The sequence below is a fragment of the Burkholderia sp. BCC0097 genome (assembly GCF_902832985.1).
In the GTDB taxonomy this organism is placed as follows: domain Bacteria; phylum Pseudomonadota; class Gammaproteobacteria; order Burkholderiales; family Burkholderiaceae; genus Burkholderia; species Burkholderia orbicola.
In genome coordinates, this window is sequence record NZ_CADFDM010000002.1 from 849,920 (window position 1) to 906,702 (window position 56,783).

Annotated in this window: 52 protein-coding genes and 1 pseudogene (2 of these 53 running past the window's edge); 31 read left to right on the forward strand and 22 right to left on the reverse strand. The window is 67.2% G+C overall.

Annotation, left to right across the window (positions count from 1 at the left end; translation table 11 throughout):
- Both HWX07_RS09110 and HWX07_RS09115 read right to left on the reverse strand, forming a co-directional pair.
- Positions 1–432, reverse strand: partial view of a phosphate-starvation-inducible PsiE family protein gene (locus tag HWX07_RS09110; RefSeq protein ID WP_175876057.1) — the 5' portion only. Its footprint begins 21 nt before the window's first position; the window shows 432 of its 453 coding nt (coding positions 1–432); the start codon lies at positions 430–432; the stop codon falls past the left edge of the window.
- A 5-nt stretch (positions 433–437) separates the two neighbouring features.
- Complete coding sequence (locus HWX07_RS09115) at positions 438–806, reverse strand: LysR family transcriptional regulator (protein ID WP_175876166.1); 369 nt, start codon at positions 804–806, stop codon at positions 438–440.
- A 422-nt stretch (positions 807–1,228) separates the two neighbouring features.
- On the opposite strand from HWX07_RS09115, the gene HWX07_RS09120 reads away from it, so the two are divergent.
- The 7 genes from HWX07_RS09120 (at position 1,229) to trpS (ending at position 11,364) form a co-directional block, all read left to right on the forward strand.
- Positions 1,229–2,308: a Dyp-type peroxidase gene (locus tag HWX07_RS09120; protein WP_175876058.1), complete on the forward strand. Its 1,080-nt coding sequence runs from the start codon at positions 1,229–1,231 to the stop codon at positions 2,306–2,308.
- On the forward strand, positions 2,301–3,116 hold the full coding sequence (locus tag HWX07_RS09125; RefSeq protein WP_077217096.1) for a family 1 encapsulin nanocompartment shell protein: 816 nt from the start codon (positions 2,301–2,303) through the stop codon (positions 3,114–3,116). The genes HWX07_RS09120 and HWX07_RS09125 overlap by 8 nt, the downstream gene beginning before the upstream one ends.
- Positions 3,117–3,218: 102 nt before the next feature.
- A complete protein-coding gene (locus HWX07_RS09130; protein WP_124463077.1) occupies positions 3,219–3,488 on the forward strand; it encodes a hypothetical protein in 270 nt (89 codons plus the stop codon).
- A gap of 634 nt (positions 3,489–4,122) precedes the next feature.
- Positions 4,123–6,963 (forward strand): AAA family ATPase, encoded by a 2,841-nt coding sequence (locus tag HWX07_RS09135; protein WP_175876059.1) that lies wholly within the window; start codon positions 4,123–4,125, stop codon positions 6,961–6,963.
- Positions 6,964–7,087: 124 nt separating this feature from the next.
- On the forward strand, positions 7,088–9,367 hold the full coding sequence (locus HWX07_RS09140) for an FdhF/YdeP family oxidoreductase (protein WP_175876060.1): 2,280 nt from the start codon (positions 7,088–7,090) through the stop codon (positions 9,365–9,367).
- A 618-nt stretch (positions 9,368–9,985) separates the two neighbouring features.
- Positions 9,986–10,141 carry a hypothetical protein gene (locus HWX07_RS09145; protein WP_175876061.1) on the forward strand — a complete coding sequence of 52 codons (156 nt, stop codon included), beginning with the start codon at positions 9,986–9,988 and terminating at the stop codon, positions 10,139–10,141.
- Positions 10,142–10,350: 209 nt separating this feature from the next.
- Positions 10,351–11,364, forward strand: coding sequence for a tryptophan--tRNA ligase (gene trpS, locus HWX07_RS09150; RefSeq protein ID WP_175876062.1), 1,014 nt, complete (start codon positions 10,351–10,353; stop codon positions 11,362–11,364).
- 185 nt (positions 11,365–11,549) lie between these two features.
- Here the strand turns inward: trpS and HWX07_RS09155 are convergent, their stop codons facing one another.
- The 3 genes from HWX07_RS09155 to HWX07_RS09165 all read right to left on the reverse strand — a co-directional run bounded on the left by HWX07_RS09155 (position 11,550) and on the right by HWX07_RS09165 (position 13,781).
- Entirely contained in the window at positions 11,550–12,212 is a 663-nt protein-coding gene (locus tag HWX07_RS09155; RefSeq protein ID WP_175876063.1) for an amino acid ABC transporter permease, read from the reverse strand.
- Between the two features lie 27 nt (positions 12,213–12,239).
- On the reverse strand, positions 12,240–12,890 hold the full coding sequence (locus HWX07_RS09160; protein WP_175876064.1) for an amino acid ABC transporter permease: 651 nt from the start codon (positions 12,888–12,890) through the stop codon (positions 12,240–12,242).
- Positions 12,891–12,953: 63 nt separating this feature from the next.
- On the reverse strand, positions 12,954–13,781 hold the full coding sequence (locus HWX07_RS09165; protein WP_175876065.1) for a transporter substrate-binding domain-containing protein: 828 nt from the start codon (positions 13,779–13,781) through the stop codon (positions 12,954–12,956).
- A 34-nt stretch (positions 13,782–13,815) separates the two neighbouring features.
- Between HWX07_RS09165 and HWX07_RS09170 the strand changes: the two genes are divergently transcribed.
- The 13 genes from HWX07_RS09170 to HWX07_RS09230 all read left to right on the forward strand — a co-directional run bounded on the left by HWX07_RS09170 (position 13,816) and on the right by HWX07_RS09230 (position 27,018).
- Complete coding sequence (locus HWX07_RS09170; RefSeq protein WP_175876066.1) at positions 13,816–14,079, forward strand: hypothetical protein; 264 nt, start codon at positions 13,816–13,818, stop codon at positions 14,077–14,079.
- Between the two features lie 170 nt (positions 14,080–14,249).
- Entirely contained in the window at positions 14,250–15,188 is a 939-nt protein-coding gene (locus HWX07_RS09175; protein WP_175876167.1) for a LysR family transcriptional regulator, read from the forward strand.
- 102 nt (positions 15,189–15,290) lie between these two features.
- The gene (locus HWX07_RS09180; RefSeq protein ID WP_175876067.1) at positions 15,291–16,439 is read left to right on the forward strand and encodes an SRPBCC family protein; all 1,149 of its coding nucleotides are present in this window, start codon (positions 15,291–15,293) and stop codon (positions 16,437–16,439) included.
- A gap of 49 nt (positions 16,440–16,488) precedes the next feature.
- Complete coding sequence (locus tag HWX07_RS09185; RefSeq protein WP_175876068.1) at positions 16,489–17,667, forward strand: ABC transporter ATP-binding protein; 1,179 nt, start codon at positions 16,489–16,491, stop codon at positions 17,665–17,667.
- Between the two features lie 2 nt (positions 17,668–17,669).
- Positions 17,670–18,734: an ABC transporter substrate-binding protein gene (locus HWX07_RS09190; protein ID WP_175876069.1), complete on the forward strand. Its 1,065-nt coding sequence runs from the start codon at positions 17,670–17,672 to the stop codon at positions 18,732–18,734.
- Positions 18,735–18,821: 87 nt separating this feature from the next.
- The gene (locus HWX07_RS09195; protein WP_244129964.1) at positions 18,822–20,069 is read left to right on the forward strand and encodes an ABC transporter permease; all 1,248 of its coding nucleotides are present in this window, start codon (positions 18,822–18,824) and stop codon (positions 20,067–20,069) included.
- A gap of 25 nt (positions 20,070–20,094) precedes the next feature.
- The gene (locus tag HWX07_RS09200; protein WP_175876071.1) at positions 20,095–20,928 is read left to right on the forward strand and encodes an ABC transporter permease; all 834 of its coding nucleotides are present in this window, start codon (positions 20,095–20,097) and stop codon (positions 20,926–20,928) included.
- 431 nt (positions 20,929–21,359) lie between these two features.
- Positions 21,360–22,712 carry an NAD(P)/FAD-dependent oxidoreductase gene (locus tag HWX07_RS09205; RefSeq protein ID WP_175876072.1) on the forward strand — a complete coding sequence of 451 codons (1,353 nt, stop codon included), beginning with the start codon at positions 21,360–21,362 and terminating at the stop codon, positions 22,710–22,712.
- Positions 22,713–22,770: 58 nt separating this feature from the next.
- Positions 22,771–23,217 carry a RidA family protein gene (locus tag HWX07_RS09210; protein WP_006481310.1) on the forward strand — a complete coding sequence of 149 codons (447 nt, stop codon included), beginning with the start codon at positions 22,771–22,773 and terminating at the stop codon, positions 23,215–23,217.
- Position 23,218: 1 nt separating this feature from the next.
- Positions 23,219–23,896, forward strand: a complete 678-nt coding sequence (locus HWX07_RS09215) for a DUF1028 domain-containing protein (protein WP_175876073.1) — start codon at positions 23,219–23,221, stop codon at positions 23,894–23,896.
- Entirely contained in the window at positions 23,889–25,073 is a 1,185-nt protein-coding gene (gene argE / locus HWX07_RS09220) for an acetylornithine deacetylase (RefSeq protein WP_175876074.1), read from the forward strand. Before HWX07_RS09215 ends, argE begins: the two co-directional genes overlap by 8 nt.
- Before the next feature lie 188 nt (positions 25,074–25,261).
- The gene (locus tag HWX07_RS09225; protein WP_175876168.1) at positions 25,262–26,140 is read left to right on the forward strand and encodes an amino acid ABC transporter ATP-binding protein; all 879 of its coding nucleotides are present in this window, start codon (positions 25,262–25,264) and stop codon (positions 26,138–26,140) included.
- Between the two features lie 155 nt (positions 26,141–26,295).
- Positions 26,296–27,018: a class II aldolase and adducin N-terminal domain-containing protein gene (locus HWX07_RS09230; RefSeq protein WP_175876075.1), complete on the forward strand. Its 723-nt coding sequence runs from the start codon at positions 26,296–26,298 to the stop codon at positions 27,016–27,018.
- Positions 27,019–27,083: 65 nt separating this feature from the next.
- Here HWX07_RS09230 and HWX07_RS09235 read toward each other — a convergent pair whose 3' ends face one another.
- From HWX07_RS09235 to HWX07_RS09250, 4 genes are all read right to left on the reverse strand, one after another.
- Positions 27,084–27,497, reverse strand: coding sequence for a VOC family protein (locus HWX07_RS09235; protein WP_175876076.1), 414 nt, complete (start codon positions 27,495–27,497; stop codon positions 27,084–27,086).
- A gap of 93 nt (positions 27,498–27,590) precedes the next feature.
- Complete coding sequence (locus tag HWX07_RS09240) at positions 27,591–28,511, reverse strand: bestrophin family ion channel (RefSeq protein WP_175876077.1); 921 nt, start codon at positions 28,509–28,511, stop codon at positions 27,591–27,593.
- Positions 28,512–28,672: 161 nt separating this feature from the next.
- Complete coding sequence (gene cydB, locus HWX07_RS09245; protein WP_027807756.1) at positions 28,673–29,680, reverse strand: cytochrome d ubiquinol oxidase subunit II; 1,008 nt, start codon at positions 29,678–29,680, stop codon at positions 28,673–28,675.
- Between the two features lie 2 nt (positions 29,681–29,682).
- The gene (locus tag HWX07_RS09250; protein WP_175876078.1) at positions 29,683–31,083 is read right to left on the reverse strand and encodes a cytochrome ubiquinol oxidase subunit I; all 1,401 of its coding nucleotides are present in this window, start codon (positions 31,081–31,083) and stop codon (positions 29,683–29,685) included.
- Between the two features lie 422 nt (positions 31,084–31,505).
- Here HWX07_RS09250 and fdhD point away from each other — a divergent pair, with 422 nt between their 5' ends.
- The 5 genes from fdhD to HWX07_RS09275 all read left to right on the forward strand — a co-directional run bounded on the left by fdhD (position 31,506) and on the right by HWX07_RS09275 (position 35,876).
- Positions 31,506–32,375, forward strand: a complete 870-nt coding sequence (gene fdhD / locus HWX07_RS09255; protein ID WP_175876079.1) for a formate dehydrogenase accessory sulfurtransferase FdhD — start codon at positions 31,506–31,508, stop codon at positions 32,373–32,375.
- Positions 32,372–33,586 (forward strand): gephyrin-like molybdotransferase Glp, encoded by a 1,215-nt coding sequence (gene glp / locus HWX07_RS09260; RefSeq protein ID WP_175876080.1) that lies wholly within the window; start codon positions 32,372–32,374, stop codon positions 33,584–33,586. The genes fdhD and glp overlap by 4 nt, the downstream gene beginning before the upstream one ends.
- A 229-nt stretch (positions 33,587–33,815) precedes the next feature.
- The gene (gene moaA / locus HWX07_RS09265; RefSeq protein WP_175876081.1) at positions 33,816–34,940 is read left to right on the forward strand and encodes a GTP 3',8-cyclase MoaA; all 1,125 of its coding nucleotides are present in this window, start codon (positions 33,816–33,818) and stop codon (positions 34,938–34,940) included.
- A gap of 47 nt (positions 34,941–34,987) precedes the next feature.
- Positions 34,988–35,560 carry a molybdenum cofactor biosynthesis protein MoaE gene (locus tag HWX07_RS09270; RefSeq protein ID WP_175876082.1) on the forward strand — a complete coding sequence of 191 codons (573 nt, stop codon included), beginning with the start codon at positions 34,988–34,990 and terminating at the stop codon, positions 35,558–35,560.
- 58 nt (positions 35,561–35,618) lie between these two features.
- Positions 35,619–35,876, forward strand: coding sequence for a MoaD/ThiS family protein (locus HWX07_RS09275; RefSeq protein ID WP_175876083.1), 258 nt, complete (start codon positions 35,619–35,621; stop codon positions 35,874–35,876).
- Between the two features lie 36 nt (positions 35,877–35,912).
- Here the strand turns inward: HWX07_RS09275 and HWX07_RS09280 are convergent.
- The 3 genes and pseudogenes from HWX07_RS09280 to HWX07_RS09290 form a co-directional block, all read right to left on the reverse strand.
- Positions 35,913–36,098, reverse strand: a pseudogene (locus HWX07_RS09280) (hypothetical protein); the annotation flags it as partial.
- A 112-nt stretch (positions 36,099–36,210) separates the two neighbouring features.
- Positions 36,211–37,014: an enoyl-CoA hydratase-related protein gene (locus tag HWX07_RS09285; RefSeq protein WP_175876084.1), complete on the reverse strand. Its 804-nt coding sequence runs from the start codon at positions 37,012–37,014 to the stop codon at positions 36,211–36,213.
- The gene (locus HWX07_RS09290; protein WP_244129961.1) at positions 37,011–38,384 is read right to left on the reverse strand and encodes an aminotransferase class III-fold pyridoxal phosphate-dependent enzyme; all 1,374 of its coding nucleotides are present in this window, start codon (positions 38,382–38,384) and stop codon (positions 37,011–37,013) included. The genes HWX07_RS09285 and HWX07_RS09290 overlap by 4 nt, the downstream gene beginning before the upstream one ends.
- A gap of 98 nt (positions 38,385–38,482) precedes the next feature.
- Here HWX07_RS09290 and gcvA point away from each other — a divergent pair, with 98 nt between their 5' ends.
- Positions 38,483–39,403, forward strand: coding sequence for a transcriptional regulator GcvA (gene gcvA / locus HWX07_RS09295; RefSeq protein WP_175876085.1), 921 nt, complete (start codon positions 38,483–38,485; stop codon positions 39,401–39,403).
- Positions 39,404–39,460: 57 nt separating this feature from the next.
- On the opposite strand, the gene HWX07_RS09300 is transcribed toward gcvA, so the two are convergent.
- Positions 39,461–40,885, reverse strand: coding sequence for a PLP-dependent aminotransferase family protein (locus tag HWX07_RS09300; protein WP_175682252.1), 1,425 nt, complete (start codon positions 40,883–40,885; stop codon positions 39,461–39,463).
- Positions 40,886–41,449: 564 nt separating this feature from the next.
- On the opposite strand from HWX07_RS09300, the gene HWX07_RS09305 reads away from it, so the two are divergent.
- Complete coding sequence (locus HWX07_RS09305) at positions 41,450–43,624, forward strand: DUF4132 domain-containing protein (RefSeq protein WP_175876086.1); 2,175 nt, start codon at positions 41,450–41,452, stop codon at positions 43,622–43,624.
- Positions 43,625–43,634: 10 nt separating this feature from the next.
- On the opposite strand, the gene HWX07_RS09310 is transcribed toward HWX07_RS09305, so the two are convergent.
- Positions 43,635–45,047, reverse strand: a complete 1,413-nt coding sequence (locus HWX07_RS09310) for a PLP-dependent aminotransferase family protein (protein ID WP_175876087.1) — start codon at positions 45,045–45,047, stop codon at positions 43,635–43,637.
- Positions 45,048–45,278: 231 nt separating this feature from the next.
- Between HWX07_RS09310 and HWX07_RS09315 the strand changes: the two genes are divergently transcribed.
- Positions 45,279–46,508: an FAD-dependent oxidoreductase gene (locus HWX07_RS09315; RefSeq protein ID WP_175876088.1), complete on the forward strand. Its 1,230-nt coding sequence runs from the start codon at positions 45,279–45,281 to the stop codon at positions 46,506–46,508.
- A gap of 38 nt (positions 46,509–46,546) precedes the next feature.
- Positions 46,547–47,698: a branched-chain amino acid ABC transporter substrate-binding protein gene (locus HWX07_RS09320; protein ID WP_175876089.1), complete on the forward strand. Its 1,152-nt coding sequence runs from the start codon at positions 46,547–46,549 to the stop codon at positions 47,696–47,698.
- A 38-nt stretch (positions 47,699–47,736) separates the two neighbouring features.
- On the opposite strand, the gene HWX07_RS09325 is transcribed toward HWX07_RS09320, so the two are convergent.
- The 5 genes from HWX07_RS09325 to HWX07_RS09345 form a co-directional block, all read right to left on the reverse strand.
- Complete coding sequence (locus HWX07_RS09325; RefSeq protein ID WP_175876090.1) at positions 47,737–48,651, reverse strand: hypothetical protein; 915 nt, start codon at positions 48,649–48,651, stop codon at positions 47,737–47,739.
- An 89-nt stretch (positions 48,652–48,740) separates the two neighbouring features.
- Entirely contained in the window at positions 48,741–49,064 is a 324-nt protein-coding gene (locus HWX07_RS09330) for a TfoX/Sxy family protein (protein WP_006481332.1), read from the reverse strand.
- Between the two features lie 56 nt (positions 49,065–49,120).
- A complete protein-coding gene (locus HWX07_RS09335; protein WP_175876091.1) occupies positions 49,121–50,857 on the reverse strand; it encodes a site-specific integrase in 1,737 nt (578 codons plus the stop codon).
- 186 nt (positions 50,858–51,043) lie between these two features.
- Positions 51,044–51,235: a DUF2964 family protein gene (locus HWX07_RS09340; protein WP_011545639.1), complete on the reverse strand. Its 192-nt coding sequence runs from the start codon at positions 51,233–51,235 to the stop codon at positions 51,044–51,046.
- Positions 51,236–51,248: 13 nt separating this feature from the next.
- A complete protein-coding gene (locus HWX07_RS09345) occupies positions 51,249–51,728 on the reverse strand; it encodes a universal stress protein (RefSeq protein WP_175876092.1) in 480 nt (159 codons plus the stop codon).
- 305 nt (positions 51,729–52,033) lie between these two features.
- On the opposite strand from HWX07_RS09345, the gene HWX07_RS09350 reads away from it, so the two are divergent.
- Positions 52,034–52,795, forward strand: coding sequence for a fumarylacetoacetate hydrolase family protein (locus HWX07_RS09350; protein ID WP_175876093.1), 762 nt, complete (start codon positions 52,034–52,036; stop codon positions 52,793–52,795).
- A gap of 31 nt (positions 52,796–52,826) precedes the next feature.
- A complete protein-coding gene (locus HWX07_RS09355; RefSeq protein WP_175876094.1) occupies positions 52,827–54,239 on the forward strand; it encodes a 3-deoxy-D-arabino-heptulosonate 7-phosphate synthase in 1,413 nt (470 codons plus the stop codon).
- Positions 54,240–54,283: 44 nt separating this feature from the next.
- Here HWX07_RS09355 and HWX07_RS09360 read toward each other — a convergent pair whose 3' ends face one another.
- From HWX07_RS09360 to HWX07_RS09370, 3 genes are all read right to left on the reverse strand, one after another.
- Positions 54,284–55,336: an AraC family transcriptional regulator gene (locus HWX07_RS09360; RefSeq protein WP_175876095.1), complete on the reverse strand. Its 1,053-nt coding sequence runs from the start codon at positions 55,334–55,336 to the stop codon at positions 54,284–54,286.
- Positions 55,337–55,483: 147 nt separating this feature from the next.
- Positions 55,484–55,810 carry a hypothetical protein gene (locus HWX07_RS09365; protein ID WP_006481339.1) on the reverse strand — a complete coding sequence of 109 codons (327 nt, stop codon included), beginning with the start codon at positions 55,808–55,810 and terminating at the stop codon, positions 55,484–55,486.
- Between the two features lie 33 nt (positions 55,811–55,843).
- Positions 55,844–56,783, reverse strand: the 3' portion of a protein-coding gene (locus tag HWX07_RS09370; protein ID WP_175876096.1) for a hypothetical protein. 584 nt of this gene lie beyond the right edge of the window; 940 of the gene's 1,524 nt are visible here — the last part of the coding sequence; the start codon falls outside the window, past its right edge; its stop codon occupies positions 55,844–55,846.

Here is a 56,783-nt window from a genome sequence, read left to right on the forward strand (position 1 = left end):
GTCCTCGACATCGTCGACGTCCGCCGGAAAGCGATGCTGGCCGAAGCTCAGGATCAGCACGCCGACCGCGAGCAGCACGATCCCGAAGGTCGTCATCAGCATCCGCTCGGGGCTGTCCGTCGCCCCGCGCAGGATCAGGTCGCGCGCGAGCGACGTCATCGCGATGAACAGCGGAAACCGCACCGGCAACCGGCCGAGCCGCAGGTAGCGCAGGTCCATCGCGAGCACTTCCAGATACAGGAACATCAGCAGCAGGTCGGTCAGCGACACCTCGCCCGCGAGCACGACCTTCCACGCTTCCTGCGCCATCGCGAACGCGGTCGCCAGCCCGATCACGACCAGCCCGGCGAGCTCGGCCGCGTGAAGGAAATGGCCGAAGCGGCGACGGATGCGCTCGGCGGCCGTATCGGCGGATGCAATAGACGTATTCAACGCGCTCACCGGTGTAGTGTCGTGGGCGCGGCGATCGATGCTCCGTCGCCGCAACGGGGGGTCTCGGGCAACGGAAAGCCCGGGACGGGCGAACGGGAAACCGTTGCGCACGCCTCTGCTCCGCTCGCGCCCGTCGCCTGCGCGACCGCGGACAGCGTGCGCCGGCAACACGCGTAAAACGCGACGCCGGCCTCGGTGCATGCGACCTCGTCGCCCGAGCGGTCCAGCAACAACCGGCAGCCGAGATAGCGCTCGAGCCCATCGAGCCGCGCGCCGACCTGCGCGACGTCGAGCTTCAGTTCGGACGCCGCGCCGGACAGCCCGCCATGCTCGACGATTGCACCGAAAATACGCATCGCTTCCAAAAGGTTCATCATGATGACCGTCGTCGGGCGGAGCGGAACCTAATCTACTGCACGCGACACGCACGCTCAAGAGCACAGCGCCGCGGGCGCCAGGAGTACAGCTGAGCGCGCGCCGCACAAAACCCGGCCCTGTTTGATCCATTCGAATGACAGATCGTCGATACGTGTTCCAAAGACCTGCCGAAGCTGCTAGATTGCATGCTCGACGACGTTACGCGGTGCGGCCAGCCTTACGCGCCGGGCGAACGCGCGGCCACCCCGCCTGCCTCCCCTTCGCGCCCCGGGGGCCGGCCGCCGCCGCTGCGGCCCGTTGCGCGATGCCCGCGCAACGTCCTTCATCCGCATGTCACAAAGCACAGAGAACAGTCGCATGACACAGTTCAACCGTTCGCCTTCGCGCGCCGCGGCTACCGCGGCCCGTCCGTCCCGACATGACTGACCGGCAGGCCGCGATGCAGATCACTCCTCCCCCGCTCTCCCAGGCCGTTCACAGCACGATCACGCGCAGCGCGATCTTTCTCGTGGCGACGATCAATCCCGGCGCCGATCACGCCGACACGATCCGTTCGTGGTGCGGCGACATCGCCGCGCTGGTGCGCTCGGTCGGCAAGCGCGTGCCGGGCGGCAACCTCACGTGCGTGTGCGGCTTCGGCTCCGACGCGTGGGATACGCTGTTCGGCGAGCCGCGCCCCGCGTCGCTGCATCCGTTCCGCGAGTTCGGCGCCGGCCAGCGCGTCGCGGTCGCGACGCCCGGCGACATCCTGCTGCACATCCGCGCCGAAGCGATGGACCTGTGCTTCGAACTGGCGACGCAATTGCTCAATGCGCTCGGCGACGCGGTCACGGTCGTCGACGAGGTGCACGGCTTCCGCAATTTCGACCAGCGCGCGATGATCGGCTTCGTCGACGGCACCGAGAACCCGGAAGGCCGCGAGGCGGTCGACTTCACTGTGATCAGGGACGAGGACGCCGAATTCGCGGGCGGCAGCTACGTGCTCGTGCAGAAATACCTGCACGATATGGCCGGCTGGAACGCGCTCGCGGTCGAAACGCAGGAGCGCATCATCGGCCGCACCAAATTGGCCGACATCGAGCTCGCGCCGGACGTGAAGCCGTCGTGCTCGCACAGTTCGCTGACCACGCTCGACGAGGGCGGCCAGGAAGTGAAGATCCTGCGCGACAACATGCCGTTCGGGCGCCCGGGCGCCGGCGAATTCGGCACCTATTTCATCGGCTATGCTCGCTCGCCGGCGCCGATCGAGCAGATGCTCGAGAACATGTTCGTCGGCCGCCCGCCGGGCAACTACGACCGCCTGCTCGACTACAGCCGCGCGGTCACCGGCTCGCTGTTCTTCGTGCCGTCGGCCGACCTGCTCGAGGCGCTCGCCGACCGCCCGGCGCCGCCCGCCGAAGCCATCCAACCGGAATCCACGCCGTCCGCGCCTGCCGCACCGCATCGCGACGGCTCGCTGAACATCGGCTCGCTGAAAGGAACCCCGACCTATGAATAACCTGCATCGCGAACTCGCCCCGATCTCGTCGGCCGCCTGGGAACAAATCGAGGAGGAAGTGGCGCGCACCTTCAAGCGATCGGTAGCCGGCCGCCGCGTCGTCGACGTCGACGGCCCCGCGGGCCCCGAGCTGTCGGCCGTCGGCACCGGGCACCTGCTCGACGTGGCCGCGCCGCGCGAGCTCGTGAACGCGCGGCTGCGTGAAGCGCGCACGATCGTCGAGCTGACGGTGCCGTTCGAGCTGAGTCGCGACGCGATCGACAGCGTCGAGCGCGGTGCGCGCGACGCCGACTGGCAGCCGGCGAAGGAAGCCGCGCAGCGGCTCGCGTTCGCCGAAGACGGTGCGATCTTCGACGGCTACCACGCGGCCGGCATCGTCGGCATCCGCGAAGGCACGTCGAACCGCCGGCTCACGCTGCCGGCGGACGTCGGCGCCTATCCGGACGCGATCAGCGACGCGCTGGAAGCGCTGCGCCTGGCCGGCGTCGACGGCCCGTACTCGGTCGTGCTCGGTTCGGACGCATACACCGCGCTCAGCGAAGCGCGCGACCAGGGCTATCCGGTCCTCGGTCATATCAAACGGATCGTCAGCGGCGAGATCATCTGGGCGCCGGCGATCAGCGGCGGCTGCGTGCTGTCCACGCGCGGCGGCGATTACGAGCTGCACCTCGGGGAAGACGTGTCGATCGGCTACACGAGCCACACCGACAAGGGCGTCCGCCTGTACCTGCGCGAAACGTTCACGTTCCTGATGCTGACGAGCGAGGCATCGGTGGCCGTGGCGCCGCAGGGCAACGCGGCCGCCTGACGCGGTTGCCGGCCCGCGATGCCCGCCCGGGCGTCGCGCGCGGCGGCCGCACCGCCGGCCGCAGGTTCGTCGCCGATCCCGCCCATCTTGCATGGAGGATGTATGAGCGAATCGAATGACGCATTACAGGCGCTGCAGGCGTCCGTCGCTACCCTGAAGCAGACGGTGGACGCGAATGCGAGCAGCCAGGCCGGCGACACCGCCGTGCTGTTTACCGTCGTGTCGCTGATGCTGGCCGAGCTGCCGCCCGACACGCGCAACCTGGTCGAGGATTCGTTCTCCGTCTGGGCCAATGGTCTGCAGAATGCGGCGCTGTCGGCCGACGTGAAGCAGATCGCACGGCAACGGCTCGCGATGAATCTGTCGGACTGATCGCGGTTCACCACGGTTGCGCGATGTCCGGCGCGTACCGTGCAACCCGTCCTCGCCCTCGCCGGCCCCCCGGCACGCATCGGCTGCGGTGCGTGCGGAGCCGGCCGTCACCGCTTCGCGCCCGCGCCGCGCGTCGCGCGCCGTCTTGCGTCGCGTCCTGCGTCCCGTCTCCCCCGTTTGCCGGCTGCCTGCGCCCTGCGCGCCGATGTCGCACCGCGTGCCGTTCGCGCGCCGCCCCTTCCTGCCCCCATCCACCGCAAGCCGTACGCGCCTCGCATGCCCGCGCCGCCGCGCGCGTGCGCGTCTGTACTCCTTGCCGCCGGATCGCGCGCCCATGTGAGGGTGCAATTCACGGCCGGCCCGGCTGGGAACTGTGTCTTGGATGGCCCGCGCCGATTCGCTATTTTGAACGCAGTCGAAGCGATGCCGTGGGCTCCTCGCAGCACTCGCGCCTCCCACCCCGACCGCGACCGTGCGCCACGCCGGCGCGCGCTGCGCGATCGCACCGGTGCGGCACGCGCGCCGCCGCAGCGTGTGCCGTGCGCGTCGTGCGGTCGCGATCGGGACGCGCGAGCGCCGCACCGCATCGGGCTTCACCCTTCGACCCACCTTCACCGACAGGAGCCAGACCACCATGCCCGCACTTTGCGATATCTGTCACGCCCGCCCGGCCGTCGCGCGCGCCACCGTGATGCAGGACGGCGAGCGCAAGACGATCTCGATCTGCGATTACCACTTCCGACAGCTGATGCGGCATCAGAGCATGCTGAATCCGTTCGATTCGCTGCTGGGCGGTGGCGGACCGTCGTCGCTGTTCGGCGGGCTCGGCGACGACTCGCCGCTCGCCGCCGAGATTCCGCGCGAATCGGTCGACCCGACCGACGCGTTCAGCGAGCAGACGCTCGAACTGCTGCAGCGCGCGGCCGAGAAAGCGCACGAGCTGCGCCGCAGCGAGCTCGATTCCGAACACCTGCTGTACGCGCTCGCGGACACCGACGTGTGCGCCGCGCTGCTGAAGGAACTGAAGCTGTCGCCGGAGGACATCAAGTCGTACATCGACGCGCATGCGCATACCGGCACGGCCGACCCCGATGCGCCGCTCGACAAGCTGTCGATCTCGCCGCGCGTGAAGAAGGCCGTGCAGTACGCGTTCCAGGCGTCGCGCGATCTCGGCCACTCGTACATCGGCCCCGAGCACCTGCTGATCGGGCTCGCATCGGTGCCGGACAGCGTCGCCGGCACGCTGCTGAAGAAATACGGCGTGACGCCCGAGGCGCTGCGCCAGAAGGTCGTGAAAGTGGTCGGCAAGGGCGCGGAGGACGGCCGCGTCGATGCGCCGACCGGCACGCCGAATCTCGACAAGTTCGGCCGCGACCTCACCGCGATCGCGCGCCAGGGCAAGCTCGATCCGGTGCTCGGCCGCGCGCAGGAAATCGAGAGCACGATCGAGGTGCTCGCGCGCCGCAAGAAGAACAACCCGGTGCTGATCGGCGAGCCGGGCGTCGGCAAGACGGCGATCGTCGAGGGTCTCGCGCAGCGGATCGTCAACGGCGACGTGCCCGAGGTGCTGCGCGACAAGCGGCTCGTCGAAGTCAACATCAACTCGATGGTGGCCGGCGCGAAGTATCGCGGCGAATTCGAGGAACGCGCGAAGCAGCTGATCGACGAGGTGACGGCGAAGCAGGACGAACTGATCCTGTTCATCGACGAGCTGCATACGATCGTCGGCGCGGGCCAGGGCGGCGGCGAAGGCGGCCTCGACATCGCGAACGTGCTGAAGCCCGCGCTCGCGCGCGGCGAGCTGAGCCTGATCGGCGCGACGACGCTCAACGAATACCAGAAGTACATCGAGAAGGACGCCGCGCTCGAGCGCCGCTTCCAGCCCGTGTTCGTGCCGGAGCCGAGCGTCGAACAGACGATCGTGATCCTGCGCGGGCTGCGCGACAGCCTCGAGGCGCACCACCAGGTGACGTTCGCCGACGATGCGTTCGTCGCGGCCGCCGAGTTCGCCGACCGCTACATCACGTCGCGCTTCCTGCCCGACAAGGCGATCGACCTGATCGACCAGGCCGCCGCGCGCGTTCGGATCGGCGCGACCTCGCGCCCGGTCGACATTCAGGAAGGCGAAGCGCAAATCGCGCAACTGAAGCGCGAGCAGGACTATGCGACGTCGCGCAAGCGCTTCGACGAAGCGAAGCAGTTCGAAGAGCAGATCAACGCGAAGCAGAAGGCCGTCGACGAGATGATGGAGGCGTGGCAGCGCAAGACCGGCTCGGAGACGCTCGAGGTGACCGTCGAATCGGTGGCCGAGGTCGTGTCGCGGCTCACCGGCATCCCCGTGTCCGAACTCACGCAGGAAGAACGCCAGAAGCTGCTGAAGATGGAAGAGCAACTGCGCGAGCGCGTGGTCGGCCAGAGCGATGCGGTGGTCGCCGTCAGCGATGCCGTGCGGCTGTCGCGCGCGGGGCTCGGCCAGACCCACCGGCCAATCGCGACGTTCCTGTTCCTCGGGCCGACGGGGGTCGGCAAGACCGAGCTCGCGAAGGCGCTGGCCGAGACCGTGTTCGGCGACGAGCAGGCGATCATCCGCATCGACATGTCCGAATACATGGAGCGCCACGCGGTCGCGCGGCTGATCGGCGCGCCGCCCGGCTACGTCGGCTACGACGAAGGCGGCCAGCTCACCGAGCGCGTGCGGCGCCGCCCGTACAGCGTGATCCTGCTCGACGAGATCGAGAAGGCGCATCCGGACGTCTACAACGTGCTGCTGCAGGTGTTCGACGACGGGCGTCTCACCGACGGCAAGGGCCGCGTGGTCGATTTCAGCAACACGATCATCATCGCGACCAGCAACCTCGGCGCGGCGATCATCATGGACAACCTCACGCAGCCGGAAGCCGCGCGCAAGACCGACAAGGCGATCCGCGAGGAACTGATGCAGGTGCTGAAGGGGCATTTCCGGCCCGAGTTCCTGAACCGGATCGACGAGGTGATCGTCTTCCACGCGCTGTCGAAGGACAACATCCGCTCGATCGTGCAGATCCAGCTCGATCGCGTGGTGCGTACCGCCGCCGCGCAGGACATCACGCTCGTGATGGGCAGCTCGCTCGTCGACCACCTGACCGAAGTCGGCTACCAGCCGGAATTCGGCGCGCGCGAGCTGAAACGCCAGATCCGCCAGACGATCGAGACGCGGCTCGCGAAGGAGATCCTCGCCGACCGGCTGAAATCGGGCGACAAGTGCGAGGTCGACTACGACAAGGACAGCGACGAAGTGAAGTTCAACACGCTCGCCGCGCCTGAAGCAAAGGATGCGAAGGACGCGAAACCGGACGCCGACGGCAAGGCCAAACCCGACGGCAAGGCCGCCAAGGCAGCAGCAGGCGCGAAGAAGGACGACACGCCCGCCGACGCCCCACCGCCCGCGGCGAAGCCCGGCAAGAAGTCGTCCGGCGCGAAGAAGGACGCACACTAAAACAACGCTTGCCCTGCAACCCGGGGCACGCATGACCGGCTCCGTCCGCCGGACGGAGCCGCCCCACGCCGCGACACGGCGCAACCGAGCCACCCGCACCGGGCCCGGCTATTGGAGATTCACCATGACAAATCGACGCGAAGTGCCAGGCATCAGGAAATACGATGGGCCCGCCGGCGGTTGGGGCGCGCTTCGCGCGACAGCCGATGCGGTGCGCACGCAGATGGAAACCATCGAGGCGCCGATCGTGCTGATGCGGACCAACCAGCCCGACGGCTTCGACTGCCCCGGTTGCGCGTGGCCGGACAAGGAACACAAGTCGACGTTCCAGTTCTGCGAGAACGGCGCGAAGGCCGTCACGTGGGAAGCGACGACCAAGCGCGTGACGCCCGAGTTCTTCGCGGCGAACACCGTGTCGTCGCTGCTGCGCATGTCGGACTACGAACTGGAGAACATGGGCCGGCTCACGCATCCGCTCGTCTACGACCGCGCGACCGACACGTTCCGCGCGATCGAATGGGACGACGCCTTCGCGCGCATCGGCGAAGTGCTGCGCGCGCTGCCGCCCGAGCAGGTCGAGTTCTACACGTCGGGCCGCGCGTCGAACGAAGCCGCGTACCTGTACCAGCTGTTCGCGCGCGAGCTCGGCACCAACAACTTCCCGGACTGCTCGAACATGTGCCACGAGCCGACCAGCGTCGGCCTGCCGCAGTCGATCGGCATCGGCAAGGGCACCGTGTCGCTGGAGGATTTCGACCACTGCGAGCTGATCATCTCGATCGGCCACAATCCAGGCACGAACCATCCGCGGATGATGGGCACGCTGCACGAGTGCGCGCGCCGCAACGTACCGATCATCGTGTTCAACCCGCTGCGCGAACGCGCGCTCGAACGCTTCGCCGATCCGCAGGACATGATCGAGATGGCGTCGTTCGGCTCCACGCGGATCGCGTCGACGTACTATCAGGTCGACGCGGGCGGCGACGCGGCCGCGCTGAAGGGCATCATGAAGGCGCTGCTGAAGCTCGAAGCCGAGCAAGGCGACGTGCTCGACCGCGACTTCATCGCGCAGCACACCAATGGCTTCGACGCGTTCTCGGCCGACCTCGAGGCGACGTCGTGGGACGACATCGAGCGCGCGAGCGGCCTGAGCCAGGCGCAGCTCGAACAGGTCGCGATCGCGTATGCGAAGTCGAACGCGACGATCGTCACGTACGGGATGGGCGTCACGCAGCACAACAAGGGCACGGCCACCGTGCGCCTGATCGCCGACCTGCTGCTGATGCGCGGCAACATCGGCAAGCCCGGCGCCGGCGTGTGCCCGCTGCGCGGCCATTCGAACGTGCAGGGCAACCGCACGGTCGGCATCACCGAGAAACCGTCGGCCGAATTCCTGAAGAAGATCGAGGACGTGTGCGGCTTCACGCCGCCCGCGCAGCACGGGCACGACGCGGTGCAGGCGATGCAGGCGATGATCGACGGCACCGCGAAGGCGCTGCTGTGCCTCGGCGGCAACTTCGCGGTCGCGCTGCCCGATCCCGAGCTGTCGTTCCCGGCGATGGCCAAGCTCGACCTGAGCGTGCATCTCGGCACGAAGCTGAACCGCTCGCACCTGCTGGTCGGCAAGGAAACCTTCATCCTGCCAGTGCTCGGCCGCACCGAGCTCGACATGCAGGCCACCGGCCGGCAGTCGATCACCGTCGAGGATTCGATGTCGATGGTCCATGCGTCGGCCGGCAAGCTCAAACCCGCGTCGGACCAGTTGCGCTCGGAACCCGCGATCGTGGCAGGCATCGCGCATGCGACGCTGCCGAACAGCAAGGTCGCGTGGCTCGACCTGATCGCCGACTACGACCGCATCCGCGACCTGATCGACAAGACCGTATCCGGCTTCGAGGCGTTCAACGAGCGAATCCGCACGCCGGGCGGCTTCCGTCTGCCGCTGCCGCCCACCGAGCGCGTGTGGCCGACGCCGACCGGCAAGGCGATGTTCTCGGTCTACAAGGGCGTGAAGGAGGACGCGGACGTGCTCGGCGCCGAGCAGGTGCTGCGGCTGATCACGCTGCGCAGCCACGATCAGTACAACACGACGATCTACGGGCTCGACGATCGCTATCGCGGCGTGTTCGGCCGGCGCGACGTGCTGTTCATGAACGCGGCCGATCTCGAGAAGTACGGGCTCGAACACGGCGACCTCGTCGACATCGAGACAGTCACCGCGTCGGGCCGCACACTGCGCCTCGAGAAGATCACCGCGATCGAGTACGACATCGCGCCGGGCTCGGTCGGTGCGTACTATCCGGAAGCGAACGTGCTCGTGCCGCTCGACTACATCGACAAGGAAAGCGGCACGCCGTCGTACAAGTCGGTGCCGGTGCGCGTCGCGCGCTCGGCGGTGGTCTGATCCGCAGGCGGGCGGGGGCGCGGCACATGTCGCGCCGTTCGGCCCGCCTGCTACCCTGCGCTTCGCGCTCGCGGCCGTCGCATCCGAACCGATGCGGCGGCCGTTTCATTTGATCGCGTCGGACGACGCCGGGCTTGCCGCGCCGCCGTCGGGCGCCGGGCGCCGGGCGCCGGGCGTCGCCATATTGCCGACAAACCGACGGTCTGACGAACGGTAATAATCACTTCCTCACCATTTGACTCCACGCCGTCCGCAGTATGTCTGCCCCAGACGAGCCATCCCCGTATAACAACGCCTCTCGGCTCGTCATCGCGGAGCGTTCAGGGTTGATACCTGCAACTGAGGAAATACGTCCTCTTTCCCGTCACTGCCCGTCCCCACAATTCTTGACTATGCCCCCGCCGCCGAACTGGTACGATGCCGGTCGCCTCGGCATAGAAAACGGGTATTTGATCGCCCCCTATTTATTGCCTTGCGACCGGACGATCCTGCCGTCTCGCAGGCGGTAAAAGACCCCGGAAACGCATCCAGCCCGCTCAAGAACCCCGCAACACCCCGGCTCGCCCCACGCGACCCGTTGCAGTAACCGTTGGAGTGGCGCCCCCCGCGCCTGCAAGCATGAAGAAATCGACGCAGCCCACCCGTCCCCCACGCGACAAAGACCGCACGCCGCTCGTACGCGCCGGCGCGTGGCTGCTGATGGCCGGCCTGCTGTACCTGCTGTGGCCGTCCGCCGAAACCGCCTACCTCGCGATGGAGTCGGTGATCCGCTGACGCGCGCGGCCAACCCCGCACTACGCTATACTGCCGCGATGGAAACCCAACCCGCCTCGCCGATCGTGCATTGCTGGTGGCGCGCCTGACCCAGGCGGCCCGTTTCCTTTTGCATGTCCCAAACGTGATGCCGCCAGCCATGGCGGCATTTGCGTTTCTGCGCTGACGTCATGGCTGGCGGCTTCGACAACCCGGAGCCAACGACAACCATGACGCAACCCACCCGCCCGATCATCCTCACCGGCGACCGCACGACCGGCCCGCTGCATCTCGGCCACTACATCGGCTCGCTGCGCGCACGCGTGCAGATGCAGCACGAGGCGACGCAATTCCTGCTGCTCGCCGATACGCAAGCGCTGACCGACAACATGGGCCGCCGCCAGCGCGTCACCGAGAACGTGATCGAGGTCGCGCTCGACTATCTCGCCGTCGGCATCGATCCGGCGATCTCGACGATCGTCGTGCAATCGCAGGTGCCCGAGCTTGCCGAGCTGTCGCAATACCTGCTCAACCTCGTCACGGTCGCGCGCCTCGAACGCAATCCGACCATCAAGGAAGAAATCCGCCTGCGCGGGTTCGAACGCGACATCCCGGCCGGCTTCCTGACCTACCCGGTGAGCCAGGCGGCCGACATCACCGCGTTCAAGGCGACCCACGTGCCGGTCGGCGACGATCAATTGCCGATGATCGAGCAGACCAACGAACTCGTGCGCCGCTTCAACGCGACCGTCGAGCAGCCGGTGCTGGTCGAATGCGAGGCCGTGCTGTCGGCGGTCACACGGCTGCCCGGCATCGACGGCAAGGCGAAGATGAGCAAGTCGCTCGGCAACGCGATCACGCTCGGCTCGACGCCGGACGAGATCGCGCAGGCCGTGAAGGACATGTACACCGACCCGAACCACCTGCGCGTGAGCGACCCGGGCCAGGTCGAAGGCAACGTCGTGTTCACGTTCCTCGATGCGTTCGAGCCGGACGTGGCGAAGGTCGCCGAGCTGAAGGCGCACTATCGCCGCGGCGGCCTCGGCGACAGCGTCGTCAAGCGCGTGCTGAACGAGCGGCTGCAGGCGTTGATCGAGCCGATCCGCGCGCGCCGCCGTGAATTCGAGGCCGACAAGGCCGAAGTGATGGCGATCCTGAAACGCGGCACGCTGCATGCGCGGAAAGTGGCGGGGGCGACGCTCGCGGAGGTGAAGGGGGCGATGGGGTTGACGTATTTCGATTGAGCGGCGATGCCGGCGTGCATTGCACCCACCGCGCCATGCACGCCCGATATGAACATCGACAGGGAGCGTAACCGGCAACGATTCGAACACCTTCCGTCGCGGGCATTCCGTCGAAGCAAAAGATCGGCTGAGCGATGCTGCAATCGGCCCGGATCAGGGGAAGCAAAGCGACGCGATATGGCGAATCATGCAAGCCGACGCGCGACGCGCCGCTCGACGGCCGTGCCGGCCCACGTCGCCATTTCGACAAGCAACAGGTAGCACACGGATAGCGCGAGCAACGTCTCGACGAACGCGAAGCTCGACGAGCCGATACCGGTCAGCACGAATGTCAGTTCCGGTACGGTGACGATCGACAGGACGGCGGTTTCCTTGCTCAGCACGATGGCCAGATTGGTGAGCGCCGGCAGGATCAGCACCATCATCTGCGGCAATTGCACGCGAAAGGTCGTTTGCCAGCGGCTCAGGCCGAGACAGGAGGCCGCTTCGACATGCCCCTGCGGCACGGCTGAAAATCCGGAACGAAATGCCTCGGTGAAATAGGCACCCGCATAGAGCGCAAGGCCGACCACACCTGCCGTCAACGGATCGAACGTCAATCCGAATGCGGGGCCGCCGTAGTACAGCAGAAAGAGCTGCACGAGAAACGGCGTGCCGCGGAACAGCTCTACATAGACGCGAATCGCCGCGCGTACAAAGCGGCCGCCTGCCTGCTGCGCAAGCGCCGCACCGAAACCGATCGCCGCCCCTGCGAGCGTACTCGCCGCCCAGGTCGCCACGGTCATCGCGAGACCCGCGCCGATCTCCGGCAAGTTGTTCACGAGTACATCGGGATGGAAAGTCAGCATGAGGGTCTCCGGCAAGTCACTGACGCGTCATGCCGCGCGCAGGCGTCGCTCCGCGCCATGCGCGATCAATGCCAGCGAACCGCAGAGCAGAAAATAGATCATCCCGGCCGCAACATAAGCCTCGAGCGGCTGATACGTGCTGGCGGCGATGTTCTGTGCGGTTCGCGTGATCTCCGCCACCCCGACGACGGAGACGAGCGACGACGCCTTGATCAGCAGCACCATTTCGTTGACGAGCGAGGGCAGAGTCATCCGCACGGCCTGCGGCACCTGGATCCTCCACAGACGATCTGTTGCCGAGAACCCGAGCATCGTCGCCGCCTCGAGCTGGCCCTTCGGGAGATTCGCGAATCCGCCACGGAGAATTTCGGCGATATACGCGGCAGAGCACAGCGACACGGCACTGACGGCCGCCATCACGGGCGGCACATTGAGGCCCACGAACGGCAGGAAGTAGTAGACGAGCAGCAGTTGCACGAGCAGCGGCACCCCGCGAAACACCCGGACATACGCGCCAGCGGCGACACGAATCGCAACGTGCGGGGCAAGCCGTCCGCAGCAGACCACGAGGCCGACGCAGAAGCCGAGCACCAGCCCGGCTGCGGAGACTCCGAGCGTCATCAGCGCGGCATGGAACAGCAACGGCAGGCCGTCGATGAAGGTGTTCAGGCTGAACATGGCAGGTTGCTCGGTAGGGGTGCCCGGCGGTAGCACATCGATGCCGCTGCCCGGACGTGGCGCTCAATAGTTCGGCGTGGGCATCTCGGCCGGCATTGCAGTCGCGACGCCGAGCCACCTGTGCTGCAGTGTCGCAAGCGTGCCGTTCTTGTTCAACGCGACGAGCGCCGCGTTGAACGCATTGGCCAGCGACGCGCTGTCCGCATCCTTGCGCAGCGCATAGGCGAAGTAGACCTTTGCGCCGAACGCGGGTTGCACCACCGAGAACACCGCCGGGCGCTGCTTCGCGACATACGCGATGTTGGTCAGCGAGTTGGCGACGGCGACGATGCGCCCGGTTGCGAGGTCTGCATACGCTTGGTTGTTGTCGACGTATTCGCGGATCGTAGGCGGCTTCGGCAGTGTCGCCGCGTAGCTCTTCAACTGTTCGAGTTGCGCGCTGCCCTTGCCTGCGCCAACCACTTTACCCGCGATATCGGCAGAGGTCTTGAGACTGCCGTCGCCGGTTCGCTTCAGCAATGCATCGGTGGCTTCCGCGATCGGCAACGAGAACGCATAGCGCTCCATGCGCGCCTTCGTGACGGTCAGCGGCCCCGCGACCATGTCGAACTTGGCCGCGTCGAGGCCGGGCAGCACGCTTTCCCACGGCAGATCGATGAAGCGTACCTTCACGCCGATGATCTGACCCACGGCCGCGAACAGCGCCTTGTTGAAGCCGGCCTGCTGGCCGTTTTCGAGGAAATCGAACGGCGCGAACTGCATTTCGGTCCCCACCACCAGCTCGCCGTGCTGCTTGACGCGATCGAGCAGGCTCTCGGCATGTGCGGCCACGCTGGCTGCCGCGAGGATCAATGCCACGAACAGCGAAGTACAGGACTTGGATCGTTTCATCTGACGTGTTCCGTTCGAATCGAAAAGTGACTGGATGACCGGATTGACGCCTGCCCGGTCATCGCCCGGCGAATCCGTCGTCAACGCAATTTATGCGGTCAATTTATCGCCAGAAATATTGTTTTCCGATCCACCGAAAAGCTTTTCCCTATGCACGGTCTCTTCAGCGACGCTGCGCCGCCTCGCGGTGTCGGCGACGCGGATCGCACATGCCGTCAATCGTCTGCCGATTCATTTCCTGAATGAACGGCTTGCACGGTTTTGTCGCGCCATGCACCACTGCGACCCCTCCCTTTGATCACACGGTGCACGAACAGAAGCATCCACGCCGTCCATCGAACGCCAGCCCCATTGCGCATGGAAAAAAATAATGCAGATTCTCGATAACCCTCTTTTTGACTATGCAAAATGGCAGCGCACCTCGCGTTGCGAGCCGTTCCCGATCCGATACTTTGCGAGCCACGCTTCATGGAAAACATTGCGTTGCGCTATTCGTTGCGCCAATTGCGCTACTTCGTGGTCACCGCGGAAACACTGTCGTTTACCGCCGCCGCGCGCCAGTTGCACATCTCCCAACCGTCAATCTCCACATCGATAGGTGAACTGGAATCTTCATTCGGCATTCAGCTCTTTATCCGTCATCGTGCGAGCGGTGTGTCGTTGACGCCCGCGGGACGCGACGTGCTCGGTCAGGTTCGCAACCTGCTGAAAAACGCGGAAGAACTGCAGACGATGGCACGCGAGATGGATGGAGGCATGTCCGGCACGATCGCGCTGGGCTGCCTCGTCTCGCTGGCGCCGCCGTTGATGCCGGCATTGATGAGCCGCTTCGTTTCCGAGCACAGCGGTATCGGCTTCCGCACGATGGAGGCAAACCAGGACGACCTGCTGTCGGCACTGAGCAACGGCACGCTGGACATGGCGCTCACTTATAGCCTCGATATTGCCGACGACATTTCTTTCACGCCGCTCGTCACGCTGCCGCCGTATGCCATTCTGCCGCTCGAACACAAGCTCGCGCACAGCAAGAAAGTCGCCCTCGCCGATTTGCTCAACGAACCGTATGTTCTGCTCGACCTGCCGCACAGTCGCGAATACTTTGCCGGACTGTTCGATCCGCTTGGCCGCCGCCCGTCGCCGACGTTCCGTTCGTCGCAGCCGGAAGTCGTGCGCGGCATGGTGGCCAACGGCCTTGGCTACAGCATCCTGAACTTCCCGCTTCGTTCGACCCGCACCGTCGACGGTGCGACTTTCGCGGTCCGTCCGTTTCGCGACGAGGTCGCGGCGATCACCCTCGGCATCGCGATGTCGCGCAGCATGAAGCCCCGCCAGCTCGTCACGCGCTTCGCGCAATTCTGCGAAACCTACATCCCTCAGGTGCACGTCCAGGCAGCGCCGGCTGCATAGGGAAAAACTTCTTGTTGCATCCGAAAAGAATATTTCGACTCTTTATTGGACTTGTTAAATTGGACTCCAATGTGATCGGTTTCAACGTTTCCAGGAGGCACGATGCGTTCCATCCCTACGGCAGCGCCGTCTATCGACGTGATCGTCCGCGACCTGAAAACCAATTGTGAACGCGACTTCGGCGACGCTCGTGCGATGCCGCCGGGAGTCTATACATCACCCGAGTTCCTCGAGCGGGAACAGCAAACCCTCTTTCGCAACGAATGGCTGTGCATGGGCCGCGCGAGCGCACTGCCGAATCCGGGCGACTACCTGACAGCGGAGATCGCCGGCCAGCCGATTATCGTGATCCGCCGCGACGACGGCACACTGCGTGCAATGTCGAACGTATGCCTGCACCGCATGTCCACCCTGCTCGAAGGCCGGGGCAATGTACGCCGGATCGTCTGTCCGTATCACGCGTGGAATTACTCGCTGGACGGCGATCTGCGCGCTGCACCGATGATGGACAGGCAGGACGGTTTCTGTAAGGACAGCTACAAGCTTCCGCAGGTTCGCTGCGAGATCTGGCAGGGCTGGGTCTACGTCACGCTCAATCAGGAGGCGTCACCTGTCGCCGCCCAATTGAAGGAACTCGACGAATTGATCGCCAATTACGACATGGCGTCGTATGTCGAGACCTTCCACGAAGAACACGTGTGGGACACCAACTGGAAGATCCTCGCGGAAAATTTCATGGAGAGCTATCACCTGCCGATGCTGCATCGCGCGACGGTGGGCCCGCATTCGAGGCTCGACGAGATGGAGTGCCCGCCCGGACTTCCTGCATTCAACTATCACTGGATCACGAAAGAGGCCTCGCTGCCGATCGGCAATGCGCATCCGAACAATACCCGCCTGCAAGGCCAATGGCGCAAGACGACAGCGCTCCTCGCGATCTACCCGACCCATCTCGTCACGCTGACACCGGGCTATTTCTGGTATCTGGTGCTTCAGCCGCTGGGCGTGGATCGCGTGCACATCCGCTTCGGCGGCGGCCTGTCGCCGGAATTCGTCGACGATCCGAAGGCGGCCGAATACATGGCGACGCTGAAGAAGCTGCTCGACGAAGTCAATCTCGAAGACCGGCGCGGCGTCGAGGCCGTGTTCCGCGGCGTGCATGCCCCGCTTGCGAAGCCCGGTCACCTGAGTCATCTGGAACGGCCGAACTACGACTTCGCGCGCTATCTGGCATCGCACGTCGCCGTCTGAAGCCGCACGCAAACGACTCGCCACCCACGTCACCTCATTGAAGCTCACGATGACCAGTCAACCCTACATTTCGTTCGTCGGCGTCAGCAAGTCCTACGACGGCCGGCATGCGGTTGTCGACGGTCTCGATCTCGACATCGCCCGGGGTGAATTCGTCTCGCTGCTGGGACCGTCCGGCTCGGGCAAGACCACCACGCTGATGATGCTCGCCGGTTTCGAGACCCCGACCGACGGCACCATCCTGCTCGACGGTCGTCGCCTCGACGACAAGCCGCCGCACCAGCGCGACATCGGCATGGTGTTCCAGAACTACGCGCTGTTCCCGCACCTGACGATCGCCGAGAACGTCGCGTTTCCGCTATCGGTGCGCAAGACTGCTCGCGAGGAGCGCAAGCAGCGCGTGCAACGCGCGCTCGACATGGTGGAGTTGTCGCACCTCGCATCGCGACGTCCCGCGCAGTTGTCGGGCGGCCAGCAGCAGCGCGTCGCGCTGGCCCGCGCACTGGTATTCGAGCCTCGCGTGGTGCTGATGGACGAACCGCTCGGCGCGCTCGACAAACGGCTCCGCGAAACGATGCAGTATGAAATCATGCGCCTGCATCGCGATCTGTCGCTCACGATCGTCTATGTGACGCACGATCAGAACGAAGCGCTGACCATGTCGAATCGCGTCGCCGTGTTCTCCGACGGACGCATCCAGCAGGCCGCGACGCCGACCGAGCTGTACGAAAACGCGCAGAACGCATTCGTCGCGAACTTCGTCGGCGAGAACAACGGCCTCGCCGGGCGCGTCGGCGCGCTCGATGGCGAATGGGCCGTGCTTCAGCTTCGTGGCGGCATCACGATCCGCGGTCGCCGCGGCAACCAGGTCGAGGCAGGCGACGAAGCCATGCTCGCGCTGCGCCCCGAGCGCGCGCAGGTACTCGGTATCGCCGAAACCGCGAACGTGCCGGCGGGATCGAACGCACTCGCCGCGACCGTGCGCGACATCGTGTATTGCGGCGATCATCATCGCGTGCAGCTGCAACTCGACAGCGGCGACACGATGGTCGTCAAGGTCCCCAACACGCGCCTCGTCGCGCTGCCGCCGATCGGCGCAACCGCGACGATCGTATGGCGCCCGGACGACTGCAAGGTGCTGTCGCCATCCGCCATCCCCCGCGTCGCAAGCTCCGCCGTTCGCTTACCCATCCCGCCTGTTGCCGTGCCCATCGCCTCTGGAGCCTGATAATGCAAAACCCTCGCTACGCGTCCCTGCGCCGCACGATCGCGGCTGTCGTCGCACTCGGCGCCTTTTCCGCGCTGCCTGCCGCTCACGCGGCGGATACGTTGTCCGTCGTCACGTTCGGCGGCGCCTATGAAACGGCGGCTCGCCACGCATGGTTCGAGCCGTTCACCGCGAAGACCGGCACCCAGTTCCAGACCGAGTCGTACGACGGCGGCCTGGCCAAGCTGCAGGCCATGGAACAGGCGAAGAACCCGACTTGGGACCTGATCGACATGGAGACCAACGACGCGATCAACGCCTGCGACGAAGGTCTGCTCGACAAGCTGGACAGCAGGACGATCGGCAACACGTCGGATTTCCTGCCGGGCGCGCTGCGCGAATGCTCGGTGGCCGCGATGGTCTGGTCGACCGTGTATGCGTACGATGCGTCCAAGCTGAAGACCGCCCCGACCCGCATCGCGGACTTCTTCGACCTGAAGAAATTCCCGGGTAAGCGCGGCCTGAGAAAGTCGCCGAAGGTCACGCTCGAATGGGCGCTGGTCGCCGACGGCGTGGCCCCGGCCGACGTCTACAAGGTGCTCGCGACCCCGGCCGGCGTCGACCGTGCGTTTGCGAAGCTCGACACGATCAAGTCGAACATCGTGTGGTGGGAGGCCGGTGCGCAAGCCCCGCAGTTGCTCGCCGACGGCGCGGTGACGATGGTGCAGGCCTACAACGGCCGCATCGACAGCGCCGTCCACCAGGACAAGAAGCCGTTCAAGATCGTCTGGGACGCGCAGGTGTACGACTATGAATGGTGGGGGGTGCCGAAGGGTGCGAAGCACGCCGCGGCCGCGAAGCAGTTCATCGCTGCATCGGCGCAGCCGCAGGCATACGCGGATCTGTCGAAGTACATCGCGTACGCGCCGCCACGCAAGGCATCGTTGCCGCTGATCGACAAGGCCCGCCTTGCCGACCTGCCGACCGCGCCCGCCAACTTCAAGCGACCGATCCAGATCGACGCGAACTTCTGGGCCGACAGCGGCGATGCGCTGACCAAGCGCTTCCAGACATGGCTCGGCCAGTAATGCGCCGCTCCATGACGTCGTAGTGGTATTACGCGACGCGTCCCGTGCCGGGCGCGTCGCTCCGGAGTCCCGATGAACAACTCGTCAATGCTTCCCATGACGGCGGCAGGCCCCACGCTCGCGACAGAGCACGCCGTCAAATACCGGCAGGCGCGGCGCAAGGCGGCATTACACGCGTTGCTGCTGACGCTGCCCCTGCTCGTGTTCCTGCTCGCCACGTTCATCGCGCCGATTGCTTCGCTGCTGGCCCGCAGCGTGCGCAATCCGGAACTGTCCGGCGCGATGCCGTCGTTCGCGCAAACGCTGCGACACTGGAACGGCCAGGGCGTGCCGGACGAACCGGTGTTCGCCTCCCTCGCCGGCGGACTGAAGCGCGCCGGCGACGCCGGCACGCTCGGCGACGTGGCGCGCCGGATGAACTTCTACCAGCCCGAGTTCCGCACGCTGCTGCTGAAGTCGGCACGCACGGTACGCGCTCGCGATGCAGTCACGGCATGGAAGCCCGTCCTGCTGGCCGCCGACGATCGCTGGAACCAGCCCGAAACCTGGCGCCTGCTGAAACGCGCGGCATCGTCATGGACGCCGGACTATCTGTTGAACGGGCTCGACGCACAGGTATCCCCCGACGGCGCCGTCCATTCGGTGCCTGCGAACAGCGCGGTCTACCGCACCGCGTTCATGCGCACGGTGTCGATCAGCGCCACGGTCACGCTGCTGTGCCTGCTGCTCGCGTACCCGGTATCGTGGCTGCTCGCCAACCTGCCTGCGAAGCAGGGCAACCTGCTGATGCTGTTCGTGATCGTGCCGTTCTGGACCTCGCTGCTGGTCCGCACGACCGCGTGGTACGTACTGCTGCAACCGGGCGGTGTGGTCAACCGCGTGCTGCTCGCTCTGCATGCCGTCGATCATCCGCTACCGTTGATCTTCAACCGCGCCGGTGTGCTGATCGGCATGACGCACGTGCTGTTGCCCTACATGATTCTCGCGATTTACTCGGTGATGAAAGGCGTGCCGCCGATCTACATGCGCGCCGCGCAATCGCTCGGGGCGCACCCGGTCGTCGCGTTCTTTCGCGTGTACGTGCCTCAGACGCTGCCGGGCATCGGCGCCGGGTGCTTTCTCGTGTTCGTGCTGGCGCTCGGTTACTACATTACGCCGGCCCTGCTCGGCGGCGCAGGCGACGAGATGATCAGCCAACTGATCGCGTCGCAAACCAACGATCTGCTCAACTGGGGGCTGGCCGGTGCACTGTCCGCGTATCTCGTGATCTTCACCGCCGTGTTCTATTTCATCTTCAACCGGCTCGTCGGCATCGACCGGCTCCGGTTCGGCTGACGCCCGGCGTCACTGGAGCCGCATCGTGTCCGTGAATCCCAACAGCCTGCCGTCGACGCGCATTGCCACTGCCAGTGTGCGCATCCACTGCGCGATCGTGCTGTTCTTCCTGGTTGCGCCGATCCTCGTGATCATTCCGTTGTCGTTCAATTCGGGCTCGTATTTTTCGTACCCGATGGAAGGCTTCTCGCTGCGCTGGTACGCGCAGGCATTCGGAAGCCCCGACTGGCAGCGGGCATTTCTGAACAGCATGGCCATCGGCACGGCGTCGACCGCGATTGCGACGAGTCTCGGCACGCTCGCCGCGATCGGTCTCGCGCGCGACAATTTTCCATTCCGCTCGCTGATCATGCCGATCCTGATTTCGCCCATGATCATACCGATCGTCGTGGTCGCGGCCGGCTTCTATCTGATCTTCGCGCCGCTCGGGCTCGTCAACTCCTACCCGGGTGTGATCCTTGCGCATGCGGCACTCGGCACGCCGTTCGTCGTGATTACCGTGACCGCGTCGTTGCTGTCGTTCGACCAGAGCCTGCTGCGCGCCGCCGCCAATCTCGGGGCCGCGCCGTGGACGACCTTTCGCCGCGTGACGCTGCCGCTGATCCTGCCGGCGGTCGCCACTGGCGCCGTGTTCGCATTCGCGACGTCGTTCGACGAAGTGATCGTGATCCTCTTCATCGGCGGTCCCGATCAACGCACCGTGCCCCGGCAGATGTGGAGCGGCATTCGCGACCAGATCGATCCGTCGATCCTCGCCGTCGCCACCGTGTTGATCGTGTTCGCGATTCTGCTCTTCACCAGCATCAACTGGCTGCGTGGCCGCGCGCTGGCCTCGAGCGCGGCGCGCGAAGCGGCCTAGCCGCCGTCTGCCGGGCTGGCGGAAGTCAGTCTGAGCCAATGCCGTCGGTGTCGTACGTTGCGTTGCGTCCGCCTCCTTCCTTTTCCCTGATTCGATGGCGACCCGGCGTTTTTCGCCGCGGGCACGCGCCTGCGTTCCGTTCATGACCGGTCGATACACACGCATCTGCATAGGCAAACCAGATGCAATTCATTTTTTAAATATATTTTTCAGATTCAGTGTCCCAGCGTAGATTTTCTTCAACACGACGCAATGCGCGGAAACACGGCCACACGACGCACATCGTTTCGGACTACCGAGGCATTCCAGCGTCGGTGCCTGAACGGCGCGATTGCGTCACGCGGTCGTATCGCGACCATTGCGGCAAATTGCGGTGAAACGGACTTGTCAGTCCATGAATACCAAATCGATACGCATCAGGAAGAACCAACATGACCGTCGAAGTCACATCAATCGATACGCTGGTGGTCGGCGCCGGACAGGCCGGTGTCGCGATGAGCGAACACCTCGGTGCGCTTGGCGTGCCGCATCTCGTGCTGGAACGCGATCGCATCGCGGAGCGCTGGCGCACCGCGCGCTGGGATTCGCTGGTGGCGAACGGCCCGGCATGGCACGACCGGTTTCCCAACATGCATATCCGCGGCGTCGATGCGGACGGGTTCGCAACGAAGGATCAGATGGCCGAGTATTTCGTCGACTACGCGCGCATGATCGATGCGCCGATTCGCACCGGCGTCGACGTCAAGCGCGTGGTTCGCGAGAGCGGCCGGCAGGGCTTTGTCGTCGAGACATCGGATGGCACCTTCCATGCGAACCGCGTCGTCGTCGCGACCGGCCCGTTCCAGTGCCCGGTCATTCCGGCCATCGCACCCACCGACGCGCACCTGACGCAGATTCATTCCGCCGACTACCGCAATCCCGGGCAACTGCCCGCCGGCAACGTGCTCGTCGTCGGCGCGGGTTCGTCGGGCGTCCAGATCGCGGCCGAACTGCAACGCTCGGGCCATCAGGTCTATCTGTCCGTCGGTCCTCACGACCGTCCGCCGCGCGCGTATCGCGGTCGCGATTTCTGCTGGTGGCTTGGCGTACTCGGTCTGTGGGACATGGAAACGATGCGCCCCGGCCGCTCGCACGTGACGATCGCCGTGAGCGGCGCGGACGGCGGTCACACGGTCGACTTCCGCCGTCTCGCGCACGACGGTGTGACGCTGGTCGGCGTGACCCGCGCCTTCGATCGGGGCACCGTCACATTCGAAGCGGATCTCGCGGCCAACATCGCGGCCGGCGACGAAAACTATCTGTCGCTGCTGGACGCCGCCGATGCGTACGCCGCCAGCAACGGTCTCGATCTGCCGGAGGAGCCCGAAGCCCGCCGCATTCCCGCCGACCCGCCATGCCTCGCCGAACCGCTCACGCAACTCGACCTCGCCGCGGCCGGCGTCACGTCGATCATCTGGGCGACAGGCTACGCGAACGACTTCGGCTGGCTACAGGTCGACGCCTTCGACGAGAACGGCAAGCCGAAACATCAGCGCGGCGTCGCAAGCGAGCCCGGACTCTATTTCCTCGGTCTGCCGTGGCTGTCGCGGCGCGGCTCCGCGTTCATCTGGGGCGTCTGGCACGACGCCAAACATGTGGCCGGACATATCGCGACGCAGCGCAGCTACCAGCACTATCACGAGGCCGCCGCGCAACGGAACATCCCCGCCGCGCCGCCCGCCGGCGATCATGGTGCCGAGTCGGCCGTCCCGAGCCCGATGCCGACCAGCGCCGCCGCGCACTGAACGCACGACCGACGCGCACCGTACCGTCCACCGAACCCTCCTTCAGGAATGCATGACGATGAGCCAGCCGACCCACACTCGTATCCGGATGTTCAACACGAAAGACACCTATCCGAACCAGACGCTGGACAACGATCTGTGCCAGGCCGTCCGGGCCGGCAACACGGTCTATGTGCGCGGCCAGATCGGCACCGACTTCGACGGCAATCTGGTCGGCCTGGGCGATCCGCGCGCGCAGACCGAACAGGCCATGAAGAACGTCAAGCAACTGCTCGAAGAAGCCGGCAGCGACCTCTCGCATATCGTCAAGACCACCACGTATCTGATCGATCCGCGTTATCGCGAGCCGGTCTATCAGGTCGTCGGCAAGTGGCTCAAGGGCGTCTATCCGATCTCGACCGGCCTCGTGGTCAGCGCGCTCGGCCAGCCGGAGTGGCTGATGGAAATCGACGTCATCGCCGTGATTCCCGACAACTGGCAGCCGACCCCCGCTGCCGGAGCCTGACATGACATTCTCGATCGTCGGACGATGCGCCGAAACCGGACAACTCGGCGTCGCAATCAGCTCCTCGAGCATCGCAGTGGGCGCGCGCTGCCCGTGGGTTCGCACCGGGGCGGGCGCCGTGGCCACGCAGAACGTCACGCTGCCGTCGCTCGGCCCACAGGTGCTCGACCTGCTCGGCGACGGCGCGACCGACCCCGCGCAGGCGCTCGAAGCCGCGCTCGCCACCGATCGCTGGCGCGACTATCGGCAGGTCACGGTCGTCGATGCGCAGGGCCGCACGGCATTCCAGACCGGCGCGCAGGCGCTCGGCCTGCATCATGCGATGGCGGGCAGACAGTGTGTCGCCGCGGGCAACATGCTCGCCAGTCAGGACGTGATCTCCGCGATGGTGCCCGCGTTCGAGACGACGCCCGGCCCGCTCGCCGACCGTCTGCTCGCGGCGATGCAGGCTGCGATCGACGCAGGCGGAGAAGCCGGCCCGGTGCATTCGGCCGCGTTGAAGATCGTCGATACGCAGGTATGGCCGCTCGTCGATCTGCGGGTCGACTGGACCGACGACGCCCCGATCGCGGCGCTCGCCGCGCTGTGGCGTGCATACCGTCCGCAGATGCAGGACTACGTGACGCGCGCACTCGATCCGACCACCGCACCGAAATACGGCGTACCCGGCGATGAGTGAGCCGACCAGCCGCACGCTGCTCGCCGAACTGATCGGCTTCGATACGGTCAGTCGGCACTCGAACCTCGCGATGATCGAGTTCATCCGCGACTATCTGGCAGGCTACGGCGTAGACAGCGAACTGTTCCACAACGACGCGCGCAGCAAGGCGAACCTGTTCGCCACGATCGGACCGCTCGAGCGCGGCGGCATCCTGCTCTCGGGTCATACGGACGTGGTGCCCGCCGACGGCCAGGCATGGACCGTCGAGCCGTTTCGGATGAGCGAACGCGACGGCCGGCTGTATGGCCGCGGCACCGCGGACATGAAGGGCTTTCTCGCGTCGGTGCTGGCCGCGGTACCGATGTTCGTCGCGCGTCGGTTGTCGTTGCCGATCCATCTCGCGTTCTCGTACGACGAGGAGATCGGCTGCCTCGGCGTGCGGCCGATGCTGGCCGAACTCGCGAAGCGCCCGCATCGGCCGGTGCTGTGCGTGATCGGCGAGCCGACCGAATTGAAGCCAGTGCTCGGCCACAAGGGCAAACTGGCGATGCGCTGCCACGTCAAAGGCGCCGCGTGTCATTCCGCGTACGCGCCGTATGGCGTCAATGCGATTCAGTATGCTTCGCGTCTGGTCAACCGGCTGGAGGAAATCGGCGAACGGCTCGCGCAACCGGAGCATCACGACGCTCGCTTCGATCCGCCGTTCTCGACGGTCCAGACGGGTCTGATCCACGGCGGCAAGGCGTTGAACATCGTTCCCGACGCATGCGAATTCGATTTCGAGGTCCGCACGCTGCCCGGCTTCGACGCCGATGAAGTGACCAGCGAATTGCAGGCCTATGCGGAGCAACACCTGACGCCGAAGATGCGCGCGGTTCACGCGGATTGCGATATCCGGATGCAGCCGCTGTCCGCCTACCCGGGCCTGTCGACACCGGACGATGGCGACGCCGCCCGCCTGTTGACGATACTCAGCGGATCGAGCGCGTTCGGCACCGTTGCGTTCGGCACGGAAGGCGGGCTGTTCGAGCAGGCGGGCATTCCGACCGTCGTGTGCGGACCGGGCAGCATGGATCAAGGGCACAAGCCGGACGAGTTCGTGAGCATCGACCAACTGCAGGGTTGCGACGCGATGCTGCGGCGGCTGGCCGAACATCTCGCCCCGCCCGAAGCGACCGATCGCGACACCGACTGATTTCGATTCCGTCGAGCGCACTGGCGGGGCACCGGCGCGCTGCATTGGAAAAACCTTCGAATGACATTCGAAAAGAGTTTTTTCCCGCTCAATATTGGCCACGTAAAGTCCGCTCATCGAACTTGCATTGCGTCCTTCGCGCGACACGAGTGAATACGGCGCGACGACCCGAACCGATCGAGGCAATCATGAACGCAGTCAGCGACATCCCCGCAAGCGTACCTGCCGCCACGCTCGCCCGGGCGTGCGCGATGCCGCTCGTCGAAATCGAGGGTTTGCACAAACGTTTCGGCGAAACCGACGTGTTGCGCGGAATCGATGTGTCGATCGCGCAATCCGAAGTGGTCTGCCTGATTGGTCCGTCCGGGTCCGGCAAAAGCACGTTGCTGCGCTGCATGGCCGCCCTCGAAACCTACGATCACGGCGAGATCCGGATCGGGGGCGAGATGCTCGGCTACGTCGAACGCAACGGCGTGCGCGTGCGCGCGTCGAACGCCGAGATCAACCGCGTGCGCCGCAACATCGGCATGGTGTTTCAGCAGTTCAACCTGTGGCCGCACATGAGCGTGCTCGGCAACGTCACCGAAGCGCTGCGGCGGGTACGCCGCCTGCCGGTTGCCGAGGCGAACGCCATCGGCGGCCGCATGCTCGAAATGGTCGGCATGTCCCACAAGGCGGATGCCCATCCGTCGAAACTGTCCGGTGGCCAGCAGCAGCGCGTGGCGATCGCCCGCGCGTTGGCGATGGAGCCGAACCTGATGCTGTTCGACGAGCCCACCTCCGCACTGGACCCGGAACTCGTCGGCGAAGTGCTGCAGGTCATGAAACAGCTCGCGCGCGACGGGATGACGATGGTCGTCGTCACGCACGAGATGGGCTTCGCCGCCCAGATGGCCGATCGCGTCGTGTTTCTCGACCATGGCCGGATCGCGGTGAGCGGCGCGCCGGGCGAGGTGTTCCGCCGCTCCACGAACCCCCGGCTGCAGCAGTTCCTGCAGAACTATCGCGATCGCAACGCGTTCTGGAAATCGGACGACGCAACGGCCGACGCGGAAGGACCGCCCTGAGACCGCAAGCGGGTCGACGCGTCGAGGCGTGGCCGGCGCTCGGCCGCCCGACCGGTCGAACCTTTTCGGCAACTCCGCTGCGCCCAACCATGAACTTGCGGCCCGCGCCCCTGCCGGCGCCCCTTTTTCAAACGCTTACGCTCACGTACTTCGACATGAACGAAACCCGGCTTCGCACCGATCTCGCCGCCGCCTTCCGCTGCTTCGCCCGCCTCGGCATGCATGAAGCGGTCGCGAACCACTTCAGCGTCGCCGTTTCCGACGACGGCCGTCGCTTCCTGATGAACCCCAAATGGATGCACTTCTCGCGAATCCGCGCGAGCGACCTGGTGCTGCTGGATGCCGACGACCGTTCGAGCCTTGAAAACGGCAGCATCGATCCGACCGCGTGGGCAATCCATGGTCAGTTGCACCAGCAACTGCCGCACGTGCGCGTCGCCATGCACCTGCACCCCGTCCATATCACCACGATCTCGACGTTGTCCGATCCGACCATCCTGCCCATCGAGCAGAACACCGCCCGCTATTTCAATCGTGTCGCACTGGACACCGCATTCTCCGGCATGGCGGATACCGAAGACGAAGGCGCCCGCCTCGTGTCGCTGCTCAAGGACAAGTCCCGTCTGCTGATGGGCAATCACGGCGTACTGGTGACCGCGCCGACGATCGGCGAGGCGTTCGACGACATGTACACGCTCGAACGCGCGTGCCGGATTCTCGTCAACGCGTACGCGACCGGCAAGCCGATCAACGTGCTGTCCGACGAAGTGGCCGAGAAGACCGCGCGTGACTGGGAAGGCTTCCGTGACTTCTCGATCGCGCATTTCGACGAGATGAAGCGCATCCTGGACGTCGAGGAGCCGTCGTATCGGGATTGAGAGGGTGGGAATCAGCAGGCGCGGTTCATCCTGACACATTCACTGACCGCAGGGCATCGCCGCCGTCACGGCCGCCCGCGCTCCGCCACCGCCGCATGACACACGGCCTCGACCCGGTTGCCGGCCGGATCGATCAGAAAAGCCGCGTAGTAGTCGCCGTGGTACTGCGGCCGCAATCCGGGTTCGCCGTCGGACTGGCCGCCCGTCGCGAGGCCGGCCTCGAAAAACGCCTGCACCTGCTCGCGCGATGCGGCCTTGAAACACCAGTGCCGCTTGCTCGTCCCGACTTCGGCGGGATCCAGATACACCGCCAGAAAAGTCGATGCAGGGTCGTTCGCGCTGCACCGTTCGCCATAGCCGAGCGCGTTGGCCCGGTCGTAGACCTTGGCTGCGCCCAGCGCAGCCATGACGGCATCGTAGAAGGGGCGTGCCTGGTCGATATCCGGCACGCCGATCGACACGTGATCAAGCAGTTGCATGGTGTGGGCTCCATTGAACGAGCCCGAGTCTACACACCTCTTCCCGGTTCGACCGATCAACCTTACCGACGACTACACTACCGGCCCGGCGTCCTACGTGATCTGATACGTCGACGCCGGCACGAACTCCTCCGGCATCGGCCGATCGCCGAGTTCGAGCACCGACCGCTCGATCGTGCGCGTGATCGCATCGAGCGCGAGCGCATTCGGCGCGAGGCCGAACGGCTCGGCCACTTCGTTCGCGATCGCTTCGAGCGCGATCAGCGTATAGGCAATGAACACACAGATCAGCGGCGTGAAGAACTCCGTCGAATCGACGAGCCCGAACGGCAGCAGCACGCAATACGCATACACGGTGCGATGCAGCAGCACGCTGTACGAAAACGGAATCGGCGTCGACAGGATGCGCTCGCAACCACCGACGGACTTGCCGAGTTCATCGAGCTGCGTCTCGAACATCCAGCAGGTCGCGTCGCTGCCGGGCGCGCGCCCCAGCGCACGGACAATGCCGCCGCGCAGTTCGTCGAGGATCGCGACCGGCTTGTAGCATTTGCCGCCGAGCGCGGCCGTGCGCTCCGCCCCGAGAATGCGCACCAGGTCTTCGGTCGGATCGGTATGGCGCAGCTGGTGTTTCAGCGCATACGCGAGCGCGATCAGCAGATCGGCGAGCCGGTTGCGCTCGGCGTCGCTCACGCCGTCGGGCAGGTAGCGATGCAGTTGCGACGTCACGGCGCGTGCGGCGATCAGCAGGTTGCCCCACAGATGCCGCGCCTCCTTGAAGCGCTCGAAGCTCGCGTTGTTGCGAAACCCGAGGAAGATCGCGAGCGCGAGCCCGAACAGCGTGAACGGCGCGGTGTTCAGCGGAATCTTCTCGCCGAAGATGCGCCCGTTCGTGAAGACCGCCAGCGTGCTGACGACCGCCATGAACACGAGTTGCGGAATGATGGATTGCAGCACGGAGCCGTTCCATACGAACAGCATCCTGAGCCAGTTCTGTCGTGGTCTGACGATCATGATGTTTTCTCGACTGCCAAAGGAATGCGCAACGCAACCCGTTGCGCCCGCACCCGATGCGCAACGGCCCGCGCGTGGCGGGCCGCTTTCACATCGGGTGCCGTGCCGGACGCGGCGCGTGATGATACCCGCGCGCCGCGCCCCGTCACGTCGCTTGCCGCTCAGTGATAGCCGATATCGCCCTCGCGCACCTTGCCGCGGAACACGCGGTACTGCATCGCGTTGTACACGAGGATGATCGGCAGCACGATCACGGTGCCGACCAGCGCGAACAACTGGCTCGAATGGCTCGACGACGCATCCCAGATCGTCAGCGACGGCGGCACGATGTTCGGCCAGATGCTGATCACGAGCCCCGTGTAGCCGAGAAACACGAGCGCGAGTGTCAGCAGGAACGGCGTGGCCTCGTGCGCACGCTTCACCGTGTGGAAGATGCCCCACACGCACGCGATGACCAGGATCGGCACCGGCAGGAACCAGCCGAGGTTGCCGCTGCCGAACCAGCGGTGCGCGACGGCCGGCAGCCCGATCACGGTCCACAGGCTCACCACGCCCATCACCGCGAGCAGCACGCCCGTGAGCGGCTTCATCAGCAACCGCATCTTGCGCTGCAGTTCGCCGTCGACCTTCAGGATCAGCCAGCCGCAGCCGAGCGTCGCATAGGTGACGAGCACGCCGATCCCGCACATCATGCTGAACGGCGACAGCCAGTCGAACGGCCCGCCCGCGAACTGGTTGTTCTCGATCTTGATGCCCTGCAGCAGCGAACCGAGCACGATCCCCTGGCAGAACGCCGCCAGCGCCGAGCCGCCGATGAACGCGAGATCCCACATGTGCTGCGTGCGGGTGGCTTTCGCGCGCAGCTCGAACGCCGCGCCCCGGAAGATCAGCCCGACCAGCATCAGCACCAGCGGCAGGTAGTTGGCCGGCAGCAGCGTCGAATACACGACCGGGAACGCGCCATAGAGGCCCGCGCCGCCGAGCACGAGGAACGTCTCGTTGCCGTCCCACACCGGCGCGACGGTATCGAGCATCACCTGGCGCTCGGCCTTCGCGTCGAAGAACGGAAACAGCAGACCGATGCCGAGATCGAAGCCGTCCAGCATCACGTAGATGAATACGCCGAGGCCGATGATCGCGGCCCAGACGACAGGAAGATCGATATGCATGGTTACTCCGCCTCGGTGACGTTCAGCGGCGTGGACAGCGCGCTCTTGCGCAGCCCCGGATGCCGGTGCAGTTCGATGTAGCCGGCCTGGGCCGCCGGCCCGCGCTTCATCAGTTTCATCATGTAGTAGATACCCGTTCCGAATACGAGGAAATACACGACCACGAAGACCAGCAGCGACACGCCGACCTGCTGGGCGGTGAGCGGGGAGACCGAGTCGATGGTGCGCAGCACGCCGTACACGGTCCACGGCTGCCGCCCGACCTCGGTCGTGATCCAGCCGGCGAGCAGCGCGACGATGCCCGACGGCCCCATCGCCACCACGAACCACTGGAACCAGCGCGTTTCATACAGGCGCCCGCCCTTTCTCAGCAGCAGCCCGAGCAGCGCGGTGAGCAGCATCAGCATCCCGAGGCCGGCCATGATCCGGAACGTCCAGAAGATGATCGGCGAATACGGGCGGTCCTGCGGCGGGAATTCCTTCAGCCCGCGGATCTCGCCGTCCCAGCTGTGCGTGAGGATCAGGCTGCCGAGGTGCGGCACCTGGATCGCATAGCGCGTGGTTTCGGCCTGCATGTCGGGCAGCCCGATCAGGTTCAGCGCGGTGCCGCCCTTCTCGGTTTCCCACAGCCCCTCGATCGCCGCGATCTTCGCCGGCTGGTATTCGCGCGTGTTCAGCCCGTGCGCGTCGCCGACGACGATCTGGATCGGCGCGAGCACCAGCAGCATCCACAGCGCCATCGAGAAGCTGCGCTTGACCGGCTCGTCGCGGCGCCCCTTCAGCAGGTGCCACGCGCCGCACGCGGCGACGATGAAGCCCGCGACGATGAACGCCGCGATCGTCATGTGCACGAGACGGTACGGAAACGACGGGTTGAAGACGATCTTGAACCAGTCGACCGGCACGACGAGGCCATTCTCGATCTTGTAGCCTTGCGGCGTCTGCATGAAGCTGTTCGACGCGAGAATCCAGAACGTCGAGATCAGCGTGCCGACCGCGACCATCAGCGTCGCGAAGAAGTGCGCACGCGGGCTGACGCGCTGCCAGCCGAACAGCATCACGCCGAGAAAGCCGGCTTCGAGGAAGAACGCCGTCAGGACTTCATACGTGAGCAGCGGCCCCGTGATGTTGCCCGCGACGCGCGAGAACCCGGCCCAGTTGGTGCCGAACTCGTACGCCATCACGACGCCGGAGACCACGCCCATCCCGAAGCCGATCGCGAAGATCTTCGACCAGAACTGAAACATGGATTTGTAGGCGGCGTCGCCGGTGACGAGATAGCGCCATTCCAGCACCGCCAGGAAGCTCGCCATGCCGATGCTGATCGCGGGGAACACGATGTGGAACGACACCGTGAATGCGAATTGCAATCGGGCGAGATGGAACGCATCGAAGATTTCCATGACCGTAATTTGCTCGTGGTTGTGAGGACGTACGCTCGAAGCAGGAAATCGCGCGACGGCTTGGCGACAACACATGCGAACACAAACGATCGCTCGCACGGCATCGAAGCGTGAATGACGATATCGCGTTTGCAACGATACTCGCAATCACTCGAACGTGCGCTGAAACTGTGCTGCTTGCGCCGCCGAAGATGTGTGCACGGAAAACTTATTCGGCGCCGGCGGGACGCTCAGCTGTACTGCTTTCCGCGTGGCGGCGCTGTGTCTGCGGCGCACTGTTCACTCCACTTAACATCTTATGCAACGCCTGCCCGCGGCGGTAGCGCGCCCTTCGGCGCCCGCCCGGCGGCATCGATTCCCGTCGTTCGGCGTGCGCGCCGAGCCCGGCCGGCCCGCCGGCCGCCCCGCCTGGAGAAAACCGCATGGAGTCCCGCACTCGCCGTGACGATCCGACCGGCAGCACCGCGTGTCAGGTGACGCGCCACCGTGCCGGCGACGCACACGGCACCGTCGATCGCGTCGTCGACGAAACCCCGGTTGCACTCGTGTTCAACGGTATCTCGCACACGGTCATGATGGCGACGCCGATCGACCTCGACGCGTTCGGCCTCGGCTTCGCGCTGAGCGAAGGCATCGTCGAGCGCGCGTCGGACGTCTTCGACATCGAAAGCGAATACCGGCCGGGCAGCGCCGAAGTGCGGCTCACCGTGTCGCAGCAGGCGTTCATGGCGCTGAAGGCGCACCGCCGCGCGCTGGCCGGCCGCACGGGCTGCGGCGTGTGCGGCATCGAAAGCATCGCGCAACTCGACCTGCACCCGCCGCGTATCGCGGCCGCCGGCGCGGCCGCGGGCGTCGGCGCCGACGCGATCGCGCGCGCCGCGCATGCGTTGCCGGCCCGGCAGACGCTGATGCGCGAGACCGGCGGCATCCACGCGGCCGCGTGGTGCGACCGCGACGGCGCCGTGCTCGACGTGTTCGAGGACGTCGGCCGCCACAACGCGCTCGACAAGCTGATCGGGCAGCTCGCGCGCCGCCGCGCCGACCTGGGCGCGGGCTTCGTGTTCCTGTCGAGCCGCGCGAGCTACGAACTGGTGCGCAAGGCCGCGCGGGTCGGCATCCCGATGATCGCGACGATCTCGGCGCCGACGTCGCTCGCGATCGACGTCGCCCGCGAAGCCGGCGTGCGGCTGCTCGGCTTCTGCCGCAACGACGGCTTCGTCGAATACGTGTCGCCTGCCGCCGTTCATCTCGACCCATTGCCTGCACCGGCGCAGCCGGCCCACTCGTCATGAAACACCTGTTCGATTTCGATACCGCGCAGCAGCAATTCGCCGGCGCGTTCACGCCGCTCGAGGCCGCCGCGTCCGTGCCGGTCGCACAAGCGGCCGGTCACGTGCTGGCCGCGCCGCTGACCGCGGTGCTCGACCAGCCGCCCGCGGATCAGAGCGCGATGGACGGCTACGCCGTACGGCACGCGGACCTCGCGCACGGCGAGCCGCTGCGCGTCGCGCAGCGCTGCTATGCCGGCGACACGCCCGCGCCGCTCGCGCCGCGCACGGCCGCACGCCTCTTCACCGGCAGCCTGATTCCGCCCGGCGCCGACACGGTCGTGATGCAGGAGCATGCGCACGAACAGATGGGTGGCGTCACGTTCGACGCCCCCCAGCGCAGCGGGTCGCACATCCGCCGCCGCGGCGAGGAAGTACGCGCCGGCGATCTGCTCGTGCCGGCCGGCGTGCGCCTGGGCGCGATGCACGTCGGCGTGGCCGCCGCGCAAGGGTTCGCGCGGATCGACGTGCGCGCGGCGCTGCGCGTCGGCATCCTGACGACCGGCGACGAGCTGGTCGCATGCGGCCAGCCGCGCGCGCCGCAGCAGATCTACAACAGCAACGCGCCGATGCTCGCCGCGCTGGTCGCCGGAACCGGTGCCGACGTCGCGCTGAGCCTGCACGCGGCCGATACGGCGGCCGCCGTCGATCGGGCGTTGCGCGACCTGCACGCGCAGTGCGATCTCGTGATCTGCGTCGGTGGCGCGTCCGTCGGCGACAAGGACCTGCTGCGTCCGGCGCTGACTGAACTCGGGGCATCGTTCATCGTCACGGGCGTGCGCATGAAGCCGGGCAAGCCGGTCGCGCTCGCGGCGCTCGATGCGCGGCCCGTGGTACTGCTGCCCGGCAATCCAGGCGCCGCGATGACGGCGTTCGCGCTGTTCGTCGCGCCGCTGATCCGCCGCCTGCAGGGGCGCGACGCATGCCTGCCGGTCGTGCCGTCGCTGCCGATCGACACCGGCTTCGAGCCGGATACCCAGCGCGAGCGCTTCGTTCGCGTGCGCTGTACGGTGGGCGCCGACGGCGCGCCGGTGCTCGACACGCTGCGTCAGCAAGGCGCCGGCACGCTGCAGTCGCTCGTGGTGGCCAGCGGGCTCGCTCGGCTGCCGGCCGGGCGCGCCATCGCGCGCGGCGACGCTGTTCCGTACTACGAATTCGCGCGCTGGCTCGCATGAGCGCGACGCCGGATAGCCGCCCGATGCGATGCCTTCGCCCTTTTTGTCGCCCGATTCGCCGCGCCTGTCGCGCGTCCCTCGCGGCGAACTGTATTCCTGCAATTCGGGCGGGATTGTGTCTCTGCCGACAAAACCCCGCGGACTATGCTCACGATGAGGCTCGCCACGACCCGTGCGCCGACACGTCGGCATCCGCACGGTCAGGCGGCGACGCCCCTTTGCTTACTTCATGCAGGCCGACGACCCGATCGTGAATGCCATCGTTTCCGCCGCGCCGGCCGCCGCCGCCTCATCCGGCGACGCATCGCCCGGTGCTTTCCCCCGCCCGTCCGACACGCTCGGCCGTCCGCTGCGCGACCTGCGCCTGTCCGTCATCGACCAGTGCAATTTCCGCTGCGGCTACTGCATGCCGCGCGAGAGCTTCGGCGCCGACTACGCATTCATGCCGTCGTCCGAGCGATTGTCGTTCGCGCAACTGGAAAAGATCGCCCGCGCCTTTACGTCGCTCGGCGTCGAGAAGATCCGCATCACGGGCGGCGAGCCGCTGCTGCGCCGCAATCTCGAAGCGCTGATCGAACGGCTGGCCGCGCTGACGACCGTCGACGGCAAGCCCGTCGAAATCGCGCTGACGACCAACGGCTCGCTGCTGGCCGCGAAGGCACGCGCGTTGCGCGATGCGGGGCTGTCGCGCGTGACCGTGAGCCTCGATGCGCTCGACGACGGGGTATTCCGCCGGATGAGCGACGCCGACGTGCCGGTGGCCCGCGTGCTGGCCGGCATCGAGGCCGCGCATGCGGCCGGGCTCGCGCCGGTCAAGGTCAACGCAGTGATCGAGCGCGGCGTGAACGACGACCAGATCCTGCCGCTCGTGCGGCACTTCCGGCATACGGGCGTGGCCGTGCGCTTCATCGAATACATGGATGTCGGCGGCGCCAGCTTCTGGTCCGGCGACAAGGTCGTCCCGGCCGCGCGGATGCGCGCGCTGATCGACGAACACTACCCGCTCGTGCTCGTCGGCGAACCGGGGCACGACGCCACCGCGATCCGTTGCGCGCACATCGATGGCGCGGGCGAGGTCGGCTTCATCGCGAGCGTGTCGCATCCGTTCTGCGGCACCTGCTCGCGCGCCCGCGTGTCGGCCGACGGCCAGCTTTATACCTGCCTGTTCGCGACGCAAGGCACCGACCTGCGGCCGTGGCTCGACGACGCCGCGTCGACCGCCGACCTCGCCGCCGCCGTGCGCGCACGCTGGACGCGGCGCGACGACCGCTATTCCGAGCGCCGGGCCGCACGGCCAGCCCGTGCGCCGGGCAAGACCTATCCGACCGTGCGCATGTCGCTCGTCGGCGGCTGACGGGCCGCCCCGCGATACAGGATGCGCCACCCACTGGAGAACGTGTCATGACGACCTTCACCGAATCCCGCGCCGGGCTGCCGGACGATCCGCCGCGCGCCGGCAGCGCCCCGCCGCACGTCGACGCGACCGAGCCGCACCCCGAATCGGCGCCCGCGATCGCGGCCGGCTTCGAAGTGCGCGTGCAGCATGCGCCGATCGACGCGGGCGCGGAGCTTGCGCCGATCGTTCGCAATCCGAATGTCGGCGCGGTCGTGAATTTTCTCGGGGTCGTGCGCAAGGAAGGCGACGTCGACGATGTCGTCGCGCTGGAAGTCGAGCACTACCCGACGATGACCGAACAGGCGCTATGGAGCATCGTCGAGGAGGCCACCGCGCGCTGGCGGCTCGAAGCGGTCAGGATCGTGCACCGCGTCGGCCGCATTCCGCTCGGCCAGCCGGTCGTGCTGGTCGTCGTGGCCGCCGCGCATCGCGCGTCCGCGTTCGATGCGTGCGAATTCCTGATGGATTTCCTGAAGACCCACGCGCCGTTCTGGAAGAAGGAGATCCGGCACGACGGCGAATCCGGCTGGGTCGAGGCGAAAGCGCATGACGACCAGGCGATGCGGCGCTGGGGCTGAGCGCGTTCGCTTCGTGTGTTCCGATTCCGCCGCTACCGCTCTTGCTCGAGACATTCCAATGAAACTGACGATCAAATACTTCGCGAGCATTCGCGAACAACTGGCGCTCGATGAAGAAACCGTCGAAATCGATGCCCGCGAACTCACCGTCGACGCGTTGCGCGGCACGCTGGCAGCGCGCGACGCGCGCAGCGCGGACGCGTTGCGGATGGACCGCCCCGTGCGGGCGGCCGTGAACCTCGAAATGGTGACCGGGGAATTCATCGTGCGGGAGGATAGCGAGGTCGCGTTCTTTCCGCCGGCGACGGGCGGATGACGTCCCCCGCGCAACGCCCGTTTCGATGTCGATCGTTCATGCCGCGCCCTGATCGGCCAGGGCCTGCAACGCTGCAAGCGCCGCCGGATTCTCGAGGGCGCTCACGTCGCCCGGCGGCAAACCCCGCAATACGTTGCGCACCACGCGGCGCATGACCTTCCCGTTGCGCGTGCGCGGCAGATCGGGCACGACATGCACGACGCCGGGACGGAACGGTTTTCCCGGCGCCGCCTCGATCCGATTATGTCAGTGGTGCTCATCGAAGTGCTCCGTCCGAATCGCGAGTCGCACGATGTCGCCCTGCCGGATCGCCCCGAGCAGGCAGGGCGGCAGATCAGGGTTGCGGATCATGGCCAGCCTTTCCACGCCGGAAATCGGGCTTGCGCCTTTCGCGAAAAGCACGCGTGCCCTCCTTCGATTCGTCGGTGTCGTAGTACAGCGACAGCGCCTCGAATCCCAGCGCACCGATCGCGCGAATGTTCTCGGAATCCGCGTTGAACGACCGCTTGGTGATCGCCAGCGCCGTGGGGCTCAGCGCAAGGATTTCGTCGCACCATCGCGAGACTTCCCGGTCGAGCTGATCGGCAGGCACGACCGCGTTGAGCCACCCCATTGCAAGCGCTTCGCGCGCCGTGTAGCGCCGGCACAGGAACCACACTTCCCGCGCGCGTTTTTCCCCGAGGGCGCGGGCGAGCAGCGCCGTGCCGAAGCCGGGATCCACCGAACCGACCCTCGGCCCCACCTGCCCGAGCTGGGCCGCTTCGCTCGCGATCGCCAGGTCGCACACCGTCACGAGCACGTTGCCGCCGCCGATCGCATAGCCGTTGACGCGCGCGATCACCGGCTTCGGCACGTCGCGAATGAGGCTCTGCAACTCGTCCACGGGCAAGCCGATCGCGCCGCGGCCACCGTAGCCGCCATCGCCGTGGCTCGTCTGGTCGCCGCCGGTGCAAAAGGCCTTTTCGCCGGCGCCGGTCAGCACGATCACGCCGATCTCGCGATTCCAGCCCGCCTGCTGAAAGGCATGCAGCAGTTCGTCGACCGTCCTGGCGCGGAACGCGTTGTACACCGACGGACGGTTGATCGTGATCGTCGCCACGCCGCCCGCTTCGCGATACAGAATGTCCTCATACTTCATCGCGCGGCCTCCAGCACCGTCAGCACCGCGTCGAGCGCATCCAGTCCCTCGTCCAGCTCCGTGCGCGAGATGACGAGCGGCGGCGCCACGATCACCACGTTGTAGCGCCCGTACGCGTGGACACCGCGCTTCAGCAGCTCGCCATGGAACGCGCGCATCGGCGCCGATCCCGCCGGGTGGTGCCACTCGACGAGCGGCTCCCGCGTTTCCCGATCTCGTACCAGCTCGATGCCGAACTGGGCGCCCATGCCCCGCACGTCGCCGATCGACGGATGACGCCGCGCCAGCTCGCCGAGCCCGTCACGCAGCCAGTTCTCGATCTCGCGCGCCCGCTCGAACAAGCCCTCGTCCAGATAGACCTTCAGCGCGGCGAGCCCGCCGGCGACCGCCAGTACGTGGCCCGCATGCGTGTGGCCCACGTCGAAGAGTTCCGTATCGAAGTGGCGGGCCACGCCCTCGCGCACCAGGACACCGCCGAGGGGCGTGTACGAAGCGCTGGCTCCCTTGGCGAACGAAATCAGGTCCGGCAACACGCCGACCCGCTCGGCGCAGAACAATGCCCCCGTGCGCCCGAAGCCCGTCATGACCTCGTCGAAGATCAGCAGGATGCCGTGCCGGTCGCACAGGTCGCGAACGCCTGCGAGATACCCCGGCGGGTAGACGACGACCCCGCTCGATCCCGTCATCGGCTCCATCAGGATCGCGGCCACGTTCTGTGCGCCTTCGTGCGAAAGGACGCGCGCCAAATGATCGAGGGCGCGCCGGGTTTCCTCGGCCGGCTCCGACGTATGGAACGGGCTGCGATACGGATACGGCGCAAAGAACTTCACCATGCCCGCCAGCGCCGGGAACGGATCGCGCCAGCGGTCTACGCCCGTCATCGCGCTCGCGCCGAGGGTGCTGCCGTGATACGACCGATAGGCGGTCAGCACCTTGGGCCGGCGTGTCACCAGCCGCGCGATCTTCACCGCGTCGTCGTTTGCCTCGGCACCGCCGCAGGTGAAGTGCACGCGCAGCCCGTCCGGCCACGGCGAAACGCTGTTCAGGAGTTCCGCGTATTCGGCGCGCACGTCGTTGAAGTAGCTGGACGCGACCCAGCACATGCGCGCGGCCTGCGCCTGGATCGCCTGCACCACCTTCGGATGGCCATGACCCAACGACACCGCGACATAGCCGCTGGTGAGGTCCAGATAGCGCTTGCCGTTCGCATCGTAGAAGTAGCATCCGTGCGCATGCGTGATGACCGGCGGATTGAGCCCGCCCTGGACCGCCCAGGGCACGAGCACCTTTCGAAACGACGACGCGAGCGCGGGATTCGACTCGCCGTGAATGCTGAGATCCATGTTGACTCCGGAAATGGCATGGCTCACTATTTCTGAGCCTCGTGACAGAAGGCTTCCAGATTAAGCACGCACGTCCAGCGCAACAAATCAAACGTTTCCACACTGAGACTCAATTCAACTGAGCCATGCCGCGACAACTTCCACCCCTGCTCTCCGTGCGCGCCTTCGAGGCGGCCGCGCGCCATGGCGGCTTTGCCCGTGCGGGTGACGAGCTATGCGTCACGTCCGGTGCGGTGGGGCATCAAGTGCGGCTGCTGGAGGAGTGGCTGGGAACGCCGTTGTTCATGCGTGGCGCCCGGTCGGTCCAGTTGACGGAGATCGGGCGGCGCTACTTCCTGGAAATCGAACGCTTGATGGACGAGCTCGAGCGCGCGTCGCTCGGTATCCGGCAAGCCGCGGATTCGCCGGAGGTCACGGTCACCGCGATGCCGTCGTTCGTCACGCGTTGGCTGATGCCGCGCCTGGGCGAGTTCCGGCGGCTGCATCCCGACATCGAGGTGCGCCTGCTGGCTTCGGTGCCCGCCGTCGACTTCAGCCGCGAGCGCGTGGACGTGGCGATCCGCCTGGGTGTGGGCCCCTATCCGGGGCTCGTCGCGGAAAAGCTGATGCCGGAAACGTTCCTCGCGGTCGGCCAACCGTCGCTATGCAAGCCGTTGCGCACCGTGGACGATGTGTTGTGTGCGACCCTGCTGCACGACGAATACGAGGCCCGCATTCCGGAGCAGGTGGACTGGGTGCGCTGGTGCCGGATGCAGGACGGGCACGCGAGCGCGGCGCGTTTGCGACAGGGGCCGAGCTTCTCGCATACCTATCTGACGCTCGATGCCGCGATCGCGGGCCAGGGCGTGGCCGTGGCGTCGGACGTCCTCGCTGCCGATGCGGTCAGGCAGGGGCTATTGGCCATTGCACCGGGCAAGCCGGTGCAGGGGCCCTACAGCTACCACCTGTTGACGACGCGCGCGGCCACCGCGCGGCCACAGATCGACGCCTTCTGCAGTTGGCTACGCTCCGCCGCACGGTCGTTCTCGGCAGCCGGGTGGGCTTGAACGACATGAGTCGCAGATGGCCGGTCCGACCGCCGGCGAGCCATGTCGGCCGCCCGTTCACCGCATGCACGCCGCGGCCAGCTTCCCGACCGTGATCACCGCCTGCTCGATCTCCGGCGACCACGGGCTGCTGTAGTTCAACCGGATGAAATTCCGGTAGTTGTCGGTGATCGAGAACATGTAGCCCGGCCCGATCGTGATCCCCTGCTCCAGCGCGAGCTGATACAACCGCATCGCATCGACCTGCGCCGGCAACTCGACCCACAGCACGTAGCCGCCTGCCGGGCTCGAAATACGCGTGCCTTCCGGAAAGAACCGCGACACCATCGCGCGCATCAGATTCGCCTGTTGCGCGTACGCCTTGCGCAGGCGCCGCAGGTGATGCTCGTAGCCGTCGCGTTCCAGAAACTCCGCGATCGCCAACTGCGGCAACGACGGCGTCGCCAGCGTATTGAGGAACTTCAGCTTCTCGACCTGATCGCGATAGCGGCCCGGCAGCGCCCAGCCGATCCGGTACGCGGCCGTCAGGCTCTTCGAGAACGACGAGCAATGCAGCACGATCCCGGTCCGGTCGTAGGACTTCAGCGAACTCGGATGCGTATCGCCGAAATACAGTTCGTTATACACACCGTTCTCGATGATCGGTATGCCGGCTTTCGTTGCGAACTCAACCAGTTCGCGTTTGCGCTCGTCCGGCATCTGGAAGCCCAGCGGATTCTGGAAGTTCGGCATCACCATGCACGCGGCGATCGGCTGCGATTTCGCGATCGCGGCCAGCGCCGCGATGTCGATCCCGTATTCCGGATGCGTCGCCACCTCGATCGCCTTCATCCCCATCCGTTCGATCGCGTGCAGCATCGCGTAGAACGTCGGCGACTCCACCGCGATCGTGTCGCCCGGCTTCGCCACCGCCTGCAGGCACAGGTTGATCGCCTCCGTCGCACCGACCGTCACGATGATCTCGTTCGGGTCCACCGACATCCCGTTTTCCAGGTAGCGGCGCGCGATCTGCCGGATCAACCGCGGGTGTCCGGGTGGCAGCCCGTCGGTCACGCCCCACAGCGACTTGTCGCGACCGGCCGCGTACGCGTAGCGGTTCAGCTTCTCGAACGGAAACAGGCTCGGGTCCGGATACGGCGAGCCGAGCGGCACCGCGTCGTCCGTGCCGATCGAGCGCAGCGTCGACAGCACGAGCCGGCTCACGTCCACCGACGACGAGATCGCGATCGGCTTCGACGGCCGCAGCTCGCGTACCGGCGCATGACTGTCGTCGCGCCGCAGGTTCACGAAATAGCCCGACTGCGGCCGGCTTTCGAGCAGCCCGCGGCTTTCCAGCAGCAGATACGCATGCAGCACGGTCGTGATGCTGATCCGGTGCTGCTGGCTCGCCTGCCGCACCGACGGAATCCGGTCGCCGTGCCGGTACACCCCCTGGCGGATCAAGCGCTCGATGTCGTCCGCGAGTTTTTCATAGAGTTTCATCGTGCGTCTCCTGCCGGCGCGCGCCGCCCCGCCGCCCCGCCATGTGCGCCCGATACGCACGCGTTGCACGTGTTTCGCCCGCCGACCGGGCCGTCGTGATTCCTGATCTTTCCCTCCGGTTTTGCCTTTTCCATCGCACTGGCTCTCTCTTGAAGATGCACCGACAGGGTTCCGGAACAGCGGGATCTGCGGCACTGTGCACTTGATGATTGGATCTTAAGAGAAGAACAGTTGGCGACGAGTACACACATCGAACGCGCGAACAAGAGTACAGTTCGGCGCGAATCGCGCATCTCAGGAAAACTGTACGTCTTATGAAATGGCTGGACAGCCGGATGCGGGCCGAGCGGGCCCGACCGGCCTGGAACGCCCGCCGCACGGGCCTGCGCGCGGCTGCGGCAATCGGGGTGCAATACTGTGCGCCCGCCAGTTTTTTCACGGTGAGCGCCCGACCATGCAGCACACGCTCGAACACCCCACCGGCCCGGGAAGCGCGCCCCGGCGCCGTGCGACCAGTACAGAAGAAATCGCGCCGGAACGATCCAGCCGCCCCAGGAGCACACGATGACCGACCACGCCCTCGTCGCGCTGCTGATCGCGCGGCTGACCGACCCGGCCGCCCACGCGGGCTCCGTCGACGAGGCGATCGACCTGTCGGCGCTCGACGCGCCCGCGCTCGGCGCCGTGTGGCCGGCGCTGCGGCGCGTCGAGCACGAGATCCTCGTACGCGATCAGGCGTTCGGCGACCCACGCGCCGAATTCGCGCGCTGGCTGCACCGGCAGATCGACGCGCTCGGCCTCGAGCCGCTCATCGGCGCCGATGCTGCACTCGAGCTGTTCCGCGCCATGCCGGCCGGCGAGTGGAAACGCGCGCTGGAGGATCTGCCCTGCCTCGATGCGCTGCCGTCGCCGGCGCTGCAGGCCGAACTCGTGCGGATCGCCGGGGAACCGGAAGCAGGCGGATTGCGCGCGGCATCCGCCTATGCCGCGTATGCGCTCGACTGGTTCGCGGGCCGTCGCGATTTCTCGGCGCGGCACGCCGCCTATGCACAGTTGCTCGCGGATTCGCCGTTTCGCGTACGCGAACTCGACGTGCTCCCGGCGCTCGGCCCGGCCGCGCTGCTCGCGCTGGCCGCGACCGACGGCGGCTATTTCGCGCCGAAGCGGCTGTGGATCGACTCCAGCGATCCGGCCGTGACGCTCGCGGAAGAAGCCGCGTACGTCGCCTTCGCGCGCGACGCGTTGACCGAAGCCGCGCGGCAGGTCGCGGCGCTGCATGCCGGCACCGTGCCCTACGAAGCCGATCGCGCGTTCACGACCGACGACGCGCAAGTGCTCTCACGCGCCGCGCGCGTGGCCGCCTATCGCGACGAGGCATGGCTGCGCCCGCTGATCGGGCCGCTGCTGACGGGCGTGTGCGTCGCGCCGACGGCCGCAAGAACCGCGCCGTCGCAGTCGCTCGCGATCGCGCTCGGCCATGCGATCGAGACGATCCCGACACCCGAGAGCGTGCGCGCGCTGCGCGACGCGCTGGCCGTCGTCCGTCATGCGGGCGTGCAGAAGAAACTCGCGCGCAACCTGAAGCCGGCCGAACGCGCGCTCGGCGAGCGGCCGCACACCGCGCTGCGGATGACGCTCGACGCGAAACCCGACAAGAAACAATCGGCGATGCTCGCCGCGTGCATGGAAGCGGGCTTCTGGCAGCCGATGACGCTCGGCCACGCCGAATGGCGCGAGCGGCTCGTCGATGCGCCGGCCGGCGCCGCGTTCTCGGCGCGGATGATCTGGCAAGCGTGTCGCAGCGATGGCGCGACGCAGTCGTTCATGCCCGACATCGCCAAAGGCAAGGTCGTGCTGCGCGATGCGGCCGGCCACGCATGCGAGATCGCCAGCGACTGCACCATCCGGCTATGGCACCCGCTGCTGGCCGACGCGGACGAACGGCTCGCGTGGCAGCGCGCGATCGTCGGCCGGTCGCTGCGGCAACCGATCAGGCAGGCGTTCCGCGAGTACTACGTGCCGAGCGACGACGACGCGTCGGCCAGCGATACCGCGATGTTCGAAGGTCACGTGCTGTCGAGCCGGCCGCTGCTCGGCGTCGCGCGCCGCGAAGGCTGGTCGATCCGCGCGTACGGCGACGCGCTCGTCCGCGAATTCGGCGACGTGCGCGCGACCTTCGTCGTCGATGCGCGGCTCTATCCGGGTTCGGAAAGCCACGGGACGTCGCGCCGGCTGTATGTCGAACGCCGGCACGGCGGGCGCTGGGCGCCAGTGCCGATCGGCGAGATCGATCCCGTCGTGTTCTCCGAAGTCGCGCGTGCGGTCGACCTGCTCGTCAGCGTGTCCGCGTTCGCGCTCGACGACGATGCCACCCGCGCGGCGGCCGCTGCCGACGCGACGGACCCGGCCCGCCAGCGCGACCTCGAAACGGAACGCCGGCAGCGCCTGAACCGGTTGTCGGACCTGCCGCTCGGCGTGATGGCGCGACATCGCAGGCAGGTGCTGTCGCTCGTATTCGCCGAACCGGTTGCGCAAGGGAGGATCACGATCGACGAACGCCACGTGCGCGCCGGCGCGTGGTCGGTGCATTGCGCGACCGGCCGCGTGACGCGCGACGGCGAGCCGGTCGAACCGGCGATCGCGCCGCCGCCGTCGCCGCTGCGCGCGGTGCCGTGGCTGCCTTATGACGAAGCGCTGTTGCAGCGGATCGTCGACGTCGTCGCGGGGTGGCTCGACTGAGCCGGCGCCCTCAGATCGAACCGAACAGCGCGCGCGGCCGGTCCTTCAGCGTGCCGGACAGGATGCGCAGCCCGTTGACGAGTTCGTCGCGGGTGGCCGGGCACGCGAGGTTGATGCGCACGCCGTGCTCGAGTTCCGCGCGGTCGACCGCGAAAGTCGACGACGGCATCACGATCACGCCACGCGCTTTCGCATTCGCGGCGAAGTCGTCGGCTCGCCACGGCGGCGGCAGCCGCAGCCACACGAACATGCAGGCGGGGTCGGCCTTCAGCTGCCCGGCCGGCAGCAGTTCCCGCGCGAGATCGACGCGTGCGCGAATCTCCGCGAGTTGCGCGGCCATGATCCGCTCGGCGGTGCCGTCCTCGATCCATACCGTCGCGATCAACATCGACGTGGGCGCCGGCATCCATGCGGTGGTGCGCACGGCTTCCGCGCACAGCGCGACGCTGTCGCGCGGGCAGCTCAGGTAGCCGAGGCGCAGCCCCGGCGCGAGGATCTTCGACGTCGCGCCGATATGGAACGTCAGCTCCGGGCCCAGCCCCGCGATCGCCGGCAGCCGGTCGCGCACGAGCGGGCCGTACACGTCGTCCTCGATGATCGTCACGTGATGGCGCCGCGCGATGTCGACGAGCGCCATGCGGCGCGCGAGGCTCATCGTCGTCACGGTCGGGTTCTGCAGGTTCGGCACGACGAAGATCGCCTTGACCGGCATGCGCTGGCAGATCCGTTCGATCTCGTCGGGCAGCAGGCCGTCGTCGTCGGCCGGCGCGCTGACGATCTCGAACTGGAACACCGGCGCGAGCGCCTTGAGCCCGTAATACGTGAGGCGGTCGGCGACGATCACGCCGTCGGTGCCGATCAGGCTGTTGAGCACCGCATACAGCCCGTGCTGCGCGCCGCTCGTGACGACCACCTGGTCGGGCGACGGCGCGAAGCCCGGCGCGGCCAGCCATTGCGCGCCGGCCGCACGCGCCCAGTCGGGGCCTTGCGGCGGCTGGTACTCCTGCAGCGCGGCAAATCGCGGGTCGTTCGGCAGCGTGGCGAAGGTCTGCGCGAGGCTCGCGAGAAATTCGCCGGTCGCCGGGCGGTTCACGGTCAGGTCGATCACGCCGTTGCCCGCCGCAAGCGATGCGCGGGCCGGCTCGATGCTCGGCATCGCGCCGCCGGTGACGAGCGAGCCGCGACGCTTGCTGCCGATCACGAGGCCGCGCAACTGCAACTCCTTGTACGCACGCGACACCGTCGACACGTTGATGCCGAGTTCGGTCGCGAGCTGGCGCTGCGGCGGCAGGCGGCTGCCGGGCGGATACATGCCGTTGCGGATTTCCGCCTCGATCGAGCTCGATACCTCGACGTAGGTCGGTCGCTTCGCCGGTGCCGGCAGGCCGCCATCGCGCTCGCCGGAAAGTTTGTCTGATGCCATCTATCGCCCGTGACCACACAAAAAGCGTTTGTCTGCCGTTTTGGCTTGCCCCGCGATTGTATAGGACCTCCCTTCTCCGTCAATCATTCACTGAAAAGTCTGCTGAATCAGCAAGTTGAAATCGGGTAAACGCCAGCACCACACAATATTATTTTGATTGCATACAAAAATTTAATGTGTGATTCTTGATTGCAACTTTGTGTGAATCATCTCCTTAGAAGGGGAAGCGTCATGGCGAACGTCGCCATCGTGGGTGCAGGCTTCATCGGGCTCGGCGCGGCGGCGTGGCTGCAGCGCGACGGCCATCGCGTGACGCTGTTCGATCCGGCCGGCGTCGGCCAGGGCGCGTCGTTCGGCAATGCCGCGACGTTCGCGCCGTACGGTTGCGTGCCGGTGAACGGCCCGTCGGTGTTCCGCGACCTGCCGCACTTCCTGTTCGCCGCCGACAGCCCGCTGCGCATCCGCTGGCCGTACCTGCTGCACGGCGCGCCCTGGCTCGCGAGGTTTCTGCTCGCGTCGACGCCCGCGCGCCACGCACGCAGCGCGCGTGCGCTGGCCGCGCTGCTGTCGCGCGCCGCCGACGGCTATGCGCCGCTGCTCGCGCCGTCGCGGCTCGCGGCGTTCGTGCAGCCGCGCGAATGCCTGTACCTGTACGCGCGGCAGGCGTCGTTCGACGCCGCGCAGCCGTCGCTCGCGCTGCGGCGCCGGCTCGACGTGCCGTTCGAGACGCTCGATGCAAGCGCGATCCGCCGGCTCGAGCCCGCGCTCGCGCCGATCTTCTCGCGCGGCGTACTGTTCGCCGGCAGCTGGCATTTCTCCGATCCGCACGGGTTTCTCGGCGAACTGTTCGCCCAGCTCGCCGCCACCGGCGCGACGCTCGAACGCGCGCGGGTCGAACGGATCGCCCCGGCCGGCGACAGCGTGAACGTGCACGCGGGCGGCACGGTGCGCGCGTTCGATCACGTCGTCATCGCCGCGGGCGCCCGTTCGCGCGAATTGGCAGCCGCGTGCGGCGATGCGGTGCCGCTCGATACCGAGCGCGGCTATCACGTGCAGTTCGGTGCGCACGAGCCGATCGTCACGCGACCGGTCGGCTGGGCCGAGCGCGGCTTCTACATGACGCCGCTCGACGAAGGGCTGCGCGCGGCCGGCACCGTCGAGCTCGGCGGCTTCGACGCGCCGATGAATCCGTCGCTGGTCGCGTTGCTCACGCGCTCCGCGCGCGAAGCCGTGCCGTCGCTCGGCACGCCGACGCGCAGCTGGCTCGGCTTCCGGCCAACGCTGCCCGACGGCGTGCCCGTCATCGGCCGCGCACGCGACAGCGCGCGCGTGATCCACGCATTCGGTCATCAGCATCTCGGTGTGACGCTCGCCGGCATCACCGGGCAGATCGTCGCCGACCTCGTCGCCCGGCGCGCACCGCCGCTGGACCTCACGCCATACCGGGCCGCGCGATTCTGACGCGCGCCACGATTTCCACCCCTGCAAGGAGAAACATCATGAATCGTCGTTACTGGCTGGCCTGGCTGGCCGTCTGCTCGATCGGCACGGTCGCGGCGTCCGCGCAGGCCGCGGACCCGGAAACCATCAAGATCGGCTTCGCCGGCCCGCTGACGGGGCCGGTTGCGCGCGTCGGCAAGGATCTGCAATACGGCGCGCAGCTCGCCCTCGACGAGGAAAACGCGAAGCATCCGACCATCGGCGGCAAACCGGTGCGCTTCGTGCTCGACGTGCAGGACGACCAGGCCGATCCGCGCATCGCGATCCAGGTCGCGCAGAAGCTCGTCGACGACGGCGTGGTCGGCGTGATCGGCCATTACAACTCCGGCTGCAGCATTCCGGCGTCGGCCGTCTACAAGCAGGCGAACGTCGCGATGATCACGCCCGGCTCGACCAATCCGCAACTGACGATGCAAGGCTTCAGGAACGTGTTCCGCACGATGGGGCACGACGGTGTCGGCGGCGTGGTGGCCGGCCGCTTCGCGGTCGAGCAGCTGAAGGCGAAGCGGATCGGCATCATCGACGATCGCACCGCGTTCGGCCAGGGTCTCGCCGACGCGTTCGAGAAGGGCGTGAAGGACGCGCACGGCAGCATCGTCGGCCGTGAATACACGAACGACAAGGCCGTCGATTTCCGCGGCATCCTGACGACGATGAAGAGCAACAACATCGACCTGCTGTTCTTCGGCGGGCTCGACGAACAGGGCGCGATGCTCGTCAAGCAGATGCGCTCGCTCGGCATCCGCGCGCAACTGTTCGGCGCCGGCGCATTGAAAAGCAACGCGTTCCTGAAGATCGCCGGCAACGCGGGCGAAGGCACGCAGGATCTGGAGCCCGGTCCGGCGCTCGACAAGCTGCCGTCGGCCGTCGCGTTCGCGCAGCGCTACAAGGCGCGCTTCAACCAGGACGTCGAACTGTATGCGCCGTTCGCGTACGACGCCGCGCTCGCGATGATCGCGGCGGTCCGCAAGGCCGACTCGCCCGATCGCGGCAAGATCGTCGCGAGCCTGCCCGGCGTATCGGTCACCGGCGTGACCGGCAAGATCTCGTTCGACGAGCGCGGCGACCTGGTCAAGCCGCCGTACACGCTGTTCCGCGTCGAACAGGGGCAATGGCACAGCATTCGCACGGTCGGCGGCGCGTCGAACTGATCGACGCCGGGCGGCGGGCGGCAGGCGGCAGGCGCCCCCTATCGCGCCGTCTGCTGCCGCTGCACCTCCTGCGCTTTCATCTGCAGATACGCGCCGCGCTCCACTTCGTGCAGTTGCTGCGGATACTGCTCGGTCGCGTCGAACCAGCGCGCGAGGCGCTGGTCGACCGGCTTGTCGAGCGTCGCGAGATACGTGTCGATCGCGAGGTAATAACGCATCGTGTTGCGCTCCAGCAGCCCGCGCACGCCGCCGACGTAACGCGGCTGCGCGGCCGCGCCGACGTTCGTGAACCCGACCTTGTCGCTGCCGACCGTCGCGAGGTAGGTCTTCATCGCCATCCGGCCGACCGTGCCGAAGCCATACGAATACGTGAGATGCAGGAACGTGCGCGACGCGCCGACCGGCACGGCCTCCAGCGCGATCCGGTAATCCTTCGTACCCATCGGGCCGCTGTCGGCGGTCAGGTCCACCTGGAAATAGTCGGGCGTCGCGGCCGCCACGTGATAGCGGAACTGCACGCGGTAGGTATCCGACAGCTTCTGCTCGATCTTGCGGCCGAGGTTCACGTCGAGCACCGCGCCGTTACCGCCGCTCGACGCGTGACAGTACTTCGTGTTCAGGTGCAGGATCAGCACCGCGCACCAGTTCGCGGGGCCTTGCGCGGGATCGTTGAGCTGGCCGTTCACGAGCGCGAACGGATAATCGACGACCGCATAGATGTCGCCCTTCAGCGACGACGACGCTTCCGACGATTCGAGGACCACGGGCCGGTGAAACGCGTTGTCCTTCAGTTGCGCGCCGAGGCTGCGGTAGCGCTCGAGCAGCGCGGCCGCACCGTTCGCGCCCTCCGCACCGAACGACAGCGCGCTCCAGCCCACGCACAGGGTCGCGACGAGCACGTGCCAGACGCGGCGCGCATGCCGCGTGCCGCGTGAAGGTCCGGATGTCTCCATGTGTTTACTCCGTGGCGCACGATGGTCGCGCGCATGTGTCACAGAATACGCCTGCCGCTGCGGGCGTGACGTCGCATGCAGCATGATCGTCATCGGCCGCGCTTCACCGGCAGCGGCAATTGCGCGGCGGTGAGCCGGATCAGCGTCGCGAGCCACTCGCGATCGTCCCAGCGATCTCCGGCGATGACGAGATGCGGCTTCGCGCCCGGATACGGCGGGGCTTCGTCGCACGCGCCGAGATAAGCGCGGCCTTCGGGCGTCGGCTTGACGAACAGCCGGTCGTCGCACACGAGCGCGACCATTCTGCCGTCGCAATAGATACCGTATTCGCCGAACATCTTGCGCGCCGATACCGTACCGGCCGCCGCGATCTGCTCGACGATGAAATCGACCGTGCCCTGGCTCGATGCCATGCGAATCTCCGGGATCGAAACATCGTCTGACCCGCGTCGATGCCGCGCCGTTCAACTCATTTGTCGATACCGAACGCACTCGACATCTGCCGCGCCCGCTTCACGTCGTCGCCATGCAGGTAGATCGACGTCGTCGAGATCGACGCATGCCGCAGGTTGTCGCGCACCGTCGTCAGCTCCGCGCCGCGCGCCAGCGCGTGGGTCGCATGGGTATGCCGCATCCAGTGCGGGCTCGCCTGGCGCAGCTTGTGCGCGAGCGCCGGGTGATCGGCTTCGACGGCGTCGGCCGTCTGCGCGAAGAAACGCTGCATCACCTTCCACAGCCGCACGCTCGTGATCGCGGCCGCGTCGTCTTCCGCGAGGCGCGGAATCAGCGGCGTATCGGGCCGCCAGCGCGCCGGCGTGACCGGCAACCGGCGCGCGATCAGATAACGATCGAGCGCCGTGCGCGCCAGCGGCGGCAGCGCGACGCGAGCCGCCTTGCTGCCCTTGCCGATCACCTTCAGCCATGCGTCGCCGTGCGCATCCGTCTCGATGTCGCCGAGCGTCGCGCCGACCAGTTCGCTCGCGCGCAGCCCGGTCGCATAGCCGAAATCGAGAATGAAGCGCAGCCGTTGCGCGGCGGCCGGCGTCCAGCCCGACTGTGGCGCGCCCTTGACCGGGCGCTTGCCGAACTCGAGCCCGTCGGCGATCGTGCGGACCAGCAGCCACTCGCCTTCGGTGAACGCGTGCGACGTGTCGAGCGCGGTCGCGCCGCGCGTCTCGCGCACCTTCACGCCCGCGAACGGATTCGCGAGCAGGTAGCGCTGCTCGATCAGCCAGCGGAACAGCGCGCCGAGCACCGACAGCGTGTACGCCGCCGACCGCGCGGACAACGCCCCGGAGAACGGCCGCCAGTCGGGCGCACCGCGCGGCCGCACGGGCCCGACCCAGCGTTCGTGCGGCGTCGGGCGGCGGATGAACGCGCGATACGCGAGCGCATCCTCGGTGGTCAGCGACGACAGCGCGCGGCCACGCTCGACGATCGCCCACAGGATCAGCCGCTCGGCCTCCTTGCGGTATGCGCGCCGCGTCGCGGCCGATTCGTGCAGCGACAGCCACGTATGCACGGCCGCGTAATCGTTGTCCGCGTCGAGCGTGCTGGTCGCGCGCGGCGCGCGGAACGTGCCGGCCGAGCCGTCGACTTCGTGCGGCAGCTTCAGGTGCTCCCACGGCACGATGCTGCCGCGCGGCGTCGCGGCGATCAACGCGCGCGCCCGTTCGGTCAGGTCCGGATGCGCGGCGAAGAATGCCTCGACGCGCCGCGCGCTGGCCATGCCGAGGCCCGCGATCGCGCGCCACCACTGGCGCCGGCGCGGAATCCGCACCGTCAGGTCGGCGAGCGTCGCGATCCCGTTTGCACGCAGTGCCACGACCGCCCGTGCCGGCAGCCACAGGCCGACGTCGTCGCTGATCTGCGGGACCGGCGCGCGCGCATGACGCAGCAGCCCGATCGCGTCGGTGGCCGCTTTCGCCTCCCGCAAACGCTCACCGTCCGCGTGGCCGAGCCGTTCCGCGAGATCGGGGCGGCCAACCTGCCGCGCGACGCGCACGAGGCGACGGCGAATCACGCCGATCACGCCGCGCGCCGACCGCCCGTCGCCGAGCCGGTCGGGCAGGTAGCGTTCGACGGCCTGCCGCACGGTCATGCCCGCGTACCACGCACGCAGCGCGGCCAGTTCGTCGGCGTCGGGAAAGCCTGCGGGCGCAGGCGCGGAATCGGAGGAAGGCGGTAAAGCGAGGCGCGGTTTCATGGGCGCCAGTTTGACAGAAGCGCCGAGCGGGCGGCAACGTCGAAGCGGCCGATATCCCGATCGGGCAGGACGGTGCGAAGGCGCCGGCGACGGCAAGCGACCAGGCGAAATCACGGCGGCGCAACGGCGGTCGCCGGTCGTCGCGAAACCGACGCCCGACGTGCGCCGCCACCTCGCCCGCCCGCGTCACTCCTCGCCTTTCGGCCCCGGGTTCAGCATCACGACGAAGCCGGCGACGCCGACGATCAACGCGATGGCGCCGCCGCGCAGCGCCGTCGCGGCATCGAACAGCAGGCCCGTCACGACGGCCATCATCCCGGCGAGCGACACGAACACGGCGAGCGCCGCGACGACGATCCGGTACTGGCGGCGTATCATCGCGCGCGCCGCGTCAGGCCGCGGCCGGGACGGCCGACTCGTCGGCGTCGTCGCCGCGAATCAGCAGCACCGGGCACTTCGAGCCGCGCACGAAACGCTCGGCGACACTGCCGAGCAGCACGCGCCGGATGCCGCGCCGCCCGTGCGTGCCGACCACCGCGAGATCGATCCCGCGCTCCTTCACGTAGCGTTGCAGGCGTTCCGCGATGTCCTCGCCGATGCTTTCGGTCTCGACGAGTTCGGCTTCGCCCTTCGCGCCGGCCAGCGCGATGATCTGTTCGGCTTCGCGCAGCACCTTGCGCCCGTCGTCGCGAATTTCCTCGACGAGCGCGTGCGGATCGAGACGGCCGGCATACGTGCACAGCACCGACTTGTCGACCACATACACGACGCTGACGTGCGTATCGCCCGCCAGCGCCACCTTCACGGCTTCGGCCAGCGCCTGTTTCGACGAAGCGCTGCCGTCGACCGCCACCATGATCTTCTCGTACATGCGAACCTCGCTGGGGTGAGTTTTTGCATGGCCGCGCGCACTGTTGTACGCGGCCATGTTTCCATCATCGGCCGGCGGCGGGTTTGAACATTGACGGCGGTCAAGCCCGCCGGCGGCCGCGCATGCGGCAAAACGGCGCGACGGGAAGGGGGAAGCTTGCGTTTTCGGCACGCCCGCGAGCCGGGCCGGTCATGCGTGCGCCGATGCCCTTTCGAGCGGCCATCGCGCCGAAGGCGCTATCATCGACCATGCGACTTTCGTCCGGCCCTTTTTTGCCGGCCCCACTTTCAATTCGCTCAACCGACATGACAACGACTACCGAACGCGTGGACGGCGCCGCCCAGCATCTCGTCGCCGCCCGCCATGCCGGCTCGCCCGGCCCGCTGTTGCCCGATGCGCTGCGCCCCGACGACATCGAAACCGCGCTCGCGATCCAGCAGCGCGTCGCCGACCTGCTCGGCGAACCCGTCGGCGGCTGGAAATGCGCGCTGCCGCCGCCCGATCGCGTGATCTTGGCGCCGATCTTCGCGTCGACGATCCGCGAAGCCGATGCGCCGTACCGCGTCGTCGGCGGGCCGATCGTGCGGATCGAACCGGAAATCGCGTTCGTGCTCGATCGTGACCTGCCGGCACGCGAGCAGCCGTATGACGAAGGCGACGTGCGCGCCGCGATCCGCGAGGTGCGCATCGTGCTCGAAGTCCTCGGCTGCCGCTATGCGGAGCCGGCGCGCGCGTCGAAGTTCGAGCTGCTGGCCGACGGGCAATTCAACCAGGGGCTGTGCGTCGGCCCGGTCGTGCCCGACGGATTGAACATGCCGCTCGCGACGCTCGCGCTGTCGTTCGAAGGCGCGCTGAACCGCACGATCGACGGCCGCCACCCGGACGGCGATCCGCTCGAGCCGCTGGTGTGGCTCGTCAATTTCCTCGCGTCGCGCGGCGATGCGGTGCGCGGCGGCCAGATCGTGACGACGGGCTCGTACGCGGGCGCGATCGAGGTGCCGCTCGGCGATGTGCTGACGGTGCGCTTCGGCGAACTCGGCAGCCTGTCGGTGACGTTGACGGCGTGACGGGTCACGTCTCTTTCACGCCCAACCCGCCATGTCGCTGACACCGCTTCCCGCCCTGCTCGACGCCACGCTGCGCACCGTCGCGCGCCGTTACCGGCTGCCGCCGCTCGAACGCGCGTCGTCGCTGACCGACGCAACGCACCCGGCCACCGCGCTGGCGGTCGTGATCGAGGAAGCGCGCAGGATGCGGGCGGACGGTCACGCGCCCGGCACGGACTTGCGGCAACGCTTCATCGATGCGCTCGCGCGGATGATCCGGGACGCGATGGATCCGTCATCCGGCGATCCGTCGTTTCAGGCCTCGGTGCTGCGCCACGATGCGCCGAACGTGCGCGAATACGCCTCGTTGTCCGCGCACGCCGAGCAGGACCGGCGTGCGCTCCATTCGGCCGTCAATGCGATCGCGCATCCGGCCAAGCTCGAGCGCAGCGCACTGGCATGGCAGCGCGACGGCCTCGCGCGCCTGCATGCGGCCGCGACCGCGGCGGCGTGGGCCGAGCTGCATGCGGCGCTCGCGCACCTGCTCGCGCTGCCCGGGATGGCGACCGACGCGGCGTTCGAGCAGGACATCGTCAGGCTCAAGGACAGCCCCGCACTCGAACGCATGCTGCGGCTCGATGCGCTGGCCGCGGACGAGGACGTCCGTCGCTACCGCGCGCTGTGGGTCCGTCAGGGGCCGCTCGTCGGCAGCACGGTCGCCGTCGCGCAGGGCGCCGCATCCCAGCAGCGCGGCGCGGCCGTCGAGGCGCTGGCGGCCCAGGCGCTCGACGCACTGGCGCGCAGGCTCGACGCGGTGGACGCGCAGCGCACCTACCGCGTGGTCACGTCGATGCGCGTGCCTTCGTCGATCCCGGGCCGGCACGACCGCGCGAAAACCGAATGGGACGCGATCCTGCTCGAACGCGCGCGCGGCAGCGACCCGGCGTCCGCATGGAACGTGCGCTTCCTGGTCGAAGCGAAGGCCTCCGCGGATGCCGCGACGACCGATCTGCCGCGGCTGCTGCGCGGCCTGAACCTGCTCGCGCAGGCCGCGCCCGACACGGTCTATGCATTCGAGACGCATCAGGGCACGGTGCACGTGCATGGCGCATCGCTGCATGCATTGACGACCGACGAAGCGGCGCTGCCACGCGAAGTGCTGTATTGCTGCGACGCGTCCGCGGACACGTCGCCGCGCCTGCTGAGCGCCGCAAGCCGGATGCAGTTGCTGTCCGCGCAGGCGAGCCTCGAATACGCGAGCGCGCTCGCGCAACGGCTGGATGCCGATCCGGACGGCCTCGGCGTCATCTGGCACGCGCTGCTGACCCTGCCGCAGTGGCAAGCCGTGCTGCATCAGTACCCGTCGTTGCGGCAGGTCCGCGAACTGATGGTGGCCATCGACGACTTGCGCGCGGTGCTCGACGAGATGGATGACGGAAGCATCGCCAGCAGCGTCTGTGCGTGATGCGCTAGCGCGCGTTCACCGCGCGATGCTCACGCGCGGCAGGCTCAGTTGGTGAGCACCCCGAACGGCAGCGTCCATCCCGCCAGCCGGCCGCCGTCGCCCCAGCGCGCATCGGCTGCACCGTAGGGCAGCAAGATCGGCGCGGCCGCGCACTCGAGCGTCTCCTTCGGCGTGTGGCCGAATTCCGCCTTGAACAACCGGTGAAAATATTTCTCGTCGGGAAAGCCGTGCGCCCACGCGATTTCCGCGATGCGCTGATGCCGGCGATGCGGATCGCCGAGCACGTGATACGCGTGACGCAAGCGCCGCCGCGTGATCTGCCGCATCACGCCGCCCTCTTCCTTGAACAACTGATAGAGCCGCGCCCGCGACACGCCGATGTCGCGGCAGATCCGTTCGGGCGTGAGGTCCGGCTCCAGCAAATGCAGGTCGATGTAGCGACGCACGCGATCGACCAGCGCATGGTCGATCGGGCCGCGTGCGTCGTTCAACGCCTGCGCGCTCGGCGACACCGCCGCGGCCAGCAGCAACAGCATCGACTGGACGATGCTCGGCACGTCCTGCATGCGCAGGTTCGGCAGGTTGCGGAACAGCGACAGCATCTGGTCGGCGACCAGCCGGCCCACGCCGCTCGTCAGCGTCTGGCCGTGCGCCTGGGCTGCATGGGCCGGCAGCAGATAGCGGGGCACGACGAGGCTGATCACGTCGCCGGCCTCGACCTTGCAGTCGTTGATCTGCGCGACGTCGTAGACGAACAGGTCGCCGGCGCCCTTGATCAATTCGGGCCCGCCGGTATGGCTCGCCAGCCGGCCGCCGAGCAGCAGCGTGAAGCGGATCGAATCCTGTCCGTCGAGCCGGATTCGCCGCGGCGTGCGGCGCACCGTATAGGTCGGTGCACGCGAGTGCCAGTGCCGGCCGGACAAGATCAGCGGGCCGAGCGCCGCGCCGGTTGCTTCCGCGTCGCACGGGCCGTGGCCGCCGTCGTCGTCGAGCCGGTAGTCGCACAGCATGTCCTTGACCCAGACGTGGAACCGGTCCGGCTCGGGATAGTCGGTCGTGCGGAACTTGAAAACAGGGACAAATGCAGCTTGATCCATGACAGTTTTTTATCGAACCGGCGGGTCAGGAAGAATCGGTTCGTCGATTATCGGACCAAATTGCGCGGGCGCAAGGCCCGCGCGGTGCATCGTCCCCCTAAGCAATCGACCGACGCCCGACGCCGGGCGTGGTCGTCATCGCGGCCATCACCGTTGCGGATGGCATTCCCAGTTGTTGTACGTCGGCCGATCGATCGGCGTGAGCCCCGGAATCATGAACACCGTACAGCCGAAACGCCGCCCCTTGCCGGTCGTCGCGTCGTAACTCACCTTCTGGCCGCCCAGCCCGTCCTTCTTCCCGTACTGGACGTTGGCGATCGTGATCTCGTCCGACGACGCGAGCCCGAGCGTCTTCGCGGTCGACGTCTGGACGTCGACCATGTTCATCTGCGTCGAGCCGCACGCGGCGAGCACGAGGCCGGCGACGGTGACGGCCAGCGCGGTCCGGGCGGTGCAATACAAGGTTTGCTTCATGGTTTCTCCTTCGATTTCCCCAATACGAGGCGCTTACGTGCCCGGCGTATAAAAACTGGCCTGGATCTGGCTACCGATCGTCGCGACATACGATTGCCAGAGGAGCGCCATCGCCCCCGTCGCGTTGACGGCCAGTGCGGGCCACGACGCGCTCTGCGGCGCCACCGTCGACGCGCTCCACGCGCCCTTCCGGTAGCTGGCCGCGATGACGGCCGACGCACCCGGCAAACCGGTGTCCTGCCACGCAACCGTCACGTTGCCTCCGGCATCGACCACGAGCGGCGGGTACTGGATCGCCGCGCCGTTCAGGTGTTCCGTCAGCCGCTGCAACGGCCCCCAGTTGCCGCTGGCATCGGACACGCTCACCTGCAGCGCCGCGCCGCCTTCCGCCCACATCGCGGCGGCCGCGCCGTTTTCGTTGACGGCCAGCATCGGCGTCGCGATGAACCCGGTCGGCTCGACGATCGCGGGCGCGACGGGCTGCGAGGGCTGCCATCCGTTGCCGGACACGTAGCGTTGCGACATCGTGGTGGTGGTGAGCTTCCCGCCCGTCACATCGAGCTGCCCCCAGAGCAGCGTGATGTTGCCCTTCGCGTCCATGCCGGCCACCGGCGAGATGATCGTCGTGAACAGGCTCGTGTTCGACACGGCCTGGTTGACGTCGGTCCAGCCGTTGGCGGTGTCGTACGTGGCCGTCCACAACGCCGAGTGCGTATGGTTGGTCTGCCGCCACGCGAGCACGGCCCGGCCGGACGACAGCACCGAGAGCATCGGCCCCACGTTGTCGGTGTCGCCGGTCACCGCGCCCGGCCCGGTCTGCACCGGCATCTGGATCAGCGCCGTCGGTGCCCACTGTCCGGACTGCGTGTAGCGCGTCCATGCGATACGCGTATCGAGCAGGCTGATCGACTGGGTCCACGCGACGAGCGCGTTGCCCTGGCCGTCGATCCCGGCCGAATAGGTCGACCCCGTC

Excerpts from the sequence above, each read along its gene's own strand:
- HWX07_RS09330 (WP_006481332.1), bottom strand. The coding sequence starts at position 49,064 with ATGGCATCGAGCCAGGGCACGGTCGATTTCATCGTCGAGCAGATCGCG.
- HWX07_RS09115 (WP_175876166.1), bottom strand. The coding sequence starts at position 806 with ATGAACCTTTTGGAAGCGATGCGTATTTTCGGTGCAATCGTCGAGCAT.
- HWX07_RS09215 (WP_175876073.1), top strand. The coding sequence starts at position 23,219 with ATGACATTCTCGATCGTCGGACGATGCGCCGAAACCGGACAACTCGGC.
- HWX07_RS09180 (WP_175876067.1), top strand. The coding sequence starts at position 15,291 with ATGCGTTCCATCCCTACGGCAGCGCCGTCTATCGACGTGATCGTCCGC.
- HWX07_RS09350 (WP_175876093.1), top strand. The coding sequence starts at position 52,034 with ATGACAACGACTACCGAACGCGTGGACGGCGCCGCCCAGCATCTCGTC.
- HWX07_RS09340 (WP_011545639.1), bottom strand. The coding sequence starts at position 51,235 with ATGATACGCCGCCAGTACCGGATCGTCGTCGCGGCGCTCGCCGTGTTC.
- HWX07_RS09190 (WP_175876069.1), top strand. The coding sequence starts at position 17,670 with ATGCAAAACCCTCGCTACGCGTCCCTGCGCCGCACGATCGCGGCTGTC.
- glp (WP_175876080.1), top strand. The coding sequence starts at position 32,372 with ATGAAACACCTGTTCGATTTCGATACCGCGCAGCAGCAATTCGCCGGC.
- HWX07_RS09325 (WP_175876090.1), bottom strand. The coding sequence starts at position 48,651 with ATGGAGACATCCGGACCTTCACGCGGCACGCGGCATGCGCGCCGCGTC.
- argE (WP_175876074.1), top strand. The coding sequence starts at position 23,889 with ATGAGTGAGCCGACCAGCCGCACGCTGCTCGCCGAACTGATCGGCTTC.
- HWX07_RS09125 (WP_077217096.1), top strand. The coding sequence starts at position 2,301 with ATGAATAACCTGCATCGCGAACTCGCCCCGATCTCGTCGGCCGCCTGG.
- cydB (WP_027807756.1), bottom strand. The coding sequence starts at position 29,680 with ATGCATATCGATCTTCCTGTCGTCTGGGCCGCGATCATCGGCCTCGGC.
- HWX07_RS09345 (WP_175876092.1), bottom strand. The coding sequence starts at position 51,728 with ATGTACGAGAAGATCATGGTGGCGGTCGACGGCAGCGCTTCGTCGAAA.
- HWX07_RS09225 (WP_175876168.1), top strand. The coding sequence starts at position 25,262 with ATGAACGCAGTCAGCGACATCCCCGCAAGCGTACCTGCCGCCACGCTC.
- HWX07_RS09250 (WP_175876078.1), bottom strand. The coding sequence starts at position 31,083 with ATGGAAATCTTCGATGCGTTCCATCTCGCCCGATTGCAATTCGCATTC.
- HWX07_RS09140 (WP_175876060.1), top strand. The coding sequence starts at position 7,088 with ATGACAAATCGACGCGAAGTGCCAGGCATCAGGAAATACGATGGGCCC.
- HWX07_RS09270 (WP_175876082.1), top strand. The coding sequence starts at position 34,988 with ATGACGACCTTCACCGAATCCCGCGCCGGGCTGCCGGACGATCCGCCG.
- HWX07_RS09230 (WP_175876075.1), top strand. The coding sequence starts at position 26,296 with ATGAACGAAACCCGGCTTCGCACCGATCTCGCCGCCGCCTTCCGCTGC.
- HWX07_RS09310 (WP_175876087.1), bottom strand. The coding sequence starts at position 45,047 with ATGGCATCAGACAAACTTTCCGGCGAGCGCGATGGCGGCCTGCCGGCA.
- HWX07_RS09210 (WP_006481310.1), top strand. The coding sequence starts at position 22,771 with ATGAGCCAGCCGACCCACACTCGTATCCGGATGTTCAACACGAAAGAC.
- HWX07_RS09285 (WP_175876084.1), bottom strand. The coding sequence starts at position 37,014 with ATGAAGTATGAGGACATTCTGTATCGCGAAGCGGGCGGCGTGGCGACG.
- trpS (WP_175876062.1), top strand. The coding sequence starts at position 10,351 with ATGACGCAACCCACCCGCCCGATCATCCTCACCGGCGACCGCACGACC.
- HWX07_RS09120 (WP_175876058.1), top strand. The coding sequence starts at position 1,229 with ATGACTGACCGGCAGGCCGCGATGCAGATCACTCCTCCCCCGCTCTCC.
- fdhD (WP_175876079.1), top strand. The coding sequence starts at position 31,506 with ATGGAGTCCCGCACTCGCCGTGACGATCCGACCGGCAGCACCGCGTGT.
- HWX07_RS09170 (WP_175876066.1), top strand. The coding sequence starts at position 13,816 with ATGACCGGATTGACGCCTGCCCGGTCATCGCCCGGCGAATCCGTCGTC.
- HWX07_RS09165 (WP_175876065.1), bottom strand. The coding sequence starts at position 13,781 with ATGAAACGATCCAAGTCCTGTACTTCGCTGTTCGTGGCATTGATCCTC.
- HWX07_RS09305 (WP_175876086.1), top strand. The coding sequence starts at position 41,450 with ATGACCGACCACGCCCTCGTCGCGCTGCTGATCGCGCGGCTGACCGAC.
- HWX07_RS09205 (WP_175876072.1), top strand. The coding sequence starts at position 21,360 with ATGACCGTCGAAGTCACATCAATCGATACGCTGGTGGTCGGCGCCGGA.
- HWX07_RS09360 (WP_175876095.1), bottom strand. The coding sequence starts at position 55,336 with ATGGATCAAGCTGCATTTGTCCCTGTTTTCAAGTTCCGCACGACCGAC.
- HWX07_RS09235 (WP_175876076.1), bottom strand. The coding sequence starts at position 27,497 with ATGCAACTGCTTGATCACGTGTCGATCGGCGTGCCGGATATCGACCAG.
- HWX07_RS09135 (WP_175876059.1), top strand. The coding sequence starts at position 4,123 with ATGCCCGCACTTTGCGATATCTGTCACGCCCGCCCGGCCGTCGCGCGC.
- moaA (WP_175876081.1), top strand. The coding sequence starts at position 33,816 with ATGCAGGCCGACGACCCGATCGTGAATGCCATCGTTTCCGCCGCGCCG.
- HWX07_RS09155 (WP_175876063.1), bottom strand. The coding sequence starts at position 12,212 with ATGCTGACTTTCCATCCCGATGTACTCGTGAACAACTTGCCGGAGATC.
- gcvA (WP_175876085.1), top strand. The coding sequence starts at position 38,483 with ATGCCGCGACAACTTCCACCCCTGCTCTCCGTGCGCGCCTTCGAGGCG.
- HWX07_RS09130 (WP_124463077.1), top strand. The coding sequence starts at position 3,219 with ATGAGCGAATCGAATGACGCATTACAGGCGCTGCAGGCGTCCGTCGCT.
- HWX07_RS09315 (WP_175876088.1), top strand. The coding sequence starts at position 45,279 with ATGGCGAACGTCGCCATCGTGGGTGCAGGCTTCATCGGGCTCGGCGCG.
- HWX07_RS09175 (WP_175876167.1), top strand. The coding sequence starts at position 14,250 with ATGGAAAACATTGCGTTGCGCTATTCGTTGCGCCAATTGCGCTACTTC.
- HWX07_RS09145 (WP_175876061.1), top strand. The coding sequence starts at position 9,986 with ATGAAGAAATCGACGCAGCCCACCCGTCCCCCACGCGACAAAGACCGC.
- HWX07_RS09195 (WP_244129964.1), top strand. The coding sequence starts at position 18,822 with ATGCTTCCCATGACGGCGGCAGGCCCCACGCTCGCGACAGAGCACGCC.
- HWX07_RS09185 (WP_175876068.1), top strand. The coding sequence starts at position 16,489 with ATGACCAGTCAACCCTACATTTCGTTCGTCGGCGTCAGCAAGTCCTAC.
- HWX07_RS09355 (WP_175876094.1), top strand. The coding sequence starts at position 52,827 with ATGTCGCTGACACCGCTTCCCGCCCTGCTCGACGCCACGCTGCGCACC.
- HWX07_RS09160 (WP_175876064.1), bottom strand. The coding sequence starts at position 12,890 with ATGTTCAGCCTGAACACCTTCATCGACGGCCTGCCGTTGCTGTTCCAT.
- HWX07_RS09275 (WP_175876083.1), top strand. The coding sequence starts at position 35,619 with ATGAAACTGACGATCAAATACTTCGCGAGCATTCGCGAACAACTGGCG.
- HWX07_RS09300 (WP_175682252.1), bottom strand. The coding sequence starts at position 40,885 with ATGAAACTCTATGAAAAACTCGCGGACGACATCGAGCGCTTGATCCGC.
- HWX07_RS09320 (WP_175876089.1), top strand. The coding sequence starts at position 46,547 with ATGAATCGTCGTTACTGGCTGGCCTGGCTGGCCGTCTGCTCGATCGGC.
- HWX07_RS09365 (WP_006481339.1), bottom strand. The coding sequence starts at position 55,810 with ATGAAGCAAACCTTGTATTGCACCGCCCGGACCGCGCTGGCCGTCACC.
- HWX07_RS09335 (WP_175876091.1), bottom strand. The coding sequence starts at position 50,857 with ATGAAACCGCGCCTCGCTTTACCGCCTTCCTCCGATTCCGCGCCTGCG.
- HWX07_RS09240 (WP_175876077.1), bottom strand. The coding sequence starts at position 28,511 with ATGATCGTCAGACCACGACAGAACTGGCTCAGGATGCTGTTCGTATGG.